At 40.9% G+C, this 57,671-nt stretch carries 58 protein-coding genes and 1 pseudogene (2 of these 59 running past the window's edge); all 59 read right to left on the bottom strand.

The features are described from left to right. A protein-coding gene (gene dapG, locus MKY17_RS08620; protein WP_098370981.1) for an aspartate kinase crosses the window boundary here: on the bottom strand, positions 1-117 show its beginning. The gene continues 1,110 nt to the left of window position 1, outside the view; the window shows 117 of its 1,227 coding nt (coding positions 1-117); it begins with the start codon at positions 115-117; its stop codon lies beyond the left edge, outside the window. 105 nt (positions 118-222) lie between these two features. Beyond that, positions 223-1,278, bottom strand: a complete 1,056-nt coding sequence (asd, locus tag MKY17_RS08615) for an aspartate-semialdehyde dehydrogenase (RefSeq protein WP_098370982.1) — start codon at positions 1,276-1,278, stop codon at positions 223-225. A gap of 213 nt (positions 1,279-1,491) precedes the next feature. Further along, entirely contained in the window at positions 1,492-2,094 is a 603-nt protein-coding gene (locus tag MKY17_RS08610) for a dipicolinate synthase subunit B (protein WP_098370983.1), read from the bottom strand. Continuing rightward, positions 2,091-2,993, bottom strand: coding sequence for a dipicolinic acid synthetase subunit A (dpaA, locus tag MKY17_RS08605; RefSeq protein ID WP_098370984.1), 903 nt, complete (start codon positions 2,991-2,993; stop codon positions 2,091-2,093). Before dpaA ends, MKY17_RS08610 begins: the two co-directional genes overlap by 4 nt. 226 nt (positions 2,994-3,219) lie before the next feature. Next, the gene (locus MKY17_RS08600) at positions 3,220-3,489 is read right to left on the bottom strand and encodes a YlmC/YmxH family sporulation protein (RefSeq protein WP_076366447.1); all 270 of its coding nucleotides are present in this window, start codon (positions 3,487-3,489) and stop codon (positions 3,220-3,222) included. Positions 3,490-3,651: 162 nt separating this feature from the next. After that, a complete protein-coding gene (locus tag MKY17_RS08595; protein WP_098370985.1) occupies positions 3,652-4,878 on the bottom strand; it encodes a pitrilysin family protein in 1,227 nt (408 codons plus the stop codon). A 46-nt stretch (positions 4,879-4,924) separates the two neighbouring features. After that, a complete protein-coding gene (locus tag MKY17_RS08590; RefSeq protein ID WP_076366451.1) occupies positions 4,925-5,884 on the bottom strand; it encodes a polysaccharide deacetylase family protein in 960 nt (319 codons plus the stop codon). A gap of 157 nt (positions 5,885-6,041) precedes the next feature. Further along, the gene (gene pnp / locus MKY17_RS08585; RefSeq protein WP_098370986.1) at positions 6,042-8,159 is read right to left on the bottom strand and encodes a polyribonucleotide nucleotidyltransferase; all 2,118 of its coding nucleotides are present in this window, start codon (positions 8,157-8,159) and stop codon (positions 6,042-6,044) included. A gap of 319 nt (positions 8,160-8,478) precedes the next feature. Further along, complete coding sequence (gene rpsO / locus MKY17_RS08580) at positions 8,479-8,748, bottom strand: 30S ribosomal protein S15 (RefSeq protein WP_053345367.1); 270 nt, start codon at positions 8,746-8,748, stop codon at positions 8,479-8,481. Positions 8,749-8,883: 135 nt separating this feature from the next. After that, positions 8,884-9,834, bottom strand: coding sequence for a bifunctional riboflavin kinase/FAD synthetase (gene ribF, locus MKY17_RS08575; protein WP_098370987.1), 951 nt, complete (start codon positions 9,832-9,834; stop codon positions 8,884-8,886). A gap of 33 nt (positions 9,835-9,867) precedes the next feature. Next, complete coding sequence (truB, locus tag MKY17_RS08570; RefSeq protein WP_098370988.1) at positions 9,868-10,788, bottom strand: tRNA pseudouridine(55) synthase TruB; 921 nt, start codon at positions 10,786-10,788, stop codon at positions 9,868-9,870. A 168-nt stretch (positions 10,789-10,956) separates the two neighbouring features. Continuing rightward, entirely contained in the window at positions 10,957-11,325 is a 369-nt protein-coding gene (gene rbfA / locus MKY17_RS08565; RefSeq protein WP_034313607.1) for a 30S ribosome-binding factor RbfA, read from the bottom strand. A 17-nt stretch (positions 11,326-11,342) separates the two neighbouring features. Next, positions 11,343-11,624, bottom strand: coding sequence for a DUF503 domain-containing protein (locus MKY17_RS08560; protein ID WP_057913375.1), 282 nt, complete (start codon positions 11,622-11,624; stop codon positions 11,343-11,345). Continuing rightward, the gene (gene infB, locus MKY17_RS08555; RefSeq protein ID WP_098370989.1) at positions 11,621-13,780 is read right to left on the bottom strand and encodes a translation initiation factor IF-2; all 2,160 of its coding nucleotides are present in this window, start codon (positions 13,778-13,780) and stop codon (positions 11,621-11,623) included. The genes MKY17_RS08560 and infB overlap by 4 nt, the downstream gene beginning before the upstream one ends. Before the next feature lie 19 nt (positions 13,781-13,799). After that, positions 13,800-14,105, bottom strand: coding sequence for a YlxQ family RNA-binding protein (locus tag MKY17_RS08550; protein ID WP_061144653.1), 306 nt, complete (start codon positions 14,103-14,105; stop codon positions 13,800-13,802). Positions 14,106-14,109: 4 nt separating this feature from the next. After that, on the bottom strand, positions 14,110-14,385 hold the full coding sequence (locus MKY17_RS08545) for a YlxR family protein (RefSeq protein WP_061462443.1): 276 nt from the start codon (positions 14,383-14,385) through the stop codon (positions 14,110-14,112). A gap of 16 nt (positions 14,386-14,401) precedes the next feature. After that, positions 14,402-15,532 carry a transcription termination factor NusA gene (nusA, locus tag MKY17_RS08540; RefSeq protein WP_076366463.1) on the bottom strand — a complete coding sequence of 377 codons (1,131 nt, stop codon included), beginning with the start codon at positions 15,530-15,532 and terminating at the stop codon, positions 14,402-14,404. Positions 15,533-15,575: 43 nt separating this feature from the next. Then, positions 15,576-16,049, bottom strand: coding sequence for a ribosome maturation factor RimP (rimP, locus tag MKY17_RS08535; protein WP_098370990.1), 474 nt, complete (start codon positions 16,047-16,049; stop codon positions 15,576-15,578). A gap of 193 nt (positions 16,050-16,242) precedes the next feature. Beyond that, positions 16,243-20,565 (bottom strand): PolC-type DNA polymerase III, encoded by a 4,323-nt coding sequence (locus MKY17_RS08530; RefSeq protein ID WP_098370991.1) that lies wholly within the window; start codon positions 20,563-20,565, stop codon positions 16,243-16,245. Positions 20,566-20,723: 158 nt separating this feature from the next. Next, the gene (locus MKY17_RS08525; RefSeq protein WP_098370992.1) at positions 20,724-22,424 is read right to left on the bottom strand and encodes a proline--tRNA ligase; all 1,701 of its coding nucleotides are present in this window, start codon (positions 22,422-22,424) and stop codon (positions 20,724-20,726) included. 267 nt (positions 22,425-22,691) lie between these two features. After that, complete coding sequence (gene rseP, locus MKY17_RS08520) at positions 22,692-23,960, bottom strand: RIP metalloprotease RseP (RefSeq protein ID WP_063231839.1); 1,269 nt, start codon at positions 23,958-23,960, stop codon at positions 22,692-22,694. Between the two features lie 7 nt (positions 23,961-23,967). Further along, on the bottom strand, positions 23,968-25,128 hold the full coding sequence (gene dxr, locus MKY17_RS08515; protein ID WP_098370993.1) for a 1-deoxy-D-xylulose-5-phosphate reductoisomerase: 1,161 nt from the start codon (positions 25,126-25,128) through the stop codon (positions 23,968-23,970). 42 nt (positions 25,129-25,170) lie between these two features. Continuing rightward, on the bottom strand, positions 25,171-25,968 hold the full coding sequence (locus tag MKY17_RS08510; RefSeq protein ID WP_098371376.1) for a phosphatidate cytidylyltransferase: 798 nt from the start codon (positions 25,966-25,968) through the stop codon (positions 25,171-25,173). Positions 25,969-25,993: 25 nt separating this feature from the next. Beyond that, positions 25,994-26,767 carry an isoprenyl transferase gene (locus MKY17_RS08505; RefSeq protein ID WP_098370994.1) on the bottom strand — a complete coding sequence of 258 codons (774 nt, stop codon included), beginning with the start codon at positions 26,765-26,767 and terminating at the stop codon, positions 25,994-25,996. A gap of 398 nt (positions 26,768-27,165) precedes the next feature. Then, a complete protein-coding gene (gene frr / locus MKY17_RS08500; RefSeq protein WP_098370995.1) occupies positions 27,166-27,723 on the bottom strand; it encodes a ribosome recycling factor in 558 nt (185 codons plus the stop codon). Between the two features lie 3 nt (positions 27,724-27,726). Next, positions 27,727-28,449 (bottom strand): UMP kinase, encoded by a 723-nt coding sequence (pyrH, locus tag MKY17_RS08495; protein ID WP_034313639.1) that lies wholly within the window; start codon positions 28,447-28,449, stop codon positions 27,727-27,729. 125 nt (positions 28,450-28,574) lie between these two features. Beyond that, positions 28,575-29,459: a translation elongation factor Ts gene (gene tsf / locus MKY17_RS08490; protein ID WP_098370996.1), complete on the bottom strand. Its 885-nt coding sequence runs from the start codon at positions 29,457-29,459 to the stop codon at positions 28,575-28,577. Positions 29,460-29,767: 308 nt separating this feature from the next. Then, on the bottom strand, positions 29,768-30,481 hold the full coding sequence (rpsB, locus tag MKY17_RS08485; protein ID WP_095678842.1) for a 30S ribosomal protein S2: 714 nt from the start codon (positions 30,479-30,481) through the stop codon (positions 29,768-29,770). 154 nt (positions 30,482-30,635) lie between these two features. Then, positions 30,636-31,268 carry a hypothetical protein gene (locus tag MKY17_RS08480; protein WP_098370997.1) on the bottom strand — a complete coding sequence of 211 codons (633 nt, stop codon included), beginning with the start codon at positions 31,266-31,268 and terminating at the stop codon, positions 30,636-30,638. A 234-nt stretch (positions 31,269-31,502) separates the two neighbouring features. Continuing rightward, positions 31,503-32,267 carry a FliA/WhiG family RNA polymerase sigma factor gene (locus tag MKY17_RS08475; RefSeq protein ID WP_098370998.1) on the bottom strand — a complete coding sequence of 255 codons (765 nt, stop codon included), beginning with the start codon at positions 32,265-32,267 and terminating at the stop codon, positions 31,503-31,505. 128 nt (positions 32,268-32,395) lie between these two features. Then, positions 32,396-32,899 (bottom strand): chemotaxis protein CheD, encoded by a 504-nt coding sequence (locus MKY17_RS08470; RefSeq protein ID WP_098370999.1) that lies wholly within the window; start codon positions 32,897-32,899, stop codon positions 32,396-32,398. Next, positions 32,892-33,530 carry a chemotaxis protein CheC gene (locus tag MKY17_RS08465; RefSeq protein WP_339201645.1) on the bottom strand — a complete coding sequence of 213 codons (639 nt, stop codon included), beginning with the start codon at positions 33,528-33,530 and terminating at the stop codon, positions 32,892-32,894. The genes MKY17_RS08470 and MKY17_RS08465 overlap by 8 nt, the downstream gene beginning before the upstream one ends. Positions 33,531-33,534: 4 nt before the next feature. Further along, positions 33,535-33,990: a chemotaxis protein CheW gene (locus tag MKY17_RS08460; RefSeq protein WP_098371001.1), complete on the bottom strand. Its 456-nt coding sequence runs from the start codon at positions 33,988-33,990 to the stop codon at positions 33,535-33,537. Between the two features lie 107 nt (positions 33,991-34,097). Further along, on the bottom strand, positions 34,098-36,140 hold the full coding sequence (locus MKY17_RS08455) for a chemotaxis protein CheA (RefSeq protein ID WP_098371002.1): 2,043 nt from the start codon (positions 36,138-36,140) through the stop codon (positions 34,098-34,100). Between the two features lie 21 nt (positions 36,141-36,161). Then, positions 36,162-37,259: a chemotaxis response regulator protein-glutamate methylesterase gene (locus MKY17_RS08450; RefSeq protein WP_098371377.1), complete on the bottom strand. Its 1,098-nt coding sequence runs from the start codon at positions 37,257-37,259 to the stop codon at positions 36,162-36,164. A 10-nt stretch (positions 37,260-37,269) separates the two neighbouring features. After that, entirely contained in the window at positions 37,270-38,136 is an 867-nt protein-coding gene (locus tag MKY17_RS08445) for a MinD/ParA family protein (RefSeq protein WP_098371003.1), read from the bottom strand. Beyond that, complete coding sequence (flhF, locus tag MKY17_RS08440) at positions 38,120-39,277, bottom strand: flagellar biosynthesis protein FlhF (RefSeq protein ID WP_098371004.1); 1,158 nt, start codon at positions 39,275-39,277, stop codon at positions 38,120-38,122. The genes MKY17_RS08445 and flhF overlap by 17 nt, the downstream gene beginning before the upstream one ends. Then, entirely contained in the window at positions 39,274-41,310 is a 2,037-nt protein-coding gene (gene flhA, locus MKY17_RS08435) for a flagellar biosynthesis protein FlhA (protein WP_098371005.1), read from the bottom strand. Before flhA ends, flhF begins: the two co-directional genes overlap by 4 nt. 40 nt (positions 41,311-41,350) lie before the next feature. Next, positions 41,351-42,433, bottom strand: coding sequence for a flagellar biosynthesis protein FlhB (gene flhB, locus MKY17_RS08430; protein WP_098371006.1), 1,083 nt, complete (start codon positions 42,431-42,433; stop codon positions 41,351-41,353). 1 nt (position 42,434) lies between these two features. Then, positions 42,435-43,211 carry a flagellar biosynthetic protein FliR gene (gene fliR / locus MKY17_RS08425; RefSeq protein WP_098371007.1) on the bottom strand — a complete coding sequence of 259 codons (777 nt, stop codon included), beginning with the start codon at positions 43,209-43,211 and terminating at the stop codon, positions 42,435-42,437. A gap of 3 nt (positions 43,212-43,214) precedes the next feature. Beyond that, positions 43,215-43,484, bottom strand: coding sequence for a flagellar biosynthesis protein FliQ (fliQ, locus tag MKY17_RS08420; protein WP_098371008.1), 270 nt, complete (start codon positions 43,482-43,484; stop codon positions 43,215-43,217). Positions 43,485-43,498: 14 nt separating this feature from the next. Further along, positions 43,499-44,164 (bottom strand): flagellar type III secretion system pore protein FliP, encoded by a 666-nt coding sequence (fliP, locus tag MKY17_RS08415; protein WP_098371009.1) that lies wholly within the window; start codon positions 44,162-44,164, stop codon positions 43,499-43,501. Then, on the bottom strand, positions 44,161-44,820 hold the full coding sequence (locus MKY17_RS08410) for a flagellar biosynthetic protein FliO (protein ID WP_098371010.1): 660 nt from the start codon (positions 44,818-44,820) through the stop codon (positions 44,161-44,163). The genes fliP and MKY17_RS08410 overlap by 4 nt, the downstream gene beginning before the upstream one ends. Positions 44,821-44,835: 15 nt before the next feature. Then, positions 44,836-45,198, bottom strand: a complete 363-nt coding sequence (locus tag MKY17_RS08405; RefSeq protein WP_063231856.1) for a response regulator — start codon at positions 45,196-45,198, stop codon at positions 44,836-44,838. A gap of 17 nt (positions 45,199-45,215) precedes the next feature. Next, positions 45,216-46,433, bottom strand: a complete 1,218-nt coding sequence (fliY, locus tag MKY17_RS08400) for a flagellar motor switch phosphatase FliY (RefSeq protein ID WP_098371011.1) — start codon at positions 46,431-46,433, stop codon at positions 45,216-45,218. Then, positions 46,423-47,421, bottom strand: a complete 999-nt coding sequence (fliM, locus tag MKY17_RS08395; RefSeq protein WP_098371012.1) for a flagellar motor switch protein FliM — start codon at positions 47,419-47,421, stop codon at positions 46,423-46,425. Before fliM ends, fliY begins: the two co-directional genes overlap by 11 nt. 52 nt (positions 47,422-47,473) lie before the next feature. Further along, positions 47,474-47,902: a flagellar basal body-associated protein FliL gene (fliL, locus tag MKY17_RS08390; RefSeq protein WP_098371013.1), complete on the bottom strand. Its 429-nt coding sequence runs from the start codon at positions 47,900-47,902 to the stop codon at positions 47,474-47,476. Continuing rightward, on the bottom strand, positions 47,899-48,114 hold the full coding sequence (locus MKY17_RS08385; protein ID WP_098371378.1) for a flagellar FlbD family protein: 216 nt from the start codon (positions 48,112-48,114) through the stop codon (positions 47,899-47,901). The genes fliL and MKY17_RS08385 overlap by 4 nt, the downstream gene beginning before the upstream one ends. Before the next feature lie 48 nt (positions 48,115-48,162). Further along, positions 48,163-49,428 (bottom strand): flagellar hook protein FlgE, encoded by a 1,266-nt coding sequence (locus MKY17_RS08380; RefSeq protein ID WP_098371014.1) that lies wholly within the window; start codon positions 49,426-49,428, stop codon positions 48,163-48,165. A 71-nt stretch (positions 49,429-49,499) separates the two neighbouring features. After that, positions 49,500-49,607: pseudogene (locus MKY17_RS08375) on the bottom strand (flagellar protein); the annotation flags it as partial. A gap of 122 nt (positions 49,608-49,729) precedes the next feature. After that, positions 49,730-50,365, bottom strand: a complete 636-nt coding sequence (gene flgD / locus MKY17_RS08370) for a flagellar hook assembly protein FlgD (RefSeq protein WP_098371016.1) — start codon at positions 50,363-50,365, stop codon at positions 49,730-49,732. Between the two features lie 8 nt (positions 50,366-50,373). Then, the gene (locus MKY17_RS08365; protein ID WP_098371017.1) at positions 50,374-51,675 is read right to left on the bottom strand and encodes a flagellar hook-length control protein FliK; all 1,302 of its coding nucleotides are present in this window, start codon (positions 51,673-51,675) and stop codon (positions 50,374-50,376) included. A gap of 25 nt (positions 51,676-51,700) precedes the next feature. After that, on the bottom strand, positions 51,701-52,318 hold the full coding sequence (locus MKY17_RS08360) for a hypothetical protein (RefSeq protein WP_098371018.1): 618 nt from the start codon (positions 52,316-52,318) through the stop codon (positions 51,701-51,703). Between the two features lie 4 nt (positions 52,319-52,322). After that, positions 52,323-52,769: a flagellar export protein FliJ gene (fliJ, locus tag MKY17_RS08355; RefSeq protein ID WP_098371019.1), complete on the bottom strand. Its 447-nt coding sequence runs from the start codon at positions 52,767-52,769 to the stop codon at positions 52,323-52,325. A 2-nt stretch (positions 52,770-52,771) separates the two neighbouring features. Beyond that, positions 52,772-54,091: a flagellar protein export ATPase FliI gene (gene fliI, locus MKY17_RS08350; RefSeq protein ID WP_098371020.1), complete on the bottom strand. Its 1,320-nt coding sequence runs from the start codon at positions 54,089-54,091 to the stop codon at positions 52,772-52,774. A gap of 2 nt (positions 54,092-54,093) precedes the next feature. After that, a complete protein-coding gene (fliH, locus tag MKY17_RS08345) occupies positions 54,094-54,858 on the bottom strand; it encodes a flagellar assembly protein FliH (protein WP_098371021.1) in 765 nt (254 codons plus the stop codon). Continuing rightward, positions 54,851-55,870: a flagellar motor switch protein FliG gene (gene fliG, locus MKY17_RS08340; protein ID WP_098371022.1), complete on the bottom strand. Its 1,020-nt coding sequence runs from the start codon at positions 55,868-55,870 to the stop codon at positions 54,851-54,853. Before fliG ends, fliH begins: the two co-directional genes overlap by 8 nt. 13 nt (positions 55,871-55,883) lie before the next feature. Next, positions 55,884-57,482, bottom strand: coding sequence for a flagellar basal-body MS-ring/collar protein FliF (gene fliF / locus MKY17_RS08335; protein WP_098371023.1), 1,599 nt, complete (start codon positions 57,480-57,482; stop codon positions 55,884-55,886). Between the two features lie 91 nt (positions 57,483-57,573). Then, on the bottom strand, positions 57,574-57,671 hold the final stretch of the coding sequence (gene fliE / locus MKY17_RS08330) for a flagellar hook-basal body complex protein FliE (protein WP_098371024.1). 211 nt of this gene lie beyond the right edge of the window; 98 of the gene's 309 nt are visible here — the last part of the coding sequence; its start codon lies off the right edge, out of view; the stop codon is at positions 57,574-57,576.

Here is a 57,671-nt window from a genome sequence, read left to right as displayed (position 1 = left end):
CACAACCACCACTTTATAGCCTTCTTTAATCGCATTTTCAATATGCCCCTTGGCAAATGAACGGCTTTCCTCATCGCGAACGGATGTACCACCGTACTTCTGGACGATAATTTTCATAATATGCACCCCAAATATAAGCCAGCTTCCCAATCCGGGAAGCTGACAAAAACTCTCTATCCTATTGGAATTTAATTTTTTATCTAGTTCATTAAAAATAAATTATTACTTAACGGTAACCAAACCTAATTTTAAAAGGCTCTCAGCAATTTGAACGGAATTCCAAGCTGCTCCTTTTAATAGATTATCGGAAACCACCCATAAATGGAAGCCTTTATCTTCATCCAAATCTTTGCGAATCCGACCGACGAATACATCATTCTTTCCGACGGATGAAGCAGGCGTAGGGTAAACTTGTTGCTCAGGTTCATCTTCTAACACTATTCCAGGTGCCGTTTTCATTAAATCTTTGATTTGAGAAGCCGCTATGCCTTCTTTTTCAACTTCAATGTATACAGATTCCGAATGACCTGTTACAACAGGAAGCCTCACGCAAGTTGCAGCCACTGGAAGGTCTTGCATATGCATGATTTTCTTTGTTTCATTAATCATTTTCATCTCTTCGAATGTGTACCCGTTATCTTGGAATTTATCGATTTGGGGAATGACGTTAAATGCGATTTGATAATGCTTTTCGTCCCCTTTTACCGGTAAAATCTTCGGATCTATTTCTTTTTCATCAAGCAAGTCGCGAGCCTGTTCCTTTAATTCATTTATCGCTGCTGCACCTGCACCCGAGACTGCCTGATAGGTGGAAACGACAATTTTTGATAAGCCGTATGTCTTGCGGATAGGTTCTAATGCCACAACCATTTGGATAGTTGAACAATTCGGGTTTGCAATGATCCCATTATGCTGTTTCAAGTCTTCTTCATTTACTTCAGGAACGACTAGCGGCACATTTTCATCCATGCGGAATGCACTCGTATTATCCACTACTATCGCACCGCGTTTCACTGCTTCTGGAGCCAATTCCTTAGACACGCTTCCTCCAGCACTGAATAAAGCGATATCGATGCCTTCAAAGCTTTCAGGTTTTGCTTCCTGCACTTCGATTTCTTCGCCCTTAAATGTAAGTTTGATTCCAGCGGAACGAGCCGATGATAAAAAGATGATTTTCTTAATCGGTAAGTCCCTTTGTTCGAGTGTTGAAATCATTTGTTGTCCTACTGCTCCAGTTGCTCCCACAACTGCAATACGCAATCCCTGTGTCTCAGTCATTTATCCATACTCCTTTTCTATCTCTTAAATTAATTATTTATTGGATTTACTGCTTCTTGTTCAGAATATCATTTATTTTATCACATTAACATTCCAAAGGGTCGCACTTTAACAAAATATTCTGGTAGTGGAGTGGTTTTTCATAACTTCAACCTACAAATTTATGCATATATGTCAGTCGTTAGAATGCGGAAGGGAGGCAGAAATACTTGCTCAGACTAAATCATCCTTGAACCTTTCGACGATGACAGGTTGAATCTGTTCCCTTTCCAATGCAGCTATGATCGTATCCCTTATCATGCTCATCCTTGCAACCATGGAACTTGGTTTGCCTGTGGGATTATCCTGGCCATATGGAACGAAATATATATCTTTTGCAGCCATCAGCCTCATTAGATTGACACCATTTAACCCCAGTGCATCATTTGTTGATATCGCGACCACGACTGGACGGTGATTTCTCATCGTCGCTTTTGCAGCCATAAGTACTGGGGAATCGGTAAGAGCATTTGCCATCTTACTCATTGAGTTACCCGTTAAAGGAGCGATCACCATGCAATCAAGTGGCAATTTAGGTCCTAAAGGCTCTGCTTTGACGATTGTATCAACGACATGATTCCCCGTCAATTTTTCTATTCTTTCGACCCAATCCTCACCCTTTCCAAAACGGGTTTCCGTGTTTTGAACTGTCGATGTTACGATTGGAATGACTTCCGCCCCTTCATCTACAAGTTTTTCTATTTCCGGGAACACTTCATCATATGTGCAATGTGATCCTGTTAATCCGAAACCAATCCGTTTACCTTTGAGACTCATATCATTTTCCCCTTCCTTTTCGTGAACTCGCCTTGTATCAATAGTCCCAGTGCATTCGCTAATATCTGACCAGCTGTTTTCGGGGCAACTATACCCGGCAGGCTTGGTGCCAACAGCGCCTTAATTCCCCTTTTTTCAGCGTAACGAAAATCCGTTCCTCCCGGTTTTGAAGCAAGGTCGATGATTAATGTATGAACGGGCATTTTAGCTATAACTTGTGCGGTAATTATCGGAAAAGGAATCGTATTGATACATATATCCACATTTTTCATTTCAGCAGCAAGATCATTTAAATGAAAAGGGGCTAATGCCATTTCACTGATCCTCGCAATATCCTCGCTTTTTCTTGCCCCCACCTTCACTTTTGCTCCCAGTGCATGGAATGACCGGGCTACACTCATACCGACCCTTCCCAGTCCAAGAACGGCTACATTCGATCCATGGATCGTAAAATCCGTATGTTGAATGGCCATCATGATTGCACCCTCAACAGTGGGAATCGAATTATAAATAGCCACATCATCACGTTCGAACAATAGTACGAGTTTGCGATCCACTCTCTTGAATATCTCATCGAGGTAATCGTTACTGATTCCTGCATAAAAAGTGCAATGTGCCGGGGTCTTTTTTATCATTTCTTCAGTTAAAACAACCTCTTCACTGGAAAAAATCGTTTCTACTTTCCCATCTGAATCCGTGCCCCTGACAGGTAAAATAACTGAGTCTAGTTCCTTGAAATTTATATCTTCCATTTTTTCCTTAACCGCTCCGGTAAAAGCATGGTCAAGCTGTTCAAAACCTACCAATAATAGCTTTGCATCAAGCTCCGTCAGTTTACGGACAACTTCAAGCTGACGCGCATCTCCACCAATTACAGCGATTTGCATGCCTGTGAGCATTAAAACCGTCACCTTCTTTATATAAAAGATCCTAAACATTCCTTGCCCCGTGATACAATCCCTTCAGGAAGCAATTCGGTTTTTGCTACATTCTCTAGTTACCCTGCCATCTTATGTTTTTAGTTAAAAAACGGTGATAAGAAATCAAAAAACGCCTTAGCTATTGCCAGCTAAGGCGTTTTCGGGATTGCATTTCGAGAAATTCCAAGGAGTAGGCGCGAGCGCATTATCCGTCCATTTGCTCTCCGTCTTTTAGTGAAAGTCCTTCTTGAAAATCAATGATGACCATATCCGCACCGATTTTTTTTATGTGATCCCATGGCACTCTTATTTCACTGCCATTCCTTAAAAGGCCGAACCATTTAACAGATGGGATGATCAACGAGGTAATTTGTCCAGTTTCATCTATTTCCAAATCCGTCTGACCAAGGATTCCTAATCTTTCCGCCCTATTCACATCGACTATTTCCTTACCGCTCAGTTCGCTTAACCTCAAATTTGGTTCCCCCTTTTTCGCCTTCTATTCAATCTATATCCGAAAAAGGTAAACTTAGAAGGCATTTATCCAAATATTGTCCAAAAAACTGGACCCTCCCACATTCAAAGAAAAAAAGCCTGACCTCCCTTTAATAAAAGGAAGGTTCAGACTTAGTCGTTATTATTTGTCCCAGTTTTCCAGCGGGCTCACTAATGACAAGGAATGTTTCGTAAAGATCTGATTTGCCAATTCATTGACGGTATCCTCTGTCACTTCGTCAATCTTGATGATTATATCATCAAGGGAACGGTGCTCACCCAACATTAGCTCATTTTTTCCGTTCCGGCTCATGCGGCTATTCGTGCTTTCAAGGCTGAGCATCAAACTTCCTTTAAGTTGTTCTTTACTATTCCGTAATTCTTTTTCCGTAATGCCATCCCTTTTTAAAGTATCCAATGTTTCCTGAATGGTTTCATACAGGCTGTCAAGCTGGTTTGTGCCTGTCCCCCCATATACTGTCACCATACCGCTATCTTGATAGCTGGAATGATAGGAATAAACGGAATAGGCAAGGCCGCGTTGCTCCCTGACGTCCTGGAATAGGCGGCTACTCATGCTCCCTCCAAGAATATTATTTAAGGTAATCAGGCTGTATGTTTTATCATTGCCGATTTCCAACCCCTTGTAACCAAGGCATAAGTGGGCTTGTTCCGTATCTTTTTTACGGGTGATCCTATTTTCATGGAAGGAAGGTTTGACCAATTCAAGACGGTCTTCCGATCCTTGATACGAGCCAAAATAGTTTTCGACTTCCTGAATCAATTTTTCATCCACATTCCCAGCAATGGACACTACTACTTTATCGGGTGTATACATGTCATGGACGTATTTTTTTAATGTATCACTATTGAAGGTTTCAAGCGTATTTTCCGTCCCAAGTATAGGATAGCCAAGGGGGTGGTTTTCATATACCGCCTTGCTTAAGAGGTCATGGACAATGTCATCGGGTGTGTCTTCGTACATTTTGATTTCTTCGTAGACGACATTTTTTTCTTTTTTCAATTCTTCCCCATCAAATGTTGAGTTGAAGAACATATCAGCAAGGATTTCCAGCGCATAGCTTGCATGGTTATCCATTACTTTAGCATAGTAGCATGTATATTCTTTTGAAGTGAATGCATTCACCTGTCCGCCAATACTATCGAACGACTCGGCAATTTCACGCGCATTTCTCGTGGTTGTCCCTTTGAAGAACATATGCTCCAGGAAATGTGAAACCCCATTCAATTCTGGTGTTTCATTTCTTGAACCTGTTTTGATCCATACTCCTATTGCTGCTGAGCGTACAGTTGGAATATTTTCCAATACAATTCTAACTCCATTTTGACACGTGTATTTCTTAATCAACTAACATTCCTCCCAATCATTCTATGCTGCTATCGTTACCAATGTTTTATGGATTCGATCGCTCTTCATCTACTGCTTCCGAAACGGTAACAACATCTAAATCTTTCTTTTTTATTTCAATTATTAACGTCTCCAATGATTTTGCAGTAGATTCCGTCGGATGCATCAATATAAATGCTCCAGGGTGTATCTTAGAAAGCACTCTTTGTTGAAGGACTTCAGGGCTTGGCTTTTGCCAGTCGATCGTATCCACACTCCACATGGCGGTCTCCATACCGAAAGAATCCGCGATTTTCACCGTTTCATCCCGGTAGCTTCCACTTGGTGGTGCGAACCATTTCATTTTCAAACCTGTCACCGCTTCAATGACTTCATTCGTTTTTCGAATTTCCTCACGTGTAGCTTGTGCGGATATGTTTTTCATATCGGGATGTGAATAAGAATGATTTCCAATTTCATGCCCGCCACCCTTAATCATCTTGGCCAAATCAGGATTTTTCTTGGTCCAATTCCCTTCAAGGAAAAAAGTGGCCTTGACATTATTCTTTTTTAACACGGCCAACATATCTTGTAAGTACTCATTCCCCCATGCCACATTGATTAAAAATGAAACAACTGGCTTTTCGGGGTGGGCCCGGTAAATCGGAGCCGGATCCAGATCCTCCATATGAATCTTTGCAGGGACCTGCTGAAATACCAGCTTATCCTTATCGAACACGCCCTCCTTCTTCATGGCTTTATACGATTCATCAATATTTACCTTCAGGCCGTTATATGCAGGAACGGTTTTCCAAACAGAATCTATTCGTGCATCCTGTGGTGCAATCTCATATTTTTTTGTTGATTCTTTTATTTGTAAAAGAAGCTCGTCTTCTTGCTTCATTGAAGCAACTGAATCATTGGTTAATTGGGTCAAATAAACTTGTGTATATGGATTTTGCACTAATAACCATGATATACCTGCAATGGCACTTATCGCAACTATCTGCTTCCATTTATTATTCATTTTTTACGCCCCCTTCATACCAAAATGTATGAAGAAAACGGACAAGGTAGAACAAGACCTGCTTATAACGCCATTCGCAATATGGTTATTCCAATACTTTCAAACAAAAAAAGCATGCAGATTCACAAGGAATCGCATGCCGGATTTTCATTTTCAATTACGATTGAGAAGGGTTGGCTGCCTCTTTTTGCTCTTTCAAGACCGCTTTACGGGAAAGGTTTACCCTTCCTTGCTTATCGATCTCAGTAACTTTGACCAATAATTCATCGCCAAGTGAAACGACATCTTCCACTTTTCCGACCCTTTCTTCAGCCAGTTCAGAAATATGTACCAAACCGTCTTTACCATTGAAGATTTCAACGAAGGCACCGAACTTTTCGATACGTTTAACTTTACCTAAGTATAGTTCGCCCACTACGACTTCACGTACGATATCCTCAATGATTTTCTTCGCTTTTTGAATCATTGGTTCATCAGTAGAAGAAATGAATACCGTTCCATCCTGTTCGATGTCGATTTTCACGCCAGTTTCTTCAATGATTTTGTTGATATGTTTTCCGCTCGGTCCAATTACATCACGAATCTTATCCGGATTTATGGACATTGTAACGATTTTTGGAGCATATTTGGATAACTGTTCACGCGGTTGATTGATTGTTGACATCATTGATTCCAAAATATGCATCCGGCCATGTTTGGCTTGTAGTAAAGCTTCTTCAAGAATCTCTCTTGAAAGACCTTCAATCTTAATATCCATTTGTAGGGCAGTAACACCTTTTGAAGTCCCTGCGACTTTAAAGTCCATGTCTCCCAGATGATCTTCCATACCTTGAATATCCGTTAAGATTGTATAGTGCTCACCTGTTTTGACAAGACCCATAGCAATACCAGCAACTGGAGCTTTCAATGGAACACCGGCATCCATCATTGCCAAAGTGCTTGCACAGATACTTGCTTGTGATGTTGAACCGTTTGATTCAAGGACTTCAGAAACAAGTCTGATTGTATATGGGAAGTCTTTATCGTTTGGAATGACAGGATCCAATGCTCTTTCACCAAGTGCACCATGACCGATTTCACGGCGTCCTGCCCCACGGATAGGGCCAGTTTCACCAACACTGAAATGCGGGAAATTATAGTGGTGCATAAAACGTTTTGACTCTTCGGTACCAAGTCCGTCCAGAATCTGCACATCACCAAGTGCACCTAATGTACAGATGGATAGCGCTTGGGTTTGTCCGCGTGTGAACAATCCGGAACCATGAGTACGGGGCAGAATGGTAACTTCTGATGATAATGGTCTGATTTCGTCAGGATTACGGCCATCCGGACGCACTTTTTCTTCCGTGATTAAACGGCGGACTTCGGATTTGACCAATTTATTCAGGATTTCTTTGATTTGCTTTAATTTTTCTTCATCAGTTTCTTCTTCATAATGAACCAACACACGATCTTTTACTGCTTTGATGGCGTCTTCACGAGCATGTTTTTCCTGAACTTGTACAGCTTTGTTCAAGTCTGCTTCACATAGGCCCTTCACTTCTGCTTCCAGTTCAGCATCCACTTGATATAAAGTGATCTGCATTTTTTCCTTGCCGATTTCAGCAACGATTTTCTCTTGGAATGCAATGATCTTCTTGATTTCATCATGTCCAAACATGATTGCCTCAAGCATGGTTTCCTCTGGTACTTCATTTGCTCCGGCTTCAACCATGTTGATAGCATCTTTAGTGCCGGCAACCGTCAGATTGATGTCACTTTTGGCTAGTTGGTCAACAGTAGGATTAATAATGAATTCATTATTGATTCTCCCCACTACAACTCCAGCAATTGGACCTTCGAACGGAATATCGGAAACTGAAAGTGCAAGGGAAGAACCTAGCATGGCTGCCATTTCCGTAGAACAATCTTGATCGACACTCATGACCATGCTGATGATCTGAACATCGTTCCTGAAGCCATCTGCGAAAAGCGGACGGATAGGACGATCGATTAAACGGCTTGCAAGAATTGCCCTTTCACTTGGTCGTCCTTCACGTTTGATGAAGCCTCCCGGAATTTTACCGACTGCATAAAGTCTTTCTTCATAGTTCACTGTCAAAGGGAAGAAGTCGACATTTCTAGGTTCCTTTGAAGCTGTCGCAGTACTTAATACAGCAGTTTCTCCATAACGGACTAAAACTGCCCCGTTCGCTTGTTTGGCTAATTGCCCTATCTCTACCGTTACATTACGGCCGGCCCAGTCAAATGAATACGTATGTTTTTCCTGTCCCATTTATTAAACCCCTCTCTGAATCTTCACTTAGAGGCTTAGTTTACCTAAACCTGTATTGGATTAAATCATTTATATGTGAAAGTAACTGAACTCGAGTTAAAACCAAACTATTCCTATTATGCACGAAAAAAACAAGCATTAACAGCAAAATGAATAAAAATTTCATTCATTTGATTATGTATATCCTGATCATTTATAAATGGAAAAGGACCCGGCTCCTGCCGAGTCCCAAGGACGAAGGCCCAGCCTTAAGTAGAACACGTCCAAATCATTTGATTAACATCAAAAAAGCGGGAAATTTCCCGCCTTCCTGAAAAAATTATCTACGTAGACCTAATTTGTTAATTAGTGTACGGTAACGAGTAACGTCTTTGTTACGTAGGTAAGTTAAAAGATTACGACGTTTACCTACCATTTTTAGAAGACCGCGACGTGAATGGTGGTCTTTTTTGTGTGTGCGTAAGTGACCGTTCAAGTTGTTGATTTCTTCTGTTAATACTGCGATTTGAACTTCTGGAGATCCAGTGTCAGTATCGTGAGTTCTGAACTCAGCGATAAGTTCGTTTTTGCGTACTTGTGTAATTGCCATGTTATTATTCCTCCTAAAATTCTGTAAAATCACCTATTACCGAGCCAGCGTCGGAGTCTCGACTAGCCAAGCAATGGTTATTTTCATACATACAATAGAATACATGTTTTTCATTAAAATTGCAAGTCTTGTCTTTTATGCTTCAAGCTTTGCAAAATAGGCTATTGCATTTTGCTTATCTGTTTCGATCTGAGCGACTAATGCTTCAAGTCCGGAAAATTTTTGTTCACTCCGAAGTCTTGTGTGCCACTCCACCGATACCTGGTTGCCATAAATATCTCCCGAGAACTCCAATGCATGAACCTCTACAGTGGGATACTTAGGTTTTTCTTCGTGGAACGTAGGTTTGTAGCCGACATTGCAAACTCCATTATACCATTTACCGCTTATTTTGATCCTGACGGCATATACGCCTGCAGCAGGGAAGATATAATCGTCACTTACTTCAATATTAGCGGTGGGGAAACCCAGCTTCCTGCCCCGCTTTTCACCATGAACGACATGACCTTTCGTTAAATAGCGGCGGCCAGCCAAATGATAAAAGTCGGAAAAGTTGCCATTACCGAGAGTTTCCCTGATTCTCGTCGAGCTGACCTTTTCATCTTCGAGTGTCTGTTTTTCAACGACTGTCTGCGAAAACCTTCCCTGTGCATAAACAGGCAAATCTTCCATCGATCCTTGACCATAGCGACCGTATGAATAATCAAAGCCTGCAACTACGTGACGGACATTCAGCCCGGCAATGTATTCGTCAACGAACCGTTCCGGCAGTACGGAAGCAAATTCCTTGCTGAAATGGACAATGAATAAATAATCGATCTCCATCGACTCTATGATATCCACCTTATCTTCAAGTGGAGTGATATAGCGGATATTTTCCGTTTTCCTACCCAGTACTGCAGAAGGATGCGGGTCAAATGTCATGACTGCTGACTTAAGATTCATTTCATCGGCTTTTTTCTTGGCGGTTTGAATAACAATCTGATGACCTTTATGTATACCATCAAAAAATCCAAGCGCCATTACAAGCTCGGGAAAATCATCCGAATTAAATTGATGAGGATGCTCTATTGCGATCACTTTCACCTTTCAATCTCCTCTTTCCGGCGGTAAAACGGTCTATAATTCTTGTGCCAATACTTTTACAGGTTTAATTAATCCCACTTTTGTCGGATGTATTTGATAAATGGCAATGGCCCTATCAGCTGGATCGACCATCACAAAAGGCTTCCCTTTTTCAACATCAACATCCTTTGTTTGTTCCAATACCGCACCGTTAAGTACTTTCTTTGCTACTTTATCACTAATCTGAAATTTGGGCAAATGAAATAATCCCCGCTCCAAAGGCAACAGAAATTCATCCGTTTGTCCACTTTCCATGAACTCTTCCACTTCAGCAAATGTGAAACAGTCCTCCTGCTTAAAACCTGCTGATTCAATACGCGTCAAGTCTGACATATGGGCAGGAAAACCCAGTTCTTCACCCATCATGACTGCAAGCGTTCGAATATACGTTCCCTTGCTGCATTTGACGCGAAAACGAAAAGAAATGGTTTCCCCTTTAAATTCAGAACGATCATCGAGAAGGGTTATTTCATAGATGGTGACCTCCCTTGTAGGCCTCTCCACTTCTATCCCTGCACGGGCATATTCATATAACTTCTTCCCGTTTACTTTTACCGCTGAAAACATCGGCGGCGTCTGTTCAATTTTTCCAGTCAATGATTCCAGCACTTCAAGAATCCGTTTACGCTGAATCACTTGATCAATCTTTTTCTCTTCCACTTTTTCACCGCTTGCGTCTTCAGTTGTCGTTGAAAAACCAAGGGTCACTTCCCCTTCATACGCTTTACCGGCTTCTGTCAAATATTCGGCTATCTTAGTTGCCCTGCCGATACAAATAGGCAAAACCCCTGTTACATCAGGATCTAAAGTACCTGTGTGTCCAACCTTTTTTGTCTTTAAAATCTTTCTTAATTTAAAAACACAATCATGGGATGTCAATCCCTTGGGTTTCCATAATGGAAGAATACCGTTCACGCTTTCACCTCATCATTTATAAAACACCCTAAACTACTATCATAAAGCAAAATGAATTCCAATTCCGAAAGGTGTTTTTCCTTTTTTACATATTCAGTTTTCAAAAAAAAGAGACCGACTTCAAGAAGTGCAAAGCACTTATTGAGTCGGCCTCCTTTTACTGCTTGCTTATTCCTCGTCTTTTTCAGCCGGTTTATCCTCTGAATTGATTTGGGAAATCAACGACTCGATACGATTACCATAATCGACCGATTCATCAAATTCAAAAAACAGCTCAGGGGTTTTGCGCAGGCGGATTCTCTGCCCAATTTCTGAACGCATGAATCCTTTCGCCTTAGCTAGACCTTGAAGGGTTTTCTCCCTTTGTTCCTGGTCACCCAAAACGGAAATATAAACTGTTGCCTGTTGTAAATCGCCTGTAACCGCGACATCCGTGACTGTTACAAATCCGATTCTTGGATCTTTAATTTTTCGGCCGATAATTTCACTCAGCTCTTTTTTCATTTGTTCGCCAACACGATTTGAACGAAGGCTCATAATATCACCTCGATAGCCTAAAGCCAGTCTATATCTGTTATTGTTCGCTCTAGTTCCGGAAAAGAATCTAGAAATTTAAGGGCATTTTGAAGTTCCCGTTCAGTAGCCTTCCTAGAGGATGTTACGGTTACGATAGTAATCTTTGTCCGCTGCCATAAATCCTGAAAATCGGTCTCTGCTACAGAAATATTGAACTTCTGCTTAAGCCGTGTCATTACACGCTGAAGCACTGCCCTTTTTTCTTTCAAAGAATGGGTGTCATGGATGATGCATTCACATTGGACAGAGCCAACGATCATTTACGTTCGATCTCTTCCATTACATACGCTTCAATTACATCGCCTTCTTTAAGGTCGTTGTAATTTTTAATCGTAATACCGCACTCATAGTTCGTTGCCACTTCTTTTACATCATCTTTAAAACGTTTCAATGCATCAATTTCACCTTCGTAAATGACCACACCTTGACGAATTAAGCGAATTCCGCTATCACGAGTAATTTTTCCTTCTGTAACGTAAGAACCGGCAATCGTACCTACTTTGGATACTTTGAAAGTCGTACGAACTTCAGCCTGACCGATAATTTTTTCTTCGAATTCAGGGTCAAGCATCCCTTTCATAGCCGACTCGATCTCTTCAATCGCTTTATAGATGATGCGGTGAAGACGGACATCAACATTTTCTGATTCAGCTGCACGCTTCGCATTCACATCAGGACGGACGTTGAATCCGATGACGATTGCATTCGAAGCTGTAGCAAGGATGATGTCAGACTCTGTAATAGCACCGACGCCAATGTGTATGATTTTTACTTTAGCGCCTTCCACTTCTATTTTATTCAGGGAAGCGGCTACTGCTTCCGCAGAACCTTGAACATCAGCTTTTAGAATGATGTTCAATTCTTTGATTTCCCCTTCTTTCATTTGCTCGAATAATGTATCTAGGGTTACACGGGATTTCTCATTACGTTGTGAAGCAAGTTGTCTCTGTGCACGCACTTCCCCAACTTGACGGGCCGTTTTCTCATCTTCAAAGACGATGAAACGATCGCCGGCCTGTGGCACTTCGTTCAATCCAGTGATTTCAACCGGTGTTGAAGGACCTGCATCCTTAACACGGCGTCCAAGATCGTTGACCATAGCACGAACACGTCCGAATGTATTACCGATAACAATCGGATCACCGATTTTCAAAGTTCCGTTTTGAACAAGCAAAGTGGCAACCGATCCGCGCCCTTTATCCAAACGTGCTTCGATAACCGTTCCATTTGCTTTACGAGATGGATTCGCTTTATACTCCTCCACTTCACTGACAAGAAGAATCATTTCAAGCAAGCTATCGATACCCTCACCGTTTTTAGCTGAAATTGGTACGAAAATTGTGTCTCCGCCCCATGCTTCAGAAACTAAACCATGTTCTGTCAATTCTTGCATGACACGGTCCGGATTGGCAGCCTCTTTATCCATCTTATTGACAGCGACGATAATTGGAACTTCTGCCGCTTTGGCATGGTTGATCGCTTCAATCGTTTGAGGCATAACGCCATCATCCGCAGCGACGACAAGAATGGTGATATCGGTAACTTGTGCACCGCGGGCACGCATTGTTGTAAACGCAGCATGACCTGGTGTATCTAAGAAAGTTATTTTCTTATCGTTAACTTTAACTTGATAAGCACCGATATGCTGAGTGATTCCGCCAGCTTCGCCTTCAGTAACTTTTGTATGGCGTATAGAATCAAGCAATGTCGTTTTACCATGGTCAACGTGTCCCATGATCGTCACGACAGCCGGACGTTCAATCAAATCTTCAGAAGCGTCCTCAGTGACAAGTGATTCAAGGTCTGTTAAGTCGACACGAATCTCTTCTTCTGCCACTACACCGTATTCCGCACAAATCAATTCAATTGCATCTTTATCCAAAGTTTGGTTGATTGTTGCCATAACACCAAGCATAAAGAGCTTTTTAATGATTTCAGAAGGTTCACGGTGAAGTTTTTTTCCAAGTTCCATAACCGTCAAAGACTCATAAAACGTAATTTTCTCTGGAAGTTCTCTTTCTTTACGTTTAGTAACAGGTGCCTGAGGCGCTTGTTGTCTTTGTTTATTATTTTTATTCTTGTTATTTCGACCCTTGTTGAACTGACCACCTGTTGGTTTTTTCGTCCCTACAGGTTTAACTGGTGGTTTCTTCTTCAGTTTTTCTTTATTGACTGTGCTCTTTTCATCCGCTTCAGCTTCGTACTTCGCGACCGTAGCGTTAGCTTTTGGTTCAGCAGCTTGGCTTTTATCTTCGTTTTTAGGTTTGATTGAATCGTTTAATTTATTTACAGTTGAATCGTCTAATGCTGTCATATGGTTTGTTACCTCTATATTCATTTCTTTAAGTTTATTTATTACATCCTTGCTTGAAACGTTCTTTTGTTTTGCATATTCATATACACGCAATTTTGTCATACGTTCACCCCCGTAAAATTTAATCGAGCAGCGTTCGGAGTTTTTGTGCAAAACCTTCATCCAGAACTGCGACGGCAACTCTAGCATCCTTACCTATCGCATGGCCGAGCATTGACCTGCTTTCGACTCTTTTTAAAGGAACCTGATAAAATGCGCACTTATCAGATATTTTTTTTTCAGTGTTTTTTGAAGCGTCCGCGGATAAAATAACAACTTTGGCATTACCGCTTCTAATCTCTTTAACCACTAATTCTTCACCCGAAATTAGCTTGCGTGCTCGATTGGCCAAACCTAATAGAGACATCCATTGTTGTTGTTGGGTCATGTTGTTAGTTTTTCTCCTTATTCACTAATTCAAGCAATTGTTCATAAAGGGAAGAGTCGATTTGGGTACTAAGGTGATTAGCCAGCACATTTTTCTTTTTGGCCAGCTCGATAACATCCCGATCAAGAGTCAAATAAGCTCCCCTTCCCGATTTTTTTCCGGTCGGATCAAGGCTGACTTCCCCTTCTTTAGATCGTACGATGCGAATGAGTTCTTTCTTCGGCTTCATTTCGCCTGTTGCCACACATTTACGCATCGGGATTTTTTTTCGGCTATTCATCTTTTTTCACCTCGAATTACTCGTTATCCTCTTCGAAATCTGTTTCCTCTTCAGTAACATAACTATCTCTGCTCAAAAGGAATTCCTGTTCTTCCACAGGATAAATACCAGCTTCGCGGGCTTCCGTTTCACTCTTGATATCAATTTTCCAGCCTGTAAGCTTGGCAGCTAAACGGGCATTTTGTCCACGCTTACCAATTGCCAGGGAAAGTTGATAATCCGGAACGATTACAGTCGTCGCCTTTTCCTCTTCTTTAACAATAACTTCAAGTACTTTTGAAGGGCTTAAAGCATTCGCAACGAAAATGACCGGATTCTCCGACCATTTAACGATATCGATTTTTTCACCTTTCAATTCATTGACGATGGCCTGAACACGCTGTCCTTTTTGGCCTACACAAGAACCGACAGGATCGACTTCTTCGTTATCGGAGTGCACGGAGATTTTTGAACGGTCGCCTGCTTCGCGGGCAACTGACTTAATTTCTACTGTTCCATCAAAAATTTCAGGCACTTCGATTTCGAATAAACGTTTTAAAAGGCCAGGGTGTGAACGGGATACAAAAATTTGCGGACCTTTGGAAGTCTTTTCAACTTTAGTGATGAAAACTTTAATGCGGTCATGAGGTTTATACTGTTCATTCGGCATTTGCTCATTCACCGGGAGCAAAGCTTCGATTTTACCCAGGCTCACATAAATGAATCGGGAATCCTGGCGTTGAACGATACCAGTCATGATATCCTCTTCACGATCGATGAATTCGGCATAAATGATGCCCCGTTCAGCTTCACGCACTCTTTGAGTGACGACTTGTTTTGCTGTTTGTGCAGCAATACGGCCGAAATCCTTAGGTGTTACTTCCATTTCGACAATATCCTCTAACTGATAGTTGGGATCAATTGCTCTTGCTTCTTCAACAGAAATTTCCAGACGTGAATCGAACACTTCGTCAACAACGTCTTTTCTGGCAAATACACGCATAGTTCCTTTACCAAGATTCAAGTCGATACGTACATTTTGTGCTTGGTTAAAGTTACGGCGATATGCCGATATAAGGGCAGATTCAATCGCGTCGATCAAAACCTCCCTGGAAATTCCTTTTTCGTTTTCTAAAATATAGAGAGCATCCAATAACTCATTGCCCATGGTGATCCCCCTTACGGATATTTAAATTAATGATTTGCTTGACTTAAGAGAAGGTAATCGCCAATCTCGCTTTGGCTACCTTTTCGAATGGTATGACGATCGTTTTCTTTCTTGTCTTGATTCTGACTTCGAGTGTCACTTCTGCACCATCGAAACTGGTTAAGATTCCTTCGAATTCTTTTTCATCTAAAATGGGCTCGTATGTTTTTATGTAAACATTTTTACCGATAGCATTAAGGAAATCCTTCTCTTTTTTCAGAGGCCTTTCAGCTCCGGGTGATGAAACTTCGAGAAAATAATTTTGTGGAATCGGATCAACCTCATCAAGCTTTTCACTGAGTTTTTCACTCACATTTCCGCAATCATCAATATCTACGCCTGTTTCTTTATCAATGTACACTCGAAGGAACCAGCTTTTACCTTCCTTCACATACTCCACTTCGACTAATTCAAGCTGCAATTCTTCAAGAATTGGTAATGCTAATTCCTCTACGACTTCCGTTACCTTTTTACTCATTTGTTTCCTCCATACGTGCGTTGTATGCGCTTGGTTTCGGATTCAAAATTAAATGGTCAATACAACACGAAAGAGTGGGTTTCCCCACTCTTGCCATTGGTTCCTCTTAGTATTTCCAATAAAAATATACCATAATCAAGATATTTATGCAAATATCATGTCTGTTTCTTCCTTTTTGGAATCAGTTTCCTCTTTAAAATAAAGATAACTGATTTTGTTCAGGCAATGACTCCAGACAGCCTTGTTTATCAAGGTATTCAAGAATGGTCTTCGAAACCTTCCCCCGTTGTTGAAGGTCTTCTTTTGAAAGGAATTCACCATTTTCCCGCGCGTTGACGATATTGATCGCCGCATTCGTTCCAAGACCAGGTATCGAATTGAAAGGCGGTATCAAAGTATTTCCTTCAATTAAGAATTGATCTGCACTGGATTTGTACAAGTCCACTTTAGCGAATGAAAATCCGCGTTCACACATTTCCAAAGCAAGTTCAAGGACCGTCAATGTATTCTTTTCCTTTGTGGATGCATCCAATCCCTTTACCATGATTTCTTCCATTTTTGATTTGATCGCTTGCGATCCCCGTGTCATGGCGTCGATTTCAAAATCATCTGCACGTACTGTGAAATAGGCTGCATAATACAATAAAGGCAGATGCACTTTAAAATAGGCAATCCGGACAGCCATTAAGACATAAGCTGCAGCATGGGCTTTCGGGAACATGTATTTAATCTTCTTACATGAATCGATATACCATTCCGGCACCTCATTTTTCCTCATTTCCTCTTCGAATTCCTCCGAGAGCCCTTTCCCTTTACGTACAGATTCCATGATTTTAAACGCTAGGGAAGGATCTAGACCTTGGTATATCAGATAGACCATAATATCATCCCGGCACCCTATAACCTCACTTAGTGTACATATGCGGTTGTGGATCAGTTCCTGTGCATTGCTCAGCCATACATCCGTACCGTGGGAAAGCCCTGAAATCTGAACAAGCTCGGAAAATGTCGTTGGTTTCGTATCTTCAAGCATCTGCCGGACAAAACGCGTACCAAATTCCGGAATGCCAAGCGTACCCGTTTTACACATGATCTGTTCTTCGGTAACTCCTAAAGATTCAGTACTGCTGAATATTTTCATTACTTCTGGATCATCGGTGGGAACGGTCTTTGGATCGATGCCACTTAAATCTTGAAGCATCCGGATTACAGTCGGATCATCGTGACCAAGTATATCAAGTTTCAAAATATTATCGTGAATGGAATGGAAATCAAAGTGAGTTGTTTTCCACTCAGAATTCCTGTCATCCGCAGGGAACTGAATTGGTGTGAAATCATAGATATCCATATAATCCGGAACAACGATAATTCCGCCCGGGTGCTGTCCAGTCGTCCTTTTCACACCAGTACAACCGGCAACAAGGCGATCAGTCTCGGCTCCACGCATATGGATGTTATTATCAGAGGAATACCCTTTTACATATCCATAAGCCGTTTTTTCAGCGACCGTACCAATCGTTCCGGCACGATATACATATTCTTCACCGAATAAGACCTTCGTATAGTTATGGGCCTTCGGCTGATATTCACCAGAGAAGTTCAAGTCAATATCCGGAACCTTATCCCCTTTAAATCCAAGGAAAGTTTCAAACGGGATATCATGCCCGTCTTTTGTATAAGCAATGCCACAATCGGGACAGTCTTTATCTGGCAGGTCAAACCCGGAACCTACAGAACCGTCATTGAAGAATTCGGATTTCTTGCACTCCGGACATACATAATGCGGCGGAAGCGGATTCACCTCTGTAATTTCAGTCATGGTGGCTACGAAAGATGATCCAACCGATCCCCTTGAGCCGACTAGATAACCATCATTCAAGGATTTTTTAACAAGTTTGTGAGAAATTAAATAAATTACGGCAAAACCGTGGCCAATGATGCTTTTCAATTCTTTCTCAAGACGGGCTTCCACGATTTCCGGCAGGTTCTCTCCATAAATCTTCCTTGCCATGCCATAACTCATTTCACGCATCTCTTCTTCTGCACCTTCAATTTTAGGTGTGTATAACTCATCCTTGATTGGCTTGATTTCCTCAATCATATCAGCGATTTTATTCGTGTTGGTTACCACGACCTCTTTGGCTTTCTCAGTACCGAGGAAGGAGAATTCCCGTAGCATTTCATCTGTTGTCCGAAAATGTACGTCAGGAAGCTTATGACGATTCAGCGGATTTGCGCCACCTTGTGAATTCACAAGGATTTTACGGTAAATTTTATCATTCGGATCCAAATAATGCACATTTCCCGTGGCTACGACTGGCTTATCCAATTTTTCACCAAGCTTGACGATATTGGAGATGATCGTTTCTAATGATTTATCATCCCGTACATATTCAAGCTCAATCAAATGCTGATACACTTCCTTCGGATGGATTTCAAGATAATCGTAGAATTCGGCGATATCGACGACTTCCTCAAAACCCTTCTGCATCATCCCTTCAAAAACTTCCCCTTTATCACATCCCGATCCGACCAAGATTCCTTCACGATACTTTTTAAGTTGTGAGCGTGGTAGTCGGGGCACACGATAGAAATAATCGATGTGTGATATTGAAACTAATTTGAAAAGGTTTTTTAAGCCAGCCTGTGTTTGCGCGATCAGCGTACAATGGGACGGCCGGGAACGCTGATAAGCATTTCCTTTACCCATATTGTCATTAAGTTGATCATGATGGGTAATCTCCTTTTCCATTGCATCCTTTAGCATCTTCAGCATAAGGTAACCTGTAGCTTCGGCGTCATAAATGGCCCTATGATGCTGGGTCAAATCAATATCGAACTTTTTACATAATGTATTTAACCGGTGATTTTTAAACTCCGGGTATAAGAAACGGGCAAGTTCCAATGTATCAAGAACAGGATTGGAAGCTTTAGGATAACCAAGGTTTTTATAGCCTATATTCAAAAACCCCATATCGAAGGCTGCGTTGTGGGCAACCAGAATCGCATCGCCCGCCCATTCCTTGAACTTTTCTAGTACTTCCGAGACTTCCGGAGCATTTTCTACAAGATCATCAGTGATTCCAGTCAATTCTATCGTCGTATTGGATAGTGGGTGATGCGGATTCGCAAATGACTCGAATCGATCAATGATGTCACCGTCACGAATTTTCACTGCAGCAAATTCAATGATCGTATCATAAACGGCTGACAGGCCTGTCGTCTCTACGTCAAATACAACATAGGTGGCATCTGCCAAAGCGATATGAGCCTCATTATAAACAATGGGTACACCATCATCTACAAGATTCACTTCGACACCATAAAGGATTTTGATACCATTCTTTTTCCCGGCACTATAAGCTTCAGGGAATGATTGTGCTCCCGCATGATCTGTAATGGCCACGGCCTTATGCCCCCACTTTGCAGCCTGGGCAACAAGTGCAGAAGTAGGTGTCACTGCATCCATCTGGCTCATTGGGGTATGCATATGCAGTTCTACACGCTTTTCCCCTTCTGGAGCCTTATCCTGCCGTCCTTGTTTAGAAATTTCATTTATATCATTTGCGATCATTACAAGGTCACGTACGAATGTATCATTTTGGATGCTGCCTTGGGCACGTACCCACATCCCTTTTTTCACTCGGGCAAGTATGGCAGCATCTTCTTTATCACGCGAAAACATTTTGACCAATATCGAGCTCGTATAATCAGTGACTTTAAAAGTCAACAGGCTTCGTCCGCTGCGTAACTCACGCACTTCTGCATCAAATACGAAGCCTTCGATAGCAATCCTGCGCTCTTCATCAATAATTTGTTCAATTCTGCGGAAATCCGCATCTTCTTTAATCGTATAGCCAATTTTAACCGGTCCGTCGTAGACGGCATCGTCGCCGCCTTTTTCCGATTCTTTTTTCTGCATTTCCACTAGGGCAGCAAGTCCCTTTTCTGCGTCTTCCTTTTGTTTCTCTTCTAAAAACTTCTGGTAATCAGGATTCGAAACCGTTTCCTTCACTTCCGCTTCAAGTGTCAACGGAGGAAAACCGAATGTTTGGTAGATATTCGAAATGATGCCGGAGTATTTTCGTTTCAACTGACCAGCCTCCGTATCATTTCGGGCGCTAACGATAACCTTATATCCATTCACCGTTGGCACTTGTTCATTTAGAAGTGATAACAGTGCCGGAGACATGCCTTCAAGCTCGCCGATGCAGTTTTTCCAATACTCTTTTACCAATTGTTCCGTCACTTGCGGATTAGCTACGTTCAAGTTGAATGTGACCTTCGCAATATGGGAAAACGTACTTGCTAGATGAGTAGCAAGTCTTGTATGAACACTGCAAGGAATTAATGCAGGTATATTAAAAGCAAAATGCCATGTTTTGGACTCCCTCTCGATTGAGAGCTTATCAATTTCGGCACCTATGAAATAATTCACAAAGGCATCCTCAGTCAAGTCCATTTGCTGGAGCAAGAGTTGAAATCTCTCTCTACCGCTATTTGGATTTTGATCCATTCCCTCTCTCCCCTATCTAATATCTCTTATTTTTCACTATCATTTTCTTTTGATACCAGAGGCTATTATAACATATCATGAATGTTTCACTAGTATCCAAATCCATGAAAAGGAAAGGCATCATCCAAGTGAATGATGCCTAATTCCGCTATTTTAAATTATGCCATTATTTCGTGAAGCTTTTGAGTCAGTTCAGATCTTTCAATTTCAAGAACCTCACCCGTTTTACGAATTTTCACTTCGACGATTCCGTCGGATGCCTTTTTACCAACAGTCACCCTGACAGGAAGACCGATCAAGTCAGAGTCTGCGAATTTCACGCCCGCACGTTCTTGACGATCATCCATAAGAACTTCCATGCCTTGTGCCTTTAGATCATTATATAAATCTTCTGCAAGGGCAGCCTGAGCCTCATCCTTCATATTGATTGGAATCAAATGGACTTGGTATGGCGCCAAATTCGTTGGCCAGACCAATCCTTTTTCATCATTGAATTGTTCAGCAACAGCGGCAAGTGTACGGGAAACACCAATGCCATAACAGCCCATGATCATAGGCTGCGTCCGTCCATTCTCATCCAGGAATGTCGCATTCATAGCTTCGGAATATTTAGTTCCCAGTTTGAATACGTGGCCTACCTCAATCCCTTTGGCAAATTTAATTATTCCGTTTCCGTCCGGTGATGGGTCACCCTCTTGGATGAAACGAAGATCTATATAATTGGCCACGTTAAAATCACGAGCGGGATTTACGTTCACATAATGGTGGTCTTCCTCATTTGCACCACAAATTCCATTAACCATGGCCTCGACGGCAACATCCGCAATCACTTCAACTTCAGAAGTGACATTGATTGGTCCAAGAGATCCAATTGTACATCCTAAGACTTCTTTCGTCTCATTTGGATCGACCAATTCAACGATTGAAGCGTTATAGAAATTCTTCAGCTTGATATCATTGACTTCATGATCTCCTCGTACCAAAACAAGCACATACTTTTCATCCACTTTAAACAATAACGATTTAATTAGTTTCTCTGCACTAGTATTCAAGAATGAAGCAACTTCTTCAATCGTTTTTTGACCTGGTGTATGGATTTTTTCAAGTGCAATTTGTTCTTCGGAGCTTTTTTCATATTTTACACTCACAGGTGCCATTTCAATATTAGCTGCATAATCGGAACTATCCGAATAAGCGATGGTATCCTCCCCTATTTCAGACAGGACCATGAATTCATGTGTATCCTTACCACCCATTGCCCCCGAATCGGCAATGACGGCACGGAAGTTCAACCCACAACGGCTGAATATATTCGAATATGCCGCATATAAATTTTTATAAACAGCATCCAGGCTTTCTTGATTAGCATGGAAAGAATAAGCATCCTTCATGATGAACTCACGTCCACGCAACAATCCGAAACGCGGTCTTTTTTCATCACGGAATTTGGTTTGGATCTGGTAAACCGTTAATGGAAGACGCTTATATGATTTCACCTCATCACGAACTAAGCTGGTTATCACTTCTTCATGTGTGGCACCAAGCGCAAATTCACGGTTGTTACGATCCTTAAGCCGCATCAACTCTGGACCATAAGTATACCAGCGTCCAGATTCCTGCCAGAATTCGGCTTGTTGTAAAGCCGGCATCAATAGTTCTACTGCTCCAGCATTTTCCATCTCTTCCCGAACGATAGCCTCAACCTTTTGAAGCACCTTCTTTCCAAGCGGCATAAAACTATAAACCCCGCTGGAGTTTTGTCTCATAAATCCTGCACGTAATAGCAGCTGATGACTTTTGATTTCAGCATCTGCAGGCACTTCCCTCAATGTAGGGATCAACGTCATACTTTGTTTCATATCTGCACCTCTTCAATATTTCCTTTAAATTAATTGCGGCTACGGTAAAATTCATACCGTAACTTGAATACGGTCATTTCATACAAAAAAGACTTTCCGCGTTATTCAGAAAAGCTAATTTAATATACTCATTCTCGATTATACTTACGATTTCCCTAGAAAACAAACAATTTCCCCAAAACGGTTAAAAAACTAGGAAATCCCTTCAGATAAGAAAACGGCCAACAGATAAATCTGCTGGCCTTTTTTGCACTGTCCAAACATGTCTTACAGGAAGAACCGCTGGATGTCATTCCATGTAACGACAATCATCAATAACATCAGCAACGCAAAGCCGATGAAGTGAACCATTCCTTCTTTTTGACGGTCAATTGGTTTCCCTCTTAAGAATTCGACCACAAAGAATAACAGCCTTCCCCCATCCAATGCCGGCAGCGGAAGCAGGTTCATGATTCCCAGGTTAATGCTGAGCAGCCCTGCCCATTTCATTAACGTGAATAAACCTTGTTTCGCTACTTCCTCAGTTGATTTATATATTCCTACAGGACCAGATAAACTGTCGATCGTAAATCCACCCGTTACGAGGTCACCAAGGATGATGAAGATTTGTTTTGTCCAAAAATACGTTTCTGTAAAACCATATTGTATAGCTTTAATCGGTGCTTTTTCAACCGGAGGGTAAACACCGATAATGCCGATTTTCTTCCCTTCCCTCTCCACTTCTTGTGGAACAACCGGAACTTCTAATGTTTTCCCGTCCCTGTCAACGACGAACTCGATCTCTTGCCCAGGATTCTTTTGAATGCTTTCCTGAACATCTCCCCAAGTGGAGACTTCCGTCCCTTCTATGGATTGAATGACATCCCCCGATTTTAAGCCGGCATTTACTGCCGAACCATCTGGAGTCAACTCACCAAGTTTCGCTTCATCCACCACGACTCCTTGAAACAGGCCAATCAACACAAAAATGACAAAAGCCAAAACGAAATTCATTGCCGGTCCAGCTACAATCGTCAGGAAACGATGTCCAAGCGACTTTGATGCAAATTGCCGGTCAAAAGGAGCAATCTGGTTCTCTACACCATTTTCAACAATCACCGCTTCTTTATGAATGGCAAACGTTTTTAGTGTATCTTCCTCGCCCTCCTCATAACCAGTAAGGATCAGTTTATGATCAAGATCGATCACTTCAACTTCCACAAGACGAATATCAGGATATTTATCTTTATTGTTCAAAATGATTTTTGTAACATTCTCTTCATTATCAAACATTAATCCCACCCGATAGCCGGGCTTCAATTCAATATTTTCTGCGTCTTCACCAGCCATACGCACGTACCCGCCAAGAGGGAGCAATCGAATGGTATATACGGTTTCCTTCTTTTTATATGTGAATACTTTTGGCCCGAAACCGATTGCGAACTCACGGCATAAAATTCCTGCTCGCTTTGCAAACACTAAGTGCCCAAGCTCATGGAAAAATACTAGAGCTCCAAAAATGATGATGAACGCTATAATCGTTTCTAAAGTCTGCATGTTCCGGTCACCTATCTTTCACTAAAGATTCTATATACTGCCTTGTCATATTATCGACTTCCTGAATCGTTTCTAAATCTGGAAGGGCTATGACGGAATGCTGATTCAACGCTTTTTCAATTAACGTTTCAATTTCAAGGAAGGTTATCTTTCCAGATAAGAATGCAGAGACTGCAGCTTCATTGGCGGCATTCAACACAGTAGTCATCGTTCCGCCCATTTTACCTGCTTTATAGGCGAATTGCAAACAAGGATATCTGGTGAAATCCATATCGCTAAAATGCAGTTTGCCTGCTTCAGCAAGATTAAGTCGTTTGCGTCCTGCTAGCGGAATACGGTCTGGATAAGTAAGTGCATATTGTATCGGCACCCGCATATCCGGTGTCCCCAGTTGTGCTATTACGCTGGAGTCATGAAACTCAACCATGGAATGGATGATGCTCTCCTTATGTAGCAATACATCAATTTTATCGTAGGGAAGATCGAATAGCCAGTGGGCCTCAATTACTTCCAATCCCTTATTCATCATTGATGCTGAATCGATCGTGATTTTAGCTCCCATTGACCAGTTCGGATGGTTCAGTGCCTCTTCCACCGTTACATCCTTCAATTCTTCCCTGGTCCGATCTCGAAAACTGCCTCCCGAAGCGGTAATGACTAGGCGTTCTATATTTTTTTCCTTTTCACCTTGCAATGCCTGAAAAATAGCGGAATGCTCACTGTCAACCGGCAGCAATCTGGCCCCCGCTTTTTTTGCTTCACTTATGACCAAATGACCTGCCGTCACCAAAGTCTCCTTGTTGGCGATAGCAATATCTTTTTTAGCCTTTATTGCTTGAAGTGTCGGATAAAGACCCACGCTTCCGATGACAGCATTGACCAATATCGAAGCCTGACCATAAACGGCAACAGCAGTCAATCCCTCATCTCCATACATGAACTCGATATCTTTGCGGCTGGAGAATTCACTTTTCAAAACATGATAATCTTCTTCCGTTTGGACTGAAACCAGTTTCGGTTCAAACTCTTGTATATAAGTCCTGACCAATTCTATATTCTTTCCAGCAGAAAGCGCCACGATCTTGAATTGATCAGGATGGGACCTAACTACATCCGCTGTTTGTTGACCAATCGATCCTGTCGCGCCCAAAAGGCTGATATTTTTCAAATTGTTCATCTCCTAATTCAATAACGCTTGCCTATATTTATATTATAAAACATGCAATAAATGCAAAATCGGTAAAATGAATATCACGCTATCAAGCCTGTCCAAAATTCCTCCATGTCCCGGGAGAAGCTTCCCTGAATCTTTAACGCCATAATGACGTTTATACGCCGATTGGACGAGATCACCCAATTGCCCGAATACCCCAATGATTAATGAAATCAATAATAATTGTAATAACGTGTAGTCAAGGTTGGAGAAGACGTAAAATAGAACACCCACTACCATAGCGGAAAATAACCCGCCGATAAATCCTTCTACCGTCTTGTTTGGACTTATTTCTGGCCAAAGCTTTCTTTTACCAAGTGATTTACCAATGAAGTAGGCTCCGGAATCGGTTGCCCAGATCGTAAATAGGGTAAGCAGGATATAGATCAGCCCCAACCCTAAAGAGTCACGTGTTTCAAATAGGTAGTAGAAACCTATCCCCAAGTATAGGATTGAAATCACTAGAAAGCCTGCGTCATCAAAAGTGAAACGGTTTTTTGAAACGACTGTATAAAGTAACAGCAGCAAAACCCCGATTAAGAAGACTTGAACTTTATCGTAATTTATTTCTGCTAAAAAAGCAGTATGCTCATTAGGCAATAAAAGCACCCACAATAATATGTGTGAAAGAAATGCTTCAAAAGACAGTACACGTAACTTTTTCATTTTCATCAGTTCATACAAACCAATTGACCCTAACAGATAAACCGTCAGTAAAAAGGGAGTGCCCCCTAAAATGACTAGTGGAATGAAGATAGCGGCAACTACAACCGCCGTAATAATTCGTTGTTTCATTATTCCATTTTCCTCGCCTTCTACATTAAACGCCACCGAATCTTCGTGAACGCTTTTGATACTCCTCAACCGCCTGCAATAAATGCTCTTCACTAAAATCCGGCCATAACACCTCAGTAAACCACATTTCAGTATAAGCCGCCTGCCAAAGCATGAAATTACTTAAACGGATTTCACCGCTTGTACGGATCAGTAAATCAGGATCCGACAAATGTTTGGTCATCAGGTAACTGGATAGCATTTCCTCAGTTACATTTTCCTTTATTATACCATTCTTAGCATCTTGAATGATGCTATTCACTGCAGATACAATTTCCCCGCGGCTTCCATAATTCAGGGCAAAATTCAGAATCATCCCATCATTGCCTTTCGTGTCTTCCATTGCCCGTTTAACGGCACTTTGAGTATGTGACGGAATGAGAGACAAATCCCCTATCATTTCAACTCTTACATTTTCGGAAATGAGCTCGGGTAAAAATGTCCCAAGAAATTCCTGTGGAAGCTTCATCAAAAAGTCGACTTCACTTTTCGGACGTTTCCAATTTTCAGTGGAAAACGCATAGACTGTCAAAGTTTTGACCCCTAATTTATTGGCAACTTTCGTAATTTTACGAACGGTTTTCATACCTTCATGATGACCCGCCACACGTGGCAATGCACGCTTTTTGGCCCAACGGCCGTTCCCATCCATAATGATGGCGATATGCTGAGGAACATCAAACTGTTTAATATGCTGAATCCTATTTGTTACATCGGAAGAAGCATCTTTTTTAACGAAACGCTTCCAAAGTGAATACATATGTTAGTCCCCCATCAGGTTGTACTTATCTCTCTACAAAGGCAAAGTTTTCGTGCACTATGTATATAAGCTTTCTGCCGCTTAAAAAGAATCTATATTATAATATCAAAAAAAAACTGGTTCTCATATTATTATTATGAAAATTATTTCTTCATTAGAAGCTAGAAAGGGAGAAATCATTACTTCTTTTTTTCTAAAACCGGTTATGATTACCGTGAAAAATGCAAAAAAAGGACCACCTCCAACGTTTGCATGCAACATACTAACTCAAGGAGTAATCATTATCGGAGAAACCTTATTATAACAGTTTTCTCCTTTAAGCACACCTATATGTTAGAACCAAGACATGACCCGGTATGGATTCGGCCCTCTTTATTTAATCAATTCTTCAGCGGAAATTATACTTCCAAAATTTCTTTTTCTTTATCTTTTGTAATTTCATCGATTTTCGTGATATTGCCATCTGTCATCTTTTGGATGTCTTCAGCATAGCCACGTAAATCATCTTCAGTGATTTCACCACTTTTTTCAAGCTTTTTCAAATCATCATTAGCATCTCGACGCACATTACGGACAGCTATTTTCGCTTCTTCCGCTTCTTTTTTCACAACTTTCACAAGCTCTTTTCTGCGCTCTTCAGTTAACGCCGGAATGGCTATCCTGATGACCGATCCATCATTAGAAGGATTTAAGCCTAAGTCTGATTTCAAAATCGCCTTTTCAATTTCACCCAATACCGTTTTATCATATGGTTGAATGACTAATAATCTAGCTTCCGGGACAGAAATGCCAGCCACTTGATTAACTGGTGTCGGCGAACCATAATAATCAATCGAGATTCTATCAAGCAATGAGGCATTTGCCCTTCCGGCACGGATGCTTGCTAATTCACGTGTGTACGCTCCAATGGCGTTTTCCATTTTCGTTTTCGCATTCGAAATAACTTGTTTCGGCATCTTTTATTTCCCCCTTACGATAGTTCCAAGCGTTTCGCCTAAAACGGCACGTTTAATATTACCTTTTTCCATGATTGAGAAGACGATCAATGGAATATCATTGTCCATGCATAGTGAGGACGCAGTTGAATCCATTACTTCCAACCCTTCTTTAATCACATCAAGATAGGAAAGTTTATCATACTTAACTGCATTTTTGTCCTTAACCGGATCTGCATTGTATACGCCATCCACATTATTCTTCGCCATCAAGATGACATCAGCTTCAATTTCAGCAGCACGCAAGGCGGCAGTGGTATCCGTTGAGAAGTATGGATTACCTGTACCAGCTGCAAAAATCACCACTCTCTTTTTCTCAAGGTGCCTGATTGCACGGCGTCTAATGTATGGTTCTGCGACTTGTCTCATCTCAATGGAAGTTTGCACGCGCGTTTCAATTCCAAGCTGATCAAGACTGTCTTGTAATGCCAATGAGTTCATGACTGTAGCCAGCATACCCATATAATCGGCATTAGCACGATCCATGCCCATTTCACTGCCTATTTTTCCGCGCCAAATGTTTCCGCCACCGACAACAACAGCCACTTCCACATCAAGCTCAGCCACTTCCTTGACTTGTTCAGCAATGGATTTAATTACTGCAGGGTTAATTCCAAATCCTTCTTCACCGGCTAATGCTTCGCCACTTAGTTTTAGAACGACACGTTTATATTTAGCGTTACTCATGAGAACCTCCAACTATGTAATCTTTTCATTCGTTCATCATGCTTTCTTGCAATACTACCAAAAATTCATGACATTTCAAAAAATAGGGAACACAAGAGTGTTCCCTATTATTAATTATCTGACAATTAGTCTTTTTTAACTTGATTCATTACTTCTTCAGCAAAGTTTTCTTGACGTTTTTCAAGACCTTCCCCTACTTCATAACGAACGAATGATTGGATTTTTCCGCCTTTTGATTCAACGAATTGTCCCACTTTTTGATCAGGGTTCTTAACGAAAGCTTGTTCGTTAACACAGATTTCTTCGTAGAATTTATTGATACGTCCTTCAACCATTTTCGCAACGATTTTTTCAGGTTTTCCTTCATTAAGTGCTTGCTGAGTAAGAACTTCGCGTTCGCGTTCTAGTTCGCTAGCATCTACTTGGTCACGAGAGATATATTTAGGGTTAATTGCAGCGATATGCATTGAAACGCCTTTAGCTGCCTCTTCGTCAGTTGTACCTTCAAGAACTGATAGTACGCTGATACGTCCACCCATGTGAAGGTATGCACCAAATGCGTCGTTATCTGTTTTAGAAACGACTTGGAAACGGCGAAGAGTTAATTTTTCCCCGATTTTTGCAACAGCAGCATTGATATGATCTGCAACTTTTGCTCCATTTTCCATTGTTTGCTCAAGAGCTACTTCAACGCTTTCAGGTTTGTTAGCAAGAAGGAATGAAGCCAATTCTTTAACAAGAAGTTGGAAGCCTTCGTTTTTAGCAACGAAATCAGTTTCTGAGTTCACTTCAAGAATAACCGCTTGGTTTCCTTCAACAACGATTGAAGTTAGACCTTCAGCAGCAATACGGTCGCCTTTATTAGCAGCTTTTGCAATCCCTTTTTCACGTAGGAAATCGATTGCTTTTTCCATATCGCCTTCTGTTTGTACAAGCGCCTTTTTACAGTCCATCATACCGGCACCAGTTTTTTCACGCAATTCTTTAACTAATTGTGCAGTGATTGCCATAATATATATCCTCCTCAAATTAAATGCAGTTTATTCAATCTTTACCCATTATTGCCAAAAATACTTGTTATCATCAAAGAAAATAACGAGTCTTGACAATTTTTCCGAAAAAACATCAACTTTTTCAGTCAATTTGACGGAGCTAAACTAGTTGATGATTTTCATCCCTCAAAAATCGCCCATACCTTTTTAAAAAGACATTCCGTACAGCGATTTTATGTATGTTCATTTAGTGCAAAAAAAAGGGATAAAAGGCATTATCCTCTTATCACCTTTTTTCTTACTGAATAAGCAACCTTTTTTTCTTATTAAGCAGTAGTTGTTTCAGTTGCTGTTTCTTCGCCTTGTTTAGCTTCTAAGATAGCATCTGCCATTTTACCTGTTAATAATTTAACAGCACGGATTGCATCGTCATTCGCAGGAATAACTACATCGATTTCATCCGGATCACAGTTTGTATCAACGATACCAACAAGTGGAATGTGTAATTTGTGTGCTTCCGCAACAGCAATACGCTCTTTGCGAGGGTCGATAACGAAGATCGCATCTGGAAGAGTCTTCATATCTTTAATACCGCCTAAGAATTTTTCTAAGCGATCCCATTCTTTTTTAAGTTGGATAACTTCTTTTTTAGGAAGGACTTCAAAAGTTCCGTTTTCTTCCATTTTTTCGATATTTTTAAGACGAGTGATACGTTTTTGGATTGTTTCAAAGTTTGTTAAAGTTCCACCTAACCAACGTTGGTTTACATAGTACATACCAGAACGGATAGCTTCTTCTTTAACAGATTCTTGAGCTTGTTTTTTAGTTCCAACGAAAAGAACAGTACCACCGTTAGCAGCTAGTTCTTTCACGAAGTTATAAGCTTCTTCAACCTTTTTAACTGTTTTTTGAAGGTCGATGATGTAGATGCCGTTACGCTCAGTGAAGATATATTTCTTCATTTTCGGGTTCCAGCGACGTGTTTGGTGTCCGAAATGCACACCAGCTTCAAGCAATTGTTTCATAGAAATGACTGACATTTTAGTTCCTCCTAAATGGTTTTGTTTTTCCTCCGCACCGATCATTTTCATACAGAAACTGTCGTAACAGCACCATCTGCAAGAATCACGGGGCGTGTGTATTAACACCATTTCATAATATATCATAATGGCTCTGTACAATCAAGAGATAACTTTATCTATTCTTGCGAAACTTTAGTAATAGCTCTATCTCCGTTTGACCGCGACCTAACTTTTTGGCGATTTCCTCTACTGAATTCCCTTGATCCGCTAACATATCCACTTTTTCATTCAATGACCGTTCATTTAAAGAAGCCTGCAGCATGTCCGAAAATTCCATACCAGCCGGCTTCCCCTCGATTTGAAGGGAAGTGACTGCCGATGAAAGCTCCAATTTGTCCTCGACTTTTACGAGTAAAGCATTGGCCTCATTTTCTTCAGGCACTATTTTATAAGCGTTAATCACCTGCATTTTAGCTGCGGCACGACTTCCCTCTTCATACTCAATGTTTTGTTCTTGTTTTTCTTCCTTATCTTCCTTTGTTTCCTTGATTGAACCATGTTCTTGTCCTTTTTGTCCATGATCGTGATTCAATGCCACCGAATTGGTGAATGCCTTTACCAATGTCTCGTTGTCCTCTTTCATCTCCATTAAATAACCAGACAAAAGTTGTTCCATTTCTCCGATGATGGCTTTTTGGTCTTTTTCCAACTTACTTAAACGATTTTGGCGAAGATATAAAACGATGATGGCAAAAATGGTGAATATGTTTAATACAAACAACAGAAATATAAAAAACGCTGACATGTTGCCTCCTAATTAACCGGAATAGTCAATCCTGTTACCTTAATACGGATGGGGATCTTTTTTCACTGTTGTTTTTTCTTGATTACTTTCTCTATGCTTTCATGACAAAGTACAGTTCGAACATTCTGTGATTTCGAAACATTTATTGATGCGGATCCCCGTAAGAATTCTTTCAAGTTGACTTATAGGGGCATTCTTCGTTCTCCAAAGCCCCCTTTAGTCAAAATATCATGATTAAATCTTTTGATCTTGCATCGTGTTTCTTAATTTATATATCGCTTTCGAGTGTATTTGGGATATCCGGGACGTAGATAGGCTCATCACTTGTCCTATTTCGGTTAATGTTAGTTCTTCCTTATAAAAAAGCTGTAAAACCAACTGTTCTTTTTCATTCAGCGTTTCTATGACTTTGGCTAATTCCACATACAGTTCTTCCCTTAACACATGTTCCTCAGGTAAATCCGCCTTTTCATCTTTAATATGAAAATTCGCGCTTTCTTTATCGTCCTCTTGGGGACTTTCATCAATAGATAGTACATTGGCAAAGAAATTCTCATTTAATGCAGCATATACTTCATCTTCCGGGATATTCAATTCAGCGGCAATCTCATTTGGCGAAAGGTTCCTCATGTATTGCTGCTCCAGCTGTTCTATTGCAGATTCAATTTTCTTGGCTTTATCTCTTGCACTCCGTGGAAGCCAATCCTCTTTCCTTAATCCATCTAAAATAGCACCACGAATTCTAAAAGATGCATATGTGTCAAACTTCAGGTCACGCTTCGTATCAAAGCGTTCCAGGGCATCGAATAACCCCATCATCCCTAAACTCCTTATATCATCCCGGCTCACATTTTTAGGAAGACTTACTGAAATACGTTGAACATGATACGATACGAGAGGTATGTATTTCTTTACCAAAATGTCCCCGGCCAGCGGATCTCTGCACTCCACCCAATTTTTCCAACATAACTGCTCTTCTTCGATGGTCAGATGAGACATTGGACATCCTCCTAACATTGTTATATACGATTTGTGATCAAAACGGCCCCTAAAGCCATAAATACAATAATAATTCAGTAGCAAGTGTACCTGTCATATTTTTGGCTTTTCAAAAGCCAAATCCGATCCTATATGTTTTTAGTCCCTTTAGTAACGGTCCGAATATTTAGCAAACAATCATTTAAATTGAATTCGATCGTTCTTCCGCTATTCCCGCCAACATCTTCGGCAACGACTCTAATCCGCAAGTCAGATAACTCTTTCCGGACAGCTTCCACATTCCGGGGTCCTATTCTCATTAAATCTCCTCCGGAGGCAAATTGAAACATTTGCGCTCCGCCAGCCAACTTCGCTTTTAGGAATGGCATTCTTGCGCCTTCTTTTACTAAGATTTGCACTAATTCCTTTATCGCCGTATCTGCAAATTTGGCAATGTTAATCTGTCCCGATTTAGCGAGTGAAGAGTCAGGCAGCATGATATGGGCCAAACCTGCAATTTCTTTTTTTTCATCATAAATCACAACACCAACACACGACCCCAATCCGGAAGTACGAATCGTATGGGGAGGTTTTATTATATTCATTTCCGCTATTCCAACCTTAACAACCTGGACCTTTAACAATTCAGTCATTAGGTGACACTCCTAAAGCGGAAAAAATGATATCAAAAAATTCGGGATTAGGTAATAAAAAGAAATGACCATTAATGGAGTCAGCAAAAAGCTGGTCTTTTTCAAGTACTGTATCAATGACGATGGCTGCGTCACTTACTTGAGATAATTCCAATAATCCATAACTGATCGTTGCCCCTACCATATCGATGCTCAAGGATGGAACGGATGGATAGATATTCAATCTGGTGAAATCAGAAAGGGAAGAGAGATAGGATCCCGATAAAATATTCCCTAATTCCTGAAGGCAAGAGAGTGCCAATTCAGTATAGGGTGCTGAATCTATCAAAAAGGTCACATCACCAGTCATCTTACGAATCAAGTATTCAGCTACAGGTAGCGAAAGGATAAAAAACATACTCCCTGAAGCATCACCTTCTATTCTAAGGAAAACGCTGGCAACGACTTGATCGGTCCCGCCAGCTATTTCCATCATTTCATCAAAGGCAACGACTCGGACATTAGGAACATACATATCAATTTTCCTATTAAGTATGGCAGAAAGCGCGGTTGCTGCATTCCCTGCACCTATATTACCGATTTCCTTCAAAATATCGAGGTGAAGAGGGGTGATTTTCTCAATGAATGACATATGTTTATCCTTCTCTTAACATTTTTTCAGTCATTTCCAGAATTAAGGCCTTCTCCAAATTAATTAGGACTAGCAGCCGCTTCTCAATTTTAGCCACTCCGCTAATGTATTCTGAAGCCAAATGGCCCACAACTTCAGGCTGAGGTTCGATACTCTCCACTGGAATATCCAAAACATCATTGGCAGAGTCCACTATTAGCCCCACTTCCATATCATCCAGAATGACGACGATAATCCTTGTTGATTCATCGTATTCCACCTCTTCGAAACCAAAACGAACCCGTAAATCAATAATTGGAGTGATTACACCCCTTAAATTTATGACTCCCTTAACAAATTTTACTGCCTTTGGAACTCTGGTAATATGCAGAAGCTTTTCAATACCACTGACCTTATCCACTGGAATTGCATATTCTTTATCCTTAATTTGAAATACGATTACTTTCATATCCTCCGACATCTATTCCCCTCCTTTTAAAAAAACTCATGATGATTGTGAAGCCTTGACGAAATACGAATCGGCACGGTCGACCAACGTCCCATGACCCTGCCCCATTTATCTACCATTCAATGAATCAATGTGTTGCAATCTATGATTAAAGCAACTTGACCATCACCAAGTATCGTTGCCCCCGATATTGCAAATGCACTAGTTAAATAATTACCTAGTGACTTCAGAACGATTTCCAGCTGCCCGATAAATGAATCAACGACTAATCCAGCTAATTTATCGCCTTTTCTTACAATGACCACAGAGAGGGACTCTTCTTCTTCCTGACTGATAGGCACTTCGAATATATCTTTCAAGAACAGAAGCGGTAGAACCTTCCCCCTGTAGTCAATAACTTGTTGATTATGGGCATTCATGATATCTGCTTTTTTTATGATTGCTGTTTCAATAATGGAAGAAAGCGGTATGGCATATTTTTCGTTTTGGATTGCAACCAGCATGACAGAAATAATGGACAATGTAAGCGGAAGTTGAATAAGGAAGATGGATCCTTCATTCTCTTTGGAATCAATCGTGACAGATCCACCGAGGGACTCAATAGTATTTTTAACCACATCCAGCCCCACACCCCGTCCCGATACATCTGAAATGGTTTCCGCTGTCGAAAAACCAGAAGCGAATATCAATTCATAGATTTGCTTATCCGTTAGGGTGGCGGCAGTTTCCTTAGTTAATATTCCATTGGATAGGGCCTTGTTCAAGACTCTATCTTTATTGATGCCTGCGCCGTCATCCTCGATTTCAATGAAAACATGATTACCGCTGTGATATGCTTTTAACAGGATTTTACCTTCTTCATTCTTTCCTTTCGCCAAACGTTCTTCAGTTGTTTCAATTCCATGATCCATGGCGTTTCTTATTAAATGGACGAGAGGATCACCGATTTCATCAATGACTGTACGATCAAGTTCCGTTTTGGCACCGTTGATTTCCAAATTGACTTTCTTGTTTAAATCCCTTGCCAATTGACGAACCATTTTAGGAAAACGATTGAATACAGTTTCCACTGGCACCATCCGCATATTCAATACGATTGTTTGTAAATCACTTGTTATACGGGACATTCTTTCTACTGTTTCATGCAACTCTTGATTATCCAAATCTCTGGAAATTTGATCAAGTCTGCCTCTATCGATTACTAGTTCCTCGAATAAGTTCATTAAGATATCAAGCCGCTCAATGTTCACCCGAATGGTCTTGTTTGATGCCGGCTTAACGGGTGCCTGTTTTTTCTTATCATCGTTATCAGTTGGAAGCAAGGCATTATTTGACTCTTGTTTTAGAATTTCAGTAACTTTATCCTCGTTAGAATTGGCTGCATGCAGCATGCTTTCTAGATCAAGTGCATTTACAACAACTTGAACCACTTCGGTAACCTTCATGATTTTTTTCTTTATCTCTTCACCCGATTCTGTTGTTACCATCGTGACCATAAATTGCCGATCGAATTGCTCTTCTTCCAAAAGTTCGACGGGTGGGTGTGACTTGATTACTTCACCTGACTTTTCAAGCACATCGAAAACCATAAACACCCTGGCAGCTTTTAAAAGACAGTCCTCACGCAACCCTATCGAAATTTCGAAGCTGTTAAAGCCTTGATCTTTGGACTGTTGAAGTACTGTCCATTCAAATTCATCGTACTCTCCCGCAAACATTTCCTTCTTTTCTAGGATGGCAGAAGCTGCTGCAATCTCTGCAATGGTGGAAGAAAAGGGCGACTCCCCTTTTTCAATCATTTCCAGCTGATGGACAACATCCTTCACATTTCTTTTTCCATCTCCACCTTCAGCAATGGACATGACCATTGCTTCTAAATCATCAACCGCTAAAAATATCACATCAAACAATTCAGGCGAAAGGGCGATTTGACTGTTTCGGATCGCATCCAGCACATTCTCCATTTTATGAGTTAAATTGGCTAGATCCTCATATCCCATAGTTGCCGACATCCCTTTTAAGGTATGGGCGGAACGAAAGATTTCGTTTACGATCGAGAGGTCTTCCGGGTTCTTTTCGAGTACCAGCAACTGTTCGCTGCACGTTTGAAGATGTTCTTTACTTTCTTCTATAAATACCTCTATATATTGATTCATATCCATACAATCTCACACCTCCACGTGTTAACAATAGCTTATTATCGCTTTAGCTATTTTTTCTACATCCTCTATGCTATCTATTAACTTGGTACTGATTGCCGCCTTAGGCATACCAAAAACGATTGATGTCTCCTGTGATTCGGCTATCGCTTTTAAAGGACCCTTTTGTTTAAGATTGGTAAGCCCCCTCGACCCGTCCATCCCCATCCCGGTCATGATAACGGCTATTTTCGCAGAATCATTCATTTCACTTACCGATTCAAATAGCACATCGACCGACGGGCGATGTCCATGACGCACTTCGGATTGATCCAAAAGGATTGCCCAGCTCATCCCTACCTTCCTCACTTTCAAGTGAAAACCTCCAGGTGCGATGTAAGCGACACCTTTTTGAATCAGTTCTCCCTCTTCAGCTTCCTTCACTTTAATCTTGCATAATGAATTCAGGCGTGTTGCCAAGGATTTTGTGAAACCGGGGGGCATATGCTGGACAATGAGTATGGGAGCATCAATTTCTTCTGGGAGTTCTGTCAAGACAGTCTGCAGAGCTCTCGGGCCTCCCGTTGATGTACCGATGACTATCATCTTCTTGTATCCATAGGACCATTTTTTTTGGTTTTTTTCGTTTTTTGACAATTCAGTTGAATCTATTTTACTATATTTTCCCCAAACGGATGGGCTTCTTTCAATATTTTTCGCATTTTTTTCTAGTTTGTGAACATTTGCCCTGCTGGCAGCCATAACTTTTTCATGGAGTTCTTTCTTGATTTTTTGTAAATCCAATGAAATGGCTCCCGAAGGTTTAGCCACAAAGTCAAAGGCTCCACTGTTCATGGCGGCAAATGTATTTTCCGTTCCTTTTTTCGTGGTGCTTGATAACATGACTACAGCGGTTGGACATTCATTCATTATCCGGTTTAATGCTTCCAATCCGTCCATAATCGGCATTTCCACATCCAAAGTCACGACATCGGGTTTTAAAGCCTTTATTTTGTCAATGGCATCTCTTCCATTCCTGGCAGTCCCGATGACTTCCACCCTGCTATCTTCTGCTAAAAACTCTGAAATTAACTTTCTCATAAACGTAGAATCGTCCACTATCAGCACTTTTACTTTACCCATATAAGGAGACCTACTTTCCAAAAAAATATCTCTTCATATTTTGGAGGAAATGGCTTTTTTGCAAAGTCAATTCTTCCCCAAATGAATGATTTGCATATCTCGAAGCAATGTCCACAATGGCTTTGGATACATCGGCTTCAGAATCGAAAAGGAGAAAGGGCATTTGTTTGGTAACAGATTTGGGAACGGTTCTATCATCTGGCAAGTACCCTAGAGCTACAGTTTCCAGTCCCAAAAATTTCACTAGTGCATTTTGGAGCCGCTTAATCGTTTCTTTGCCGTCCTTACTCGTGAAAACCCGATTGCAAACTAGGAACAATGGAATCTCTTTATTTACTGAATGGATATATTTCATTGCGGAATATGCATCCATGATAGAAGTAGGTTCAGGCGTCGTGATAACGACTAATTCATCCACACATAACAGGAATTTCATGGAATCCTTAGTGATGCCTGCCCCCATATCAAATAAGATATAATCGTAATTCGCCAACAATAAACTGAATTCTTCATTAAAACGGGTATACTTATCTTCATCAAGTGAAAAGAGATCCGTCAACCCTGTTCCACCTGTAATGATTGAAATATTTCCCGGTCCTGGCATGATGATATCCTTCAAACTACAATCTTTTTCAAAAAAATCAATAATACTGCAGGGAGAGTGTTCACCTATCAAAATATCAATATTCCCCATACCGATATCCATGTCGAACAACAGTACCTTTTTGGCTCTTTGGGATAAGGCAATGGAAAAATTCAAAGTAAAGTTTGATTTTCCCACTCCACCTTTACCGCTTAAAACGGAAATCGTTTTGGCGATTGATTTATTTTGGCGGGCTTCCAATCTTTTTCGTAAATTCTCAGCTTGATCTTTCATATTTTTTAGCCCCGAAAGCCATTTTCAATAGCTGTGATGATGTAGCTATTTCAATATCGTCTGGCACATTCTGTCCATCTGTTATATAGGCCGCTCCCAATTTATGAGTGTGTATAAAATTGAATATCGGCCCGAAAGTGGAGGTTTCGTCCGCTTTTGTAAAAATGACCTGTTTAATCGGTATGGTAGCAAACTGTCGATAAATATCTTCCATATCCTTTTGTTTAGAAGTCAATGACAACACTAAATAGGTTTCCATCTCATCTGTAAAATGGATGATTTCATTAAGATCCTTAACATATTGCGGGTTACGGAAATTCCTTCCTGCCGTATCAATAAAAACAAAATCATAATGGGAGAAACGTTCAGCCGCCCTTTTGAAGTCTTCCAGATTATAAGCAACTTCAATGGGAACGTTTAGAATCTTGGCATATGTCTTAAGTTGATCTATTGCGGCGATCCTGTACGTATCCGTCGTAATGAAAGCCACCTTTTTATCATGCTTCAACATGGTTTCCGCAGCTACTTTTGCCAGAGTCGTTGTCTTTCCCACACCTGTTGGGCCAACAATATTAATATACTTTTTTTGCAGCCCGTTTTTTCCATTTTCGACCTTTTCCAAAATCGCGAACATGGCTTCTTCCAACCAAACTTGAACCTCTTCATCAGTGGATTGCTGTTTAAAAACGAACCATTTTTCAAGTAGTTCATCCATGATTTGGCACCGAAGTGATATATCCACTTCCTGCTCGGTTAGGTATTCGTGGATTTTCTGCAGTTTCCCCGGATATTTTCTATCAGGTGAATAGATTTGCAAACTCTTTATCATATCTTTCAAACCTTCGATTTCTTTTACTAAGTCAGCACTTTCCCTATTGCCTTCATTAGGTTCAGAGGCATCACTTGCCACTTCCAGCTTTGATGGCAACTTCTTCGATTTTTGTTTGGTTACGGTTTGGACAGGCTGGGACACGGGGTCTATGGCTGCAATGACCTCAATATTCCTCTTTTTGAATAATCCTAAGAAACCACCAGTATATACAGCCTTTGAACTTAAGATTACCGCATCACTGCCTAGTTCCTCCCTTATTCGCTTTATTGCCTCGTTCATTGATTGTGCCAAATATTTCTTTACCTTCAATCGAAATTCACCACCCCTACACTTTGTACTTCTACATTGGATTCGAGTTCATTGTATGAAAGAATCGGTACATGAGGAAAATAACGTTCGGTTAATTGCCGGGCATACATCCTTACTGCTGGAGAGCAGAGTAAGATCGGTTGATGATCCATTAGGGTCAGCTCTTCCAATTTGGCTGCAATTGCCTCCAATATGGATTGCGATATAGTTGGATCCAATGATAAAAAATTACCATGTTCGGTTTGCTGTACACCATCTGCGATGGTCTTTTCCACTTTCCCCGATAATGTTATGACTTTAATTCTATTTTCATCCGAAATAAAAGAATTCGTTATTTGTCTGGCTAAATTCTGCCTTACATATTCAGTAAGCAAATCTGTGTCAGTCGATAGCTTGCCATAATCAGCAAGTGTTTCGAAAATGATCGGTAAGTTCCTTATTGAAACTTTTTCCTTCAATAATTTTGCCAATACCTTTTGTACATCTCCTATGGACAAGGGATTCGGAGTGACTTCCTCTACTAGTATAGGTGCCGATTCGTGGAGATGATCGATCAATTGTTTCGTTTCCTGCCTGCCCAATAATTCATGCGCATTGGCCTTTATGACTTCCGTCAAGTGAGTGGATACAACACTTGGCGGGTCCACAACTGTATAACCCAACATCTCGGCATGTTCTTTCATATCATCCGTGATCCACTTGGCCGGTAAACCGAAAGACGGTTCTATCGTATCGATTCCCTCTATTGAATCATCCTCCATCCCTGGACTCATTGCCAAGAAATGATTAAGGAGCAATTCCCCCTTGGCCATGACACTTCCTTTAATCTTCAGCCGATACTCATTGGGATTCAACTGAATGTTGTCACGTATTCTGACGACAGGGATCACGAGCCCCAATTCAATTGCAAGCTGCCTGCGGATCATGACAACCCGGTCCAGCAGGTCTCCCCCTTGATTGGCATCCGCAAGCGGAATCAATCCATATCCAAACTCAAATTCGATCGGGTCGATACTTAAAAGGTTAACGACACTTTCTGGACTTTTCATTTCATCGGTTTCCAGCGCTTCTTCCATTTCTTGTAATTCACTTTCGTCCTGCTTTGGTATCCTTGAAATTGTATACCCTCCAACGACTAATAAAGCAGCGATCGGAATCGTGAATAAGTCGGAAATGGGAGTGAATAACCCTAAAAGGAAAATGGTTGCTGCTGTCAGGTAAAGCATTTTGGGAAATTGGAATAACTGTTCAACAATATCCGCTCCGAGGTTTCCGTTCGAGGCTGCCCGGGTTACGACAATACCCGTAGCTGTAGAAATCAATAAAGCAGGTACCTGACTCACGATACCGTCTCCAACCGATAACATGGAAAAATGGACGGCTGCTTCTCCAAAGCTCATATCCAATTGCATGACGCCAATAATCATACCGAAAATCAAGTTAATGATGACAATGATGATGCCAGCTATGGCGTCCCCTTTAACAAACTTACTCGCTCCATCCATGGATCCATAAAAGTCTGCTTCGTTACTGATTTTTTCCCTTCTGGCACGTGCTTCGTTTTCGGAGATCATCCCAGCATTTAAATCTGCATCTATGGCCATCTGTTTACCTGGCATCGCATCCAGCGTAAACCTTGCCGCTACCTCCGAGACCCGTTCGGAGCCTTTCGTGATGACGATGAAATTGATAATGACCAAAATGATGAATACAACTAATCCTACAAGCACGTTACCGCCGACTACAAACGACCCAAAGGTTTCTACAACTCCTCCAGCATCACCATAGGTCAAAATGGCACGAGTCGTCGAAACATTCAACCCCAGCCTGAATAATGTCAGTAAAAGGAGCAAGGAAGGAAAGATTGAAAATTCGAGGGGTTCTTTCATATTCATCGTAGTCAATAGAACCAGCAACGCAAGAGAGATATTTAAAAGGAGTAAAACACTTAACAACCATGTTGGCAATGGAATGACCAACATGGCAACGATCATGATGACGCTTGATATAACAACTAAATCCCTTGCTCGCATGTTTTTTCTCTCCTAACTAGCGGGTTACCCTATTACTTCTTTACAGTTTACCTTTGGTTTTATATACAAAGGCCAGTATTTCAGCGACCGCCTTAAAGAACTCTTCAGGTATCGCCTGGCCTAATTCAGCTTGATCATATAAAGACCTGGCCAAAGGCCGATTTTCCACCATGACCACATCGTTTTCTTTAGCAATGAATTTAATTTTCTGAGCAACAAAATCAACGCCCTTCGCCACTACGTACGGAGCTTCAGCTTTTTCTTCATCATATTTTAAAGCAATAGCAAAATGCGTCGGGTTAGTGATGACGACATCCGCATTGGGAATTTCCTGCATCATTCTTTGAGCGGCCATCTGCCTTTGCTTTTGCTTTATCTTGGATTTGATGAGCGGGTCCCCTTCGGAATTTTTATACTCATCCTTAATATCCTGTTTGGACATCCGGATGTTTTTTTCAAAGTCATATTTTTGGTACAAATAGTCTAATAGAGCAATGAACAATAAAGCCACGGCAGCATAAAATCCCACTTTAATCGTAATATCCGCCAATGTTGCCATCGCTTCTTCCACAGAAATCTGTGATAAAATCATAATCTCGTCCATGCGCTGCCATAGTACATAAAAGGCAACAAAACCAACAAATGATATTTTAAGAATGGATTTCAATAATTCAACAATGGCCCTCATTGAAAAAATACGTTTGAATCCTTTAATGGGATCCAATTTATCAAGTTTGAACTGAATGGATTCAGTCGAAAACAAAAACCCGATTTGCATGACATTAGCCAATATCCCAGCCACTATCGCTGCTGCGAAAACTGGTCCTAGGATAAGGCCCATCTCCTTTAAAACCTCAATCATGATAATTTGCATATTCTCCTCGCTGAATCCAGACAAGGTAAAATGTTGCAGGTATTCTTTCATGAGACCGCGCAGATGATTATACATGTATGGTCCCATAAGCAATAGCACAGAAAACACCGCAATTAAATTCACAGAGGTATTTACATCCTGACTTTTTGCCACCTGACCTTTTTTCTTCGAATCCTGACGTTTTTTTGGAGTCGCCTTTTCGGTCTTCTCTCCAGCGAAAAACTGTAAATCCAGCTGAAAACTCTCCATATCAAACGCCTCCAATCAACTGCATTAGTTGACGCATTGTCAAAAGTAAGAAATTGAAGAGTTGTGTGACAACTGTCATCATCATCCCCATTACCAGTATGATAACCGCTAAGCCGGCAATGATTTTCACTGGAATCCCGACAACGAACACATTTAATTGAGGGACCGTCCTGGCAAGGATCCCTAACGTGACATCCACTAAAAAAATGCTTCCCACTACAGGTATGGACATTTGAAAAGCAATCATGAAAGCTTTGCTGAAAGTTTTGGCCAAATATTCTATCAGTGTATGATCTCCGAATGGTACAAATAATTGGTCAATCGGAATGAACTGATAACTATAAAAAATTCCATCCAAAAGCAAATGGTGGCCGTTGGTACTCAATAGGAATAATAAAGCGATTGTATAAAGGTATTGTCCCATCAATGGGCTTTGTGCCCCCGTTTGGGGATCGATGACATTCGCAATTGAAAAACCCATTTGAAAATCAATCAATCCACCAGCGATTTGAACGGCTGAAAAAATCATATAAGCTGCAAACCCGATGAAAAGCCCAACCAGCGCTTCCTTCATGATCAATAAATAAAATGTGACATCCAATTCCAGAACCGGAGCATCGATGGTGTAGTACATGATCCAGGCAAGGAAAATCCCAAGCCCTACCCGATGTTGTACCGGTATTGAACGGTACGAAAAAATCGGCATGGCCACGAAAAACGTAGTGACCCGTACCACAATTAATAAAAAGGCGGGAAAGTGCGGAAAAAGTTCCTCCATGCCCTACCCTACAAATCGATTCAGATTACCGAATATTTCATTTACATATGATAATAGGTGGCTCAGCATCCATGGAGCCAACAAAATGAGTCCCAATAAGACTGCGACGATTTTTGGAACAAATGCCAAGGTTTGTTCCTGAATCTGTGTAGTCGCCTGAAAGATGCTTACTAGCAGTCCTACAATAAGAGCGATTACCATCAATGGACCAGCGATGATCAATACCATATAAATTCCTTTTTCTGCTATATCAATAACAAGCTCTGCACTCATATTCTCTCACCTGCTTAAAAACTCTGTAATAAAGACTTCACTACTAAATACCATCCGTCAACAAGAATGAAAAGGAGGATTTTAAATGGCAGGGAAATCATGACTGGGGGCAACATCATCATCCCCATCGACATCAGGACACTTGCAACGACCATATCGATAACCAAAAATGGAATGAAAATCATAAAACCTATTTGAAAAGCCGTTTTGATTTCACTGATAGCAAAAGCTGGTACAAAGGCAGTCAAGGGTATGTCCTGTATCGTTTCCGGCTTATCCACCTTGGCATACTCCAAGAATAACGCCAGATCCTTTTGCCTTGTATGGGCACTCATGAATTCCTTAAATGGTATCGAGGCCTGTACATATGCCTCTTCTAAATCTATCTCTTCATTAAATAACGGGGTTAATGCCTTTTCATTCACTTCCTGAAAAGTCGGTGCCATTATGAAGAAAGTCATGAAAAGTGTCAGGCCGACCAGCACCTGGTTCGGCGGCATCTGCTGGGTGGCTAGCGATGTTCTCACAAAGCTCAGGACAATGATGATTCTTGTAAAACAGGTCATCAAGATCAATATGCTTGGAGCCAGCGATAAGACAGTCATTAGAAGAACAAGTTTTACGGAAGTAGAGACATTAGTGGGATCACTGTTATTAAAAAACTCCATGAACTCATTCATTCATTGTCTCTTCCTTTCCTACCAAGCTCATTTAACAGCCTTTTCCTGCTATCGGACATTTGATCAAGTTGATTTTTGAACTCTGCAGAGAAACTGGCAGTTTCGGATTCGCTTTTCTTCAACCACTTATTTTTCAACTTCATGGCAAATTCCCCAGGCTGGATCATTTGATCGATCTTATCGTTGTGATCTTTCAAAAGCTGTTCATATTCCTCGGGATCATCTATTTCTTTCAAGAGCTGAATATTTTCGCCAACCCCGATCACCAATATTCGCCCGCCTACTTTAACAAGCTGGACTGAACGATTTGCCCCAAGGCCCGTACCGCCTAAATTCTCCACTGAATTTGCCTTTTGATACGATTTATTTTTTTTATTGATGAATTTCAATAGGATATATAGAAGGGCCACAACAAAAATAGTAGCAAATATCATCCTCAGAAACTCCCAAACGGTTATCCCCACTTTGTCAGGATTAGAAGCCTGTTCGGTAGTTTTCGAGTCTATTGATTCATCTTTATCCACCTTTAAATCATCTGGCTGCTCATAAACATCCTTCACTGTTTTATCATGGTCTTCCGCATGGGCCTGTATGGCCCCAGAGAAGAATACTGCTATCAACAGTGAGACCTGAAGCCATTTTTTAATTAAAAACAATATGAAGACACCCTCTTAACTTAATGCTTTATTTATGGCTTCCAATACCCGGTCTGCCTGGAATGGCTTCACGATAAAGTCTTTTGCACCCGCCTGGATCGCATCAATGACCATGGCTTGCTGCCCCATCGCAGAACACATAATGACCTTAGCTTGAGGATTTACCTTTTTAATTTCCTTTAACGCTGTAATCCCATCCATTTCAGGCATTGTAATATCCATCGTTACAAGATCCGGATGGGTTTCTTTATATTTTTCCACTGCTTGGGCGCCATCTGCTGCTTCCCCGACTATTTCAAAACCATTTTTAGAAAGGATATCCTTTATCATCATTCTCATAAATGCTGCATCGTCCACAATTAAAATTCTATTAGCCATTATTCTCGTCCCCCAAATTATCTTATTTTATTTAATCGTTCACTTTGACTCATGATATCCGTAACACGTACCCCAAAGTTTTCATCAATTACCACTACCTCACCTTTTGCTATCAAGCGGCTGTTTACCAGGATATCCACTGGCTCTCCTGCTAATTTATCCAATTCAATGATCGATCCAGAGGACAGCTCCAAAATATCCTTGACGGAGCGTTTCGTTCTTCCAAGCTCCACAGTTACTTGCAAAGGGATATCCATCAGCATGCTGAGATTTTTCGTTTCAGACTCCTGAAGCTGGTAAGGCTGAAAACTAGTGAAACTGGCAGGCTGAACATTTACCGGCTGTCCTGTTGGTACGGATGAAACTCCAAAATGTTGTGGAACATTCTGCATTTGGTTCGCAGGTTGGGTTTGGTGACCGCTTTGTCCATAAATTTCGTTTGCCGATCGATCTGACCTGGTGTCCTGGAATGATGCAGGCTCCTGATTTGGAATGTTTGTTACTGGATCACTTAGTACTTTTTGCGTTTTAATATCGGTAGGTTCGCTTTCGCTCGTCCCATTTAATAATTCAGAAACTAAGCCTTTAGCAAACTCTAATGGTAACAATTGCATAATACTGGAATCAATTAAGTTGCCGACACGGAGGCGGAACGAGATTTTTGCAAATAAATCCTCGTCAGGTATCGCATTTTCACCTACACCGTTTAAAAAATTAAGTAAGTCTATGCTAGGTGGAGAAATATCCACTTTTTTACTGAAAATGGTCGACATGGATGTCGCAGCAGAACCCATCATTTGGTTCATTGCTTCCTGAACAGCACTCAATTGAATTTCCCCAAGCAGGTCAGAAGGATTCTCCCCATCTCCGCCAAGCATCAAATCTGCAATGATAGCAGCATCGCTCTGCTTGATGACCAGCATATTTATACCTGAAAAACCTTCTGTATATTGCACTTGAATCGCTACATACGGATGCGGGAATTCTTCCGCGATATGTCCCCTTTCAATTAAAGTAACCGTCGGGGTGGTGATATCCACTTTCTGATTCAACAAAGTGGATAGGGCAGTGGCCGAGCTTCCGAAGGAGATATTACCAATTTCACCGAGAGCGTCGAGTTCCATCATTGATAAATAATCGTCAATCGAGAGAGGGAACACCTCATCCTCTATATCACTTGTACCTTTTAAAAGGGCATCTATCTCGTCTTGTGAAAGCATTCCATCACTTACCATCTTCGTCTCCCCCTTTCAAAATATCAAGAATCTGGATAGCATGTTTTTTTCCTACTTTTCCTGGCTGCCCACTGTATTTTGGGATCCCCCCAATTGTAATCGTCAAAGGTTCATCGATTGCCTTATTCAAATCGATGACATCGCCAACATCAAGCAGCAAAAAGTCGTGGATGGTGATATCCGTAGAACCAAGTTCGGAAATAATGGGAAGATCTGCGTTTCGGATACGCTTTTCCAAAATCATGATTTCCTCTGGAATTTTTTCCTTTTGGGAATTTTCCATCCAATAATGAGCGGATAACTTTGGTATGATTGGTTCCAATACGACGTGAGGAATGCAAACATTAATCATTCCGCTCGTTTCTCCGATTTGTGTATTCAAGGAAATGACCACAACAGTATCGTTGGGTGAAACCAGTTGCAGAAATTGTGGATTCACCTCGAACTCTGTCATTACCGGTTCGATTTCAACAATCGTTCCCCAAGCCTCCTGTAAATTTTCAAAAGCCTTCTCGAATAAATTCGACATGATTTTCGTTTCTATTTCGGTTAAACTATCTACCTTATTCACGCTTATGCCCCGCCCGCCCAAAACACGATCCATCATGGAATAGGCGATATTCGGGTTGACCTCAAGAATGATTCGGCCATCCAAGGGCGGTACCTCAAAAACATTCATGATGGTCATTTTTGGAATTGATCGGATAAACTCTTCGTATGGTATTTGATCTGCCGAAGCAACGGATATTTGGACATAGGTTCTAAGTTGAGCAGAAAAGTATGTGGTCAGCAGCCTCGCAAAGTTCTCGTGTATTCTAGTCAAACTGCGGATTTGGTCCTTTGAAAACCGAAGCGCCCTTTTAAAGTCGTAAACTTTCACTCTTTTTTCTACTTCTTCTTTTTTTAAATCATCTGCATCCATTTCACCTGTGGAAATGGCCGATAACAGTGCATCTATTTCATTTTGCGATAATATTTCCCCGGACATTAACACTCACCTCCAAAGCTTCCCCTTCTTATTTAATGAAGCAAGGATGTTCTTATTGCAGAATCGAGGAAGTAATATAAACCTTTTCAACTTTTCCTTCTTCCATTAATTCATTCATTCTAGTTTTTAAAGCTTCTTGAAGCTTTTCCTTGCCTTTTTTACCGGTTAACTCTTCCGCTTTCATTTCGGATAGTTCGGTAATAATTATATTTTTCACTTGAAAATTTCTTTTTTCCAACTCTTCTTTCGCTTTTTTGCTTTCAGTTTGGAACATAAATGAGATTTTGATATAATCATTGCCGGCAAGATTCGTAGTAATTTCAGGAATCTCAACGGATGATTTGACAATTTCGTCAATGCTAGGTTTATCTTCGGCAGATGTGGGATCAGATAACTTTGTCACAACCACGACCGCTATGACACCTACAAGCGTTATAGCCACGAGTATAATCAACATAATAGTCATTAGGTTTTTTTTCATGAACTTTCCTCCACATCCTTACGAAGACCGAGAATATTAACGGTACGGTAAAATTGTATAATAGCTCCAACCAGTTCCTCTTCCTTCTCTAGCACAACGATTTTCTTACCATTTGTAAAAGTAATGGTCGTATCTGGCAATGACTCGACTGTGTCTATGTACAATGCATTGATATGAAAGCATTTTCCATTGAGCCTTGTGACTTTGATAATGATATTTAGGAGCCAGAGCAAAAGCACCTGGCTCCTCCCTCCCTTAACCTATCGTTTTAAGTTAACCAATTCCTGTAAAATTTCATCCGACGTCGTGATGATCCTGGAGTTCGACTGGAAACCACGTTGTGCAACGATCATTTCAGTAAACTCTTCGGATAAATCCACGTTGGACATTTCCAATGAACCTGATGCAATCACACCACGCCCCTCACCTGCGATATTGATGTTTGCAGTACCTGAATTGATTGATTCCTGAAAAGTGTTACCACCCGTTTTCGTCAAGCCTGATGCATTGGAGAACTTGGCGACGGCCAGTTGGCCTAAGGTTGTGATCAGACCGTTGGAATAAACGCCATTTATTTCCCCTGATGCGCCAATATTAAAGCTTTCCAGTTTTCCTTCTTTATTACCATCTGGATTGACAAGAGCTGTAGTGGAACCTTTAACTTGAGTAAGGTTCGAGAAATCAAAATCCAAATTAACTTTTTGCACGCTTTCATCAACTGCTGTATCCGAGTCATCCTCTTTGCCGCTTGAAATGTTAATGGTTTGACCTGAATGGGTTTTATCAGCTGCCACTATCTGACCATTTGCATCGAAATTCACCGAAGTGAACGGTTTTGGTTTAGTTGTTGATGTATCTCCCAAAGCAGCAGGTTCTTCATCAAAAAGCTCCCATTTATCATCACCGTTTTTTTGAAAATAAATATTTGTCGTTTGTTCTTTACCATTTTCATCCATAACTTTCATTTGCTGGCTAAATACGGTACCATCAATTGCGTCAGCAGCTAGATTTCCACTTACTGATATTTTAGTAGTGGCAATGGCAGGTAAAATCGCATTGACGTTAACAGCAACGTCGCCAATCGTTTTTGATCGTTTACCGTTTTCATCAACCTTGTAAGCCTGTACTTTCAACCCATTCGCGTTGACAAGTGTACCGTTATCATCCAGATAAAAGTTTCCTGCACGTGTATATGAAAGAGAATCGCCTTGCTTGACGACAAAATAGCCATCACCAGATATTCCTAAATCAAGATCGCGGCCGGTGGTTTGCAGGCTTGACTGTGTATGGATCGTATCGATTGTAGCTATCGTGGAGCCCAATCCAATTTGTTTAGAATTGGTTCCGCCTTTATTGGCTGTTGCTGCACTTGCACCAGATACCGTTTGGTTCATCGCATCGCTGAATGTCACACGGCTTTTTTTGAAACCATATGTATTGACATTGGCGACGTTATTACCGATTACATCCAATTTTGTTTGTAAGTTTTTTAATCCGCTTATTCCCGAATACATTGAACGAAGCATGTAAAGCTCCCCTTTCATATATCGACTGCTTCCGTCATGCCACAGTCGAGGCTCCCTATTCCAGGTCCAGCCTATTTATCTAAAATTATGGTTCCATTGATGTTCGTGAAGATTTGTGATGTTGCTTCATCCCTGTCCATGACCGTGATGACCTTGTTGTTTTTCGTGCTTACTAACAAAATTACCGTTAAGGCAAAGGCAGATGATCCAGCAAGACTTTCAAAAGCATTAAGCCAATGAGGTTGTGGCAAAAGCTGAGCGGAATTTGTTTGAAAACCAAGTTCATTCATATTCCCGTCCCTTAACCTTCAGCGATTTTTATCAATTGCTCTGATGATAACTTGGTGTTGTTTTCATCATCCACTTCAATTTCCAGCTTGCCATTACTCATGGATACCGAGATTACGACAGCAGACGACTCACCATTTTTATCGTCCATCCAGGAAACACGCTTGCCTATTAATTCACTTGCCGCCGTCAAGCTATTCGACGTGGAACTTGGTTGTTTCATTGCTGAAATATTTGCGGGTTCAAGCTTTGTGCCATCTTCTAAAAGAAAATAAACACCATCACCCTTATATTGGATCGATTTAACGATGCCTTTCCCTTCTTCTATCGCAAGGTCATCATCGCCTTCATCCAATTTGTGCCAAGTGACTTCCTTACCGACAAAAGAGTTATAGTTCATTAAACTATTTTGTTGATTGATCCCGATTATTTCTTCCATTTGGACTCCCATATTCATCATCTGTTCGAGAGAAGAAAAAGTGGCCATTTGGGCGATAAATTCCGTATTGTCCATCGGACTTGACGGATCTTGATTTTGAAGCTGGGTAAGCAACAATTTCAAGAAATCATCCTTTCCTAATGCATCCCCAGTTTTTCTGTTTTCAGTTTGAGATTTTGATAATAATAGTGACGTATCGATGGTCGTCATTTTTTCACCTACACTTCCAGATTTAACAGAGCATCGGCAAGGGATCCCGTAAACTCGCTTTCCGTTTCATCATTGCTTTCTTCCTTACTCTCCTGTTGATCATTATGTTCATCAGCATCTTTATGGCTGAATTTCTCAGAGTTAAAAGCATTGAAGGCCTGTGATATTTCAATTCTTTCAATTTGAATGTTTTGTCCGCTAAAGGCTTGTTTTAAGCCATGAATCTGATTCTCCAGCATATCTTTGGCCTGAGCAGTAGAGGCCATAATCTTGGCTGACAGCATACCATCCTTTTGAATCAACTCGATTCTTAGGGACCCTAAATGTTCAGGAGTCACTCTGATCAAAAGTTTATTTACACCGTTAGTTCCGCTAAAGTTCGCCTTACTCAAAATATTTTCAAATTGTTTAACAAACTCTTCTTGACTGACAGTTTGCTCACCTTTGGGAGCTGCCAAGACGAATTGCTCCAGCTTTGTCATGAGAAAAGGCATACCAGTCCCTTGATGTTTACCACTATCCGGACTTTGCAAAGTCACACCGCTGCTTACTGTCCCGTCTTTATTTCCCTTGTCACTCCCGGATAATTGCGAGTATGCACTTTTCAATGTTTCTAATGTTTTAGTTTGCCCTTTCTCCAGAGTGTAGGATTGATCAGGTTCTGCTTTTGACTGATTGGACAGCCATCTCTCCAACTTTCCCGTTAACCCTTCAAGCAGGTGTTTCATTTGTTTCTGGATGGCCGCTTCATCTAGGGTCATATCCTTATTTTCCGAGAGAAGATCTTGAATTTTCACCAGCTTCAAAAGATTCACCACACCGGATAATGAGGGGTCATGCCATTTTTCTTCGCTCAAAACAGTAATTTTTTTCAGGATGGTATACAGATCCATGACATTGGCTGATAACAAACTTTGTGGATTCAGGCTGAAGTCATCCACTTCTTGTTCTAAATCCAGATCCTCGATGCTCCCAAAGAAATCATCAAGGGCACCCTCATCATTTCTGCCTACATTTTTTAGGACCTGTAAAATAAGGTTGTGGTCTTGTTGATTTACAGAAGGGGCAACGGCTGCACTCTCTTCCCCTGTTTCACTTAGCCTTTCAAGTTTCAAAAAACCAAGCAAATCCTTTATTACAGACATTTGTCCTTCGGTGATGGCGCCTATATCCGATGGAATGGGAGGTTCTGTCCCAATGGCTGATTGAAGGACTGAACCAAACTCTGAATCAGTTTGCTGATTTGGCTTAACTGGTACCTTTAGACCTAATGATGCCAAGGGAAGTAAAGAATTAATCGCTGAATTCATATATTCACCTTCTCACTCTTTCCACTTAAGAACTTTGTTCCGTTAGTTTCTTCGTTAACCTTGCAGCATCAGCCGTATTCATTTGCTCCAAAACCTTAGCTAAAGTGACTGCTTTCATACTTGAGAGAATCTCCACTGCATCTTCATCATTCATTTCCATAATGATAGGTGCAGCCTTCTTGGGAGCCATAGTTTCATAAGTACGGATTATATCTTTAAACGCTTGTTTACTATTATTCTGACTATCCCTAAATTGATTCATTTCTGTTTGAAGCTGCTGTTTTTCCGCTTCTGCCTTTGCAATGGCCTTGTCACGTGTATCAATGATGCCCTCAAGCTTTTCTATCTCTTTTTCCTTGTTTTCAATCTCGGTTTCTAATTTTTCGAGTTTCATGGAAACTTTCTCATCATTCTTGGCTGGCTTCCCCTTCTCTTCATCCTTTTGATCCGATTCAATGAAGGGTATTTTCGCAGACATTTCCTTTGCCTTTTCCACTACATTCACCCCTGCAACTGTAAAAACGATCAACGCTACAGTTACCGCAAAGATTAATGGAATGAAGATGACAAGAAACCATTGAAACTTACTTATCTTGCTTTCTTCCAATTCTTCCAATCCATTAGATTCACTTTTTTTACGCATTCCATCACCTTACGCCTTTGCTTAAGAATTGCCGGATAGATATTTCATCCATTTGTTTGTTCTCAGCTTCCTTAATGACATCGAGGAATTTAAGAAAACCATTTTCTTTCAATTTCTCGTACTTTTTAACCTCAATATTTCTTTCCATTAATATATCCCGTTGATTATTCATCTTATATCGCACTTCAATGACTTCCTGTTGACAGTGGCTTAAGAGTTTTTCCAAGTTGTCCATAAATAACTGATGATGACGAATTTCCTGAACGGATAATCCATTTCGCAGCTTTTCCTGTTGAAACTCAAGCAACTCTTCTTTTTTCTTTAAAAGCTTATATAACTTTTCTGCCACTTCTTCAAAATTTTTTAAAGCAGCATTATATTTAGCTAGTGCATCGGTTTTTTCTTTTTCTTTGATGGTCAGCATCTTCTCGAATTTATATTGATAAATCATTATTAATCACCTTTCTCCATCAATTCGACAAGGGCGTTGATACTATTATCTTTGGAAGATTTTTCATGGGTTCCTTGCTTCAAAAATGAAATGATTTCCGGATAGCGTGTAATCGAGTTATCAATTTGTTTGGAAGAACCCTTCTTATAAGCTCCTATATTAATCAAATCTTCCGACTCCATATAGGTTGATAAACTTGCCCGCAATTTTTCTGCGGCATTTTTATGCTTGTCACCAACAATATTGTTCATGACACGACTAATGCTCTTTAATACATTGAGCGCTGGAAACTGTCCTTTATTGGCCAAGTTACGGTCTAGGATGAAGTGACCATCCAAAATTCCCCTGACAGCATCAGCAATCGGTTCATTCATATCATCACCGTCGACTAGTACCGTATAAAAAGCTGTAATGGTCCCCAACTGATTTGTTCCCGTTCTTTCGAGTAACCTTGGAAGGATGGCAAAAACGGATGGCGTATACCCTTTGGTCGTCGGCGGTTCCCCGATAGCAAGCCCAATTTCCCTCTGGGCCATCGCAACCCTCGTGACCGAATCCATCATCAGCATCACATTCAATCCCTTATCACGAAAATACTCCGCGATGGCAGTTGCCGTCAAAGCACCCTTTATCCTCATCAACGCTGGCTGGTCAGATGTCGCCACTACAACGATTGATCGTGCCAGCCCTTCTGGTCCAAGATCTTTCTCAATGAATTCTCGAACTTCACGGCCGCGTTCTCCAATAAGACCGATTACGTTTAAGTCAGCCGTCGTATTCCTTGCTACCATACCAAGCAACGTGCTTTTCCCGACACCGCTCCCTGCAAAGATACCAACACGCTGTCCTTTTCCAACTGTTAATAAACTATCAATCACCCGAACTCCTACATCTATCGGTTCATTAATGGGAGGTCGTTTCATCGGATTCGGCGGATCTTGATCCACAGAAATTGTCGCGAGACCTTTTGGAAGCAGTGAGTCATCAATGGGATGTCCCAATGGATCGACTACTTTGCCAATTAGCCCGCTTCCCACCTTTATCTCAAGGCTCCGTCCGCTCCCTTCCACGATACAACCCGGTGCAATATCACTAACTGCTGTAAATGGCATTAAAATAACCATTTCATCACGGAAACCGACAACTTCAGCTAAGATTCGATTTTTCTTTTTTTGTATACCTGTATAGATATAACAAACATCACCTACAGAGCTTTCAGGGCCTTGAGATTCTATCATTAGCCCCACGACACATTTGACCCGTCCATAGTGTTTGAATGGATCAACTTCATCAACTAAGGGCATTAGGTCTCTAGTTTTCATCTTTACTCCCCTTCCAGCAATTCAGTTAGTTTCACTTTTATTTCCTTCAGCTGACTGTCGACACTGGCGTCCATCCTTCCGTTTTCCGATTCGATGATACAGCTGCCTGCTTCAAGCTCATCATCCGGAAAGATATACAACTCAGTATCTTTCGGAAAGATTGCCATCAACTCATCTTTATGAGAAAGAATCGATTGATATTGGATCGGATGGATATGCAATTGCACTTCACGGTAATCCCTCACCTCTTTGATGGCTCTTTTGACTATGGATAAAAAAGACTCTTCATCTTTTTCAAACTGTTGCCCGATAATTTTCTCTGCCACCTTCAGGGCAAGATTCAGAATAACGGTTTCAGATGATTCGATATTGTGCCGATAATCTTTTTTAGAGGACTCTACCACTTCTTTTGCGAAGGCTATTTCCGCTGCAATCTCGTTATAACCCTTTTGGATCCCATCTTCGACTCCCTGCTGATACCCTTCTTTTTGAGCTTGTTCAATAAACATTGCTTTTTCTTGATTCTCCCATTGTTCTCGGTCTTGCTGGATTTCAGCAGCAATTGCTTGGGCCTTTTGTTTAGCTTCGAGCAATAACGTTTCCGCTTCCTGTTTAGCATCATTGAGAAATTCATCAGATTGAATATAATGAAGGTTTTTCCGCTCATCTGCATCATCATTTTGAAGAAAGTCGAAAGGGCGAACTTTTATTGCAATCTTTTTGCTTTTCTCCTGGTTAGCCTGCTGGGATTTGATAATCCTAGACAATGATATCATCCCCTCCGCCGCGGGCAATCACTATATCTCCAGTTTCTTCCAGATGCCGAATGACGGCAACAATTCTTGATTGTGCTTCTTCTACATCACGTAATCGTACTGGCCCCATATATTCCATTTCTTCCTGGAAGGTTTCAACCATACGTTTTGACATGTTTTTGAAAACGATTTCCTTCACTTCATCACTAGCCACTTTAAGAGAAAGTTTAAGATCTTCGTTTTCAGATTCCCTGACTACTCGCTGAATCGCTCTGCCATCAAGGGTAACGATATCTTCAAAAACAAACATTCGTTTCTTGATTTCCTCAGCAAGCTCCGGATCTTGGATTTCAAGTGCCTCCAAAATCGTTCTTTCCGTTGAGCGGTCAACACCATTCAATACATCTACTACAGCTTCCACTCCACCTGTCTGTGTATAATCTTGGGTTACAGTCGCAGAAAGTTTCCTTTCGAGTATTTGCTCCACTTCATTGATGATTTCCGGAGAAGTGCTATCCATTAAAGCAATCCTTCTTGCAATATCAGCCTGCACCTCTTGCGGAAGTTCAGACAATATTTGTCCAGCCTGTGTGGGATCAAGATAAGACAAGATTAATGCAATGGTCTGCGGATGCTCGTTCTGGATGAAATTCAGGATCTGTCCAGGTTCTGCCTTTCGTGCAAAGTCGAATGGCCGAACCTGCAAGGATGATGTTAAACGGTTAATGATGGCGGTTGCCTGATCAGTACCTAATGCCTTTTCAAGTACCTGCTTCGCATATCCTATCCCGCCCTGCGAGATATAATCCTGTGCTAAAGCAATATTATGGAATTCTTCCAGAATTTCTTCTTTATCATGGGAGTCCACTTTTCTCACTCCCGAAATTTCAAGGGTCAATCTCTCAATTTCCTCTTCAGAAAGATGCTTATATACGGATGCAGAAACATCCGGGCCTAAGGAAATAAGGAGGATGGCAGCTTTCTGTTTGCCAGTCAATCCGGCCTTTTTTTTTCTATCTGTCACTTTCTAAAGCCTCCTAGTCTTCTGCTATCCAGCTTCTTAATAATTTTGCAAATTCATCTGGCTTTTCTTTTGCAAGCTTCTCCAGTTGTTTTCTTTTTAAAGATGCTTCCGTTTCCTTCTCTTTGTTCATATCCGGAACATCGAATACGACTTCTTCCTCTTCAACCACGTACTCCTCTTCCATTTGAGCTTGCTTTCGGGATCGGAGGAATAAGATTAAGAGAATGATAATGGCAAGTATTAGCACTCCGCATACGATGTATGCCCATATTGGTAACGAAGGATTCGTTTCACCTTTTTGCAACGTCATTTTCCCGTTAAACGGCTGGACGGAAATCGCAATTTTATTATTAAGCTCCTCGTCCGTCAGTTCTTCCCCTTCAGCTTTTTTCTCGATTGTCGTGCGTATTATCGTACCAAGGATTTGTGTAATATCCTCCACACTCTGTTGAGATAAAGAATTCGGATCGTCAGCGGTGGGTGGTTCGACCATGACCTGAATACCTAAATCCTTAACTTTATATGGGCTTTCGACTATTTCTTTCTTGATTCGGTTCACTTCACTATTTATCGTTTCATCCACTTTTTCATAATCACCGGATCCGTTAGTGCCTTCAACGTAACTGGATCCCAATGAATCTGAGGAATCCTCACTTTGCGGAACGCCTCCTGCACCTGCTGCGTCCCCACTATACGATTCATTGATCCTTTGCGCAGAAATCTCAATTCCAGCCATATTTTCTTCATCGACCGGTTCAACTAAATTCTCTTCCCGATTTTCTTGAGTAAAATCAATGTCTGCCGTGACTGAAACAACCACTTTGTCTCTCCCCATAATCGTTCCAAGCATATTTTGCACCTGTCTTTGAATATCACGTTCTATTTCTTTTTTTATTTCATTTTGGGTGGCAAATGCGGACGCGAAAGAAGAATTTTCATTTTCAAGATCGAAGTACTCAAACTCTTGGTTCATAATGACGATATTATCTGTAGGGAGATTCGGAACACTTTTTGAGACCAGATGATAAAGGGAATTGATTTGACTTTCTTCAAATTTATAGCCGGGCTTCGTATTCAATACAATGGATGCTGAAGCTTCCCCAGCTGAATCACTGACAAAAACTCCTTTATCAGGAAGAGTGATCATTATACTGGCATCTTCTACTCCATCAATCTTTTTTATTAAACTGGCCAATTCCGTTTGCATCGAGTCCAGTTTAATGACATTGAATTCATTTTCAGTCATTCCGATACCAGCACTTTGACTAAAAAAGGAATAGTCGATACTGCCAGATTCCGGAATTCCTTCTGCTGCCAGTTCCACTTTAAGAGAATCCAGTTTTTCTTCTGGAACTTTTATGGTCGTTCCATTTTCAGAAACTTCATTCATAATCCCTTGACTGTCTAAATTTTCTTTAATGCTCCCCGTTTCCGATGGAGTTAAGTTGGAATATAAGGGCACCAGCGTCGTACGCGTGGTTAAAATTGAAACTGCCGTAATGATGATGATAATTAATGCTGCTGAACCAATCATCATGAATTTTTGTTTTTTACTGCGGCCCGTCCAATAAGCAGTTATTTTGTTTTTAAAATTCACTAGTACTTCATTCATTTAAATCCCCCGGTCAGTGTATGAATTTATGATTGGGGGATTTTTTCCCCCTGGTCATTTTTCTCTATATAATGAGGTTAAAAAATGAATGCTATATACTCATTCTCATCATTTCCTGGTAGGCTTCCACAACCTTATTCCGAACCTCTAATGTAGCCTGCATGGTAACGCTGGCTTTTTGTGAAGCTA

The organism is Peribacillus sp. FSL P2-0133 (assembly GCF_037975445.1).
Lineage (GTDB): Bacteria > Bacillota > Bacilli > Bacillales > DSM-1321 > Peribacillus > Peribacillus simplex_E.
This window is presented reverse-complemented; position numbering and strand designations above follow the sequence as displayed.

Excerpts from the sequence above, each read along its gene's own strand:
- asd (WP_098370982.1), bottom strand. The coding sequence starts at position 1,278 with ATGACTGAGACACAGGGATTGCGTATTGCAGTTGTGGGAGCAACTGGA.
- MKY17_RS08610 (WP_098370983.1), bottom strand. The coding sequence starts at position 2,094 with ATGAGTCTCAAAGGTAAACGGATTGGTTTCGGATTAACAGGATCACAT.
- dpaA (WP_098370984.1), bottom strand. The coding sequence starts at position 2,993 with ATGCTCACAGGCATGCAAATCGCTGTAATTGGTGGAGATGCGCGTCAG.
- MKY17_RS08590 (WP_076366451.1), bottom strand. The coding sequence starts at position 5,884 with ATGAATAATAAATGGAAGCAGATAGTTGCGATAAGTGCCATTGCAGGT.
- pnp (WP_098370986.1), bottom strand. The coding sequence starts at position 8,159 with ATGGGACAGGAAAAACATACGTATTCATTTGACTGGGCCGGCCGTAAT.
- rpsO (WP_053345367.1), bottom strand. The coding sequence starts at position 8,748 with ATGGCAATTACACAAGTACGCAAAAACGAACTTATCGCTGAGTTCAGA.
- rbfA (WP_034313607.1), bottom strand. The coding sequence starts at position 11,325 with ATGAGCCTTCGTTCAAATCGTGTTGGCGAACAAATGAAAAAAGAGCTG.
- MKY17_RS08560 (WP_057913375.1), bottom strand. The coding sequence starts at position 11,624 with ATGATCGTTGGCTCTGTCCAATGTGAATGCATCATCCATGACACCCAT.
- infB (WP_098370989.1), bottom strand. The coding sequence starts at position 13,780 with ATGACAAAATTGCGTGTATATGAATATGCAAAACAAAAGAACGTTTCA.
- MKY17_RS08550 (WP_061144653.1), bottom strand. The coding sequence starts at position 14,105 with ATGACCCAACAACAACAATGGATGTCTCTATTAGGTTTGGCCAATCGA.
- MKY17_RS08545 (WP_061462443.1), bottom strand. The coding sequence starts at position 14,385 with ATGAATAGCCGAAAAAAAATCCCGATGCGTAAATGTGTGGCAACAGGC.
- nusA (WP_076366463.1), bottom strand. The coding sequence starts at position 15,532 with ATGGGCAATGAGTTATTGGATGCTCTCTATATTTTAGAAAACGAAAAA.
- rimP (WP_098370990.1), bottom strand. The coding sequence starts at position 16,049 with ATGAGTAAAAAGGTAACGGAAGTCGTAGAGGAATTAGCATTACCAATT.
- MKY17_RS08530 (WP_098370991.1), bottom strand. The coding sequence starts at position 20,565 with ATGGATCAAAATCCAAATAGCGGTAGAGAGAGATTTCAACTCTTGCTC.
- MKY17_RS08525 (WP_098370992.1), bottom strand. The coding sequence starts at position 22,424 with ATGAAACAAAGTATGACGTTGATCCCTACATTGAGGGAAGTGCCTGCA.
- rseP (WP_063231839.1), bottom strand. The coding sequence starts at position 23,960 with ATGCAGACTTTAGAAACGATTATAGCGTTCATCATCATTTTTGGAGCT.
- MKY17_RS08510 (WP_098371376.1), bottom strand. The coding sequence starts at position 25,968 with ATGAAACAACGAATTATTACGGCGGTTGTAGTTGCCGCTATCTTCATT.
- MKY17_RS08505 (WP_098370994.1), bottom strand. The coding sequence starts at position 26,767 with ATGTATTCACTTTGGAAGCGTTTCGTTAAAAAAGATGCTTCTTCCGAT.
- frr (WP_098370995.1), bottom strand. The coding sequence starts at position 27,723 with ATGCCGAAACAAGTTATTTCGAATGCGAAAACGAAAATGGAAAACGCC.
- pyrH (WP_034313639.1), bottom strand. The coding sequence starts at position 28,449 with ATGAGTAACGCTAAATATAAACGTGTCGTTCTAAAACTAAGTGGCGAA.
- tsf (WP_098370996.1), bottom strand. The coding sequence starts at position 29,459 with ATGGCAATCACTGCACAATTAGTTAAAGAATTGCGTGAAAAAACTGGT.
- rpsB (WP_095678842.1), bottom strand. The coding sequence starts at position 30,481 with ATGTCAGTCATTTCTATGAAACAATTGCTTGAAGCTGGTGTGCATTTC.
- MKY17_RS08480 (WP_098370997.1), bottom strand. The coding sequence starts at position 31,268 with ATGTCAGCGTTTTTTATATTTCTGTTGTTTGTATTAAACATATTCACC.
- MKY17_RS08475 (WP_098370998.1), bottom strand. The coding sequence starts at position 32,267 with ATGTCTCATCTGACCATCGAAGAAGAGCAGTTATGTTGGAAAAATTGG.
- MKY17_RS08470 (WP_098370999.1), bottom strand. The coding sequence starts at position 32,899 with ATGACTGAATTGTTAAAGGTCCAGGTTGTTAAGGTTGGAATAGCGGAA.
- MKY17_RS08465 (WP_339201645.1), bottom strand. The coding sequence starts at position 33,530 with ATGTCATTCATTGAGAAAATCACCCCTCTTCACCTCGATATTTTGAAG.
- MKY17_RS08460 (WP_098371001.1), bottom strand. The coding sequence starts at position 33,990 with ATGTCGGAGGATATGAAAGTAATCGTATTTCAAATTAAGGATAAAGAA.
- MKY17_RS08455 (WP_098371002.1), bottom strand. The coding sequence starts at position 36,140 with ATGGATATGAATCAATATATAGAGGTATTTATAGAAGAAAGTAAAGAA.
- MKY17_RS08450 (WP_098371377.1), bottom strand. The coding sequence starts at position 37,259 with ATGGGTAAAGTAAAAGTGCTGATAGTGGACGATTCTACGTTTATGAGA.
- MKY17_RS08445 (WP_098371003.1), bottom strand. The coding sequence starts at position 38,136 with ATGAAAGATCAAGCTGAGAATTTACGAAAAAGATTGGAAGCCCGCCAA.
- flhA (WP_098371005.1), bottom strand. The coding sequence starts at position 41,310 with ATGCGAGCAAGGGATTTAGTTGTTATATCAAGCGTCATCATGATCGTT.
- flhB (WP_098371006.1), bottom strand. The coding sequence starts at position 42,433 with ATGGAGAGTTTTCAGCTGGATTTACAGTTTTTCGCTGGAGAGAAGACC.
- fliR (WP_098371007.1), bottom strand. The coding sequence starts at position 43,211 with ATGGAGGAACTTTTTCCGCACTTTCCCGCCTTTTTATTAATTGTGGTA.
- fliQ (WP_098371008.1), bottom strand. The coding sequence starts at position 43,484 with ATGAGTGCAGAGCTTGTTATTGATATAGCAGAAAAAGGAATTTATATG.
- fliP (WP_098371009.1), bottom strand. The coding sequence starts at position 44,164 with ATGAATGAGTTCATGGAGTTTTTTAATAACAGTGATCCCACTAATGTC.
- MKY17_RS08405 (WP_063231856.1), bottom strand. The coding sequence starts at position 45,198 with ATGGCTAATAGAATTTTAATTGTGGACGATGCAGCATTTATGAGAATG.
- fliY (WP_098371011.1), bottom strand. The coding sequence starts at position 46,433 with ATGGTAAGTGATGGAATGCTTTCACAAGACGAGATAGATGCCCTTTTA.
- fliM (WP_098371012.1), bottom strand. The coding sequence starts at position 47,421 with ATGTCCGGGGAAATATTATCGCAAAATGAAATAGATGCACTGTTATCG.
- fliL (WP_098371013.1), bottom strand. The coding sequence starts at position 47,902 with ATGAAAAAAAACCTAATGACTATTATGTTGATTATACTCGTGGCTATA.
- MKY17_RS08380 (WP_098371014.1), bottom strand. The coding sequence starts at position 49,428 with ATGCTTCGTTCAATGTATTCGGGAATAAGCGGATTAAAAAACTTACAA.
- flgD (WP_098371016.1), bottom strand. The coding sequence starts at position 50,365 with ATGACGACCATCGATACGTCACTATTATTATCAAAATCTCAAACTGAA.
- MKY17_RS08365 (WP_098371017.1), bottom strand. The coding sequence starts at position 51,675 with ATGAATTCAGCGATTAATTCTTTACTTCCCTTGGCATCATTAGGTCTA.
- MKY17_RS08360 (WP_098371018.1), bottom strand. The coding sequence starts at position 52,318 with ATGCGTAAAAAAAGTGAATCTAATGGATTGGAAGAATTGGAAGAAAGC.
- fliJ (WP_098371019.1), bottom strand. The coding sequence starts at position 52,769 with ATGATTTATCAATATAAATTCGAGAAGATGCTGACCATCAAAGAAAAA.
- fliI (WP_098371020.1), bottom strand. The coding sequence starts at position 54,091 with ATGAAAACTAGAGACCTAATGCCCTTAGTTGATGAAGTTGATCCATTC.
- fliF (WP_098371023.1), bottom strand. The coding sequence starts at position 57,482 with ATGAATGAAGTACTAGTGAATTTTAAAAACAAAATAACTGCTTATTGG.